The sequence below is a fragment of the Enterococcus sp. RTP21361st1_A6_RTP21361_211029 genome (assembly GCF_040910045.1).
Taxonomy (GTDB): Bacteria; Bacillota; Bacilli; order Lactobacillales; family Enterococcaceae; genus Enterococcus_D; species Enterococcus_D gallinarum.
The window spans coordinates 1-53,200 of sequence record NZ_JBDGBK010000010.1 but is presented as its reverse complement, the minus strand read 5'-3'; the positions used below and the strand labels follow the sequence as shown (position 1 = coordinate 53,200).

59 protein-coding genes are annotated in these 53,200 nt (G+C 42.1%); 50 read left to right on the top strand and 9 right to left on the bottom strand.

Annotated elements, in window-relative coordinates; genetic code table 11:
* Window positions 1-52 precede the first annotated feature (52 nt).
* The 27 genes from rplV (at window position 53) to truA (ending at window position 14,503) form a co-directional block, all read left to right on the top strand.
* Complete coding sequence (rplV, locus tag AB5Z52_RS03165) at window positions 53-400, top strand: 50S ribosomal protein L22 (protein ID WP_003127973.1); 348 nt, start codon at window positions 53-55, stop codon at window positions 398-400.
* Between the two features lie 13 nt (window positions 401-413).
* Window positions 414-1,070 (top strand): 30S ribosomal protein S3, encoded by a 657-nt coding sequence (gene rpsC / locus AB5Z52_RS03160; protein ID WP_003127974.1) that lies wholly within the window; start codon window positions 414-416, stop codon window positions 1,068-1,070.
* 2 nt (window positions 1,071-1,072) lie between these two features.
* Window positions 1,073-1,507, top strand: coding sequence for a 50S ribosomal protein L16 (gene rplP, locus AB5Z52_RS03155; RefSeq protein WP_003127975.1), 435 nt, complete (start codon window positions 1,073-1,075; stop codon window positions 1,505-1,507).
* On the top strand, window positions 1,497-1,685 hold the full coding sequence (rpmC, locus tag AB5Z52_RS03150) for a 50S ribosomal protein L29 (protein ID WP_002288664.1): 189 nt from the start codon (window positions 1,497-1,499) through the stop codon (window positions 1,683-1,685). Before rplP ends, rpmC begins: the two co-directional genes overlap by 11 nt.
* A gap of 24 nt (window positions 1,686-1,709) precedes the next feature.
* Window positions 1,710-1,976 (top strand): 30S ribosomal protein S17, encoded by a 267-nt coding sequence (rpsQ, locus tag AB5Z52_RS03145; protein WP_003128005.1) that lies wholly within the window; start codon window positions 1,710-1,712, stop codon window positions 1,974-1,976.
* 60 nt (window positions 1,977-2,036) lie between these two features.
* The gene (rplN, locus tag AB5Z52_RS03140; protein WP_003128006.1) at window positions 2,037-2,405 is read left to right on the top strand and encodes a 50S ribosomal protein L14; all 369 of its coding nucleotides are present in this window, start codon (window positions 2,037-2,039) and stop codon (window positions 2,403-2,405) included.
* A gap of 35 nt (window positions 2,406-2,440) precedes the next feature.
* Entirely contained in the window at window positions 2,441-2,752 is a 312-nt protein-coding gene (gene rplX / locus AB5Z52_RS03135; protein ID WP_003128007.1) for a 50S ribosomal protein L24, read from the top strand.
* A gap of 27 nt (window positions 2,753-2,779) precedes the next feature.
* Complete coding sequence (gene rplE / locus AB5Z52_RS03130) at window positions 2,780-3,319, top strand: 50S ribosomal protein L5 (protein ID WP_003128008.1); 540 nt, start codon at window positions 2,780-2,782, stop codon at window positions 3,317-3,319.
* A gap of 18 nt (window positions 3,320-3,337) precedes the next feature.
* Window positions 3,338-3,523: a type Z 30S ribosomal protein S14 gene (locus tag AB5Z52_RS03125; RefSeq protein WP_003128010.1), complete on the top strand. Its 186-nt coding sequence runs from the start codon at window positions 3,338-3,340 to the stop codon at window positions 3,521-3,523.
* A gap of 32 nt (window positions 3,524-3,555) precedes the next feature.
* Window positions 3,556-3,954 carry a 30S ribosomal protein S8 gene (gene rpsH / locus AB5Z52_RS03120; protein WP_003128011.1) on the top strand — a complete coding sequence of 133 codons (399 nt, stop codon included), beginning with the start codon at window positions 3,556-3,558 and terminating at the stop codon, window positions 3,952-3,954.
* A 31-nt stretch (window positions 3,955-3,985) separates the two neighbouring features.
* Window positions 3,986-4,522, top strand: coding sequence for a 50S ribosomal protein L6 (rplF, locus tag AB5Z52_RS03115; RefSeq protein ID WP_003128012.1), 537 nt, complete (start codon window positions 3,986-3,988; stop codon window positions 4,520-4,522).
* Between the two features lie 55 nt (window positions 4,523-4,577).
* Window positions 4,578-4,934, top strand: coding sequence for a 50S ribosomal protein L18 (gene rplR / locus AB5Z52_RS03110; RefSeq protein WP_003128013.1), 357 nt, complete (start codon window positions 4,578-4,580; stop codon window positions 4,932-4,934).
* A 20-nt stretch (window positions 4,935-4,954) separates the two neighbouring features.
* Complete coding sequence (gene rpsE, locus AB5Z52_RS03105) at window positions 4,955-5,455, top strand: 30S ribosomal protein S5 (RefSeq protein ID WP_003128014.1); 501 nt, start codon at window positions 4,955-4,957, stop codon at window positions 5,453-5,455.
* 13 nt (window positions 5,456-5,468) lie between these two features.
* Complete coding sequence (rpmD, locus tag AB5Z52_RS03100; RefSeq protein WP_003128015.1) at window positions 5,469-5,648, top strand: 50S ribosomal protein L30; 180 nt, start codon at window positions 5,469-5,471, stop codon at window positions 5,646-5,648.
* Window positions 5,649-5,688: 40 nt separating this feature from the next.
* Window positions 5,689-6,129, top strand: coding sequence for a 50S ribosomal protein L15 (rplO, locus tag AB5Z52_RS03095; protein ID WP_003128016.1), 441 nt, complete (start codon window positions 5,689-5,691; stop codon window positions 6,127-6,129).
* The gene (gene secY, locus AB5Z52_RS03090; protein WP_003128017.1) at window positions 6,129-7,424 is read left to right on the top strand and encodes a preprotein translocase subunit SecY; all 1,296 of its coding nucleotides are present in this window, start codon (window positions 6,129-6,131) and stop codon (window positions 7,422-7,424) included. Before rplO ends, secY begins: the two co-directional genes overlap by 1 nt.
* Window positions 7,425-7,484: 60 nt before the next feature.
* Window positions 7,485-8,129 (top strand): adenylate kinase, encoded by a 645-nt coding sequence (locus AB5Z52_RS03085; RefSeq protein WP_003128018.1) that lies wholly within the window; start codon window positions 7,485-7,487, stop codon window positions 8,127-8,129.
* Window positions 8,130-8,317: 188 nt separating this feature from the next.
* On the top strand, window positions 8,318-8,536 hold the full coding sequence (infA, locus tag AB5Z52_RS03080; protein WP_002288695.1) for a translation initiation factor IF-1: 219 nt from the start codon (window positions 8,318-8,320) through the stop codon (window positions 8,534-8,536).
* A 32-nt stretch (window positions 8,537-8,568) separates the two neighbouring features.
* Window positions 8,569-8,685 (top strand): 50S ribosomal protein L36, encoded by a 117-nt coding sequence (gene rpmJ / locus AB5Z52_RS03075; RefSeq protein ID WP_002288710.1) that lies wholly within the window; start codon window positions 8,569-8,571, stop codon window positions 8,683-8,685.
* 17 nt (window positions 8,686-8,702) lie between these two features.
* Window positions 8,703-9,068 carry a 30S ribosomal protein S13 gene (gene rpsM, locus AB5Z52_RS03070; RefSeq protein WP_003128035.1) on the top strand — a complete coding sequence of 122 codons (366 nt, stop codon included), beginning with the start codon at window positions 8,703-8,705 and terminating at the stop codon, window positions 9,066-9,068.
* Between the two features lie 27 nt (window positions 9,069-9,095).
* Window positions 9,096-9,485: a 30S ribosomal protein S11 gene (gene rpsK, locus AB5Z52_RS03065; protein WP_003128036.1), complete on the top strand. Its 390-nt coding sequence runs from the start codon at window positions 9,096-9,098 to the stop codon at window positions 9,483-9,485.
* A gap of 79 nt (window positions 9,486-9,564) precedes the next feature.
* Window positions 9,565-10,503, top strand: coding sequence for a DNA-directed RNA polymerase subunit alpha (locus AB5Z52_RS03060; RefSeq protein WP_003128037.1), 939 nt, complete (start codon window positions 9,565-9,567; stop codon window positions 10,501-10,503).
* 71 nt (window positions 10,504-10,574) lie between these two features.
* On the top strand, window positions 10,575-10,955 hold the full coding sequence (gene rplQ, locus AB5Z52_RS03055; protein ID WP_003128038.1) for a 50S ribosomal protein L17: 381 nt from the start codon (window positions 10,575-10,577) through the stop codon (window positions 10,953-10,955).
* 271 nt (window positions 10,956-11,226) lie between these two features.
* Window positions 11,227-12,063 carry an energy-coupling factor ABC transporter ATP-binding protein gene (locus tag AB5Z52_RS03050; RefSeq protein WP_003128039.1) on the top strand — a complete coding sequence of 279 codons (837 nt, stop codon included), beginning with the start codon at window positions 11,227-11,229 and terminating at the stop codon, window positions 12,061-12,063.
* A complete protein-coding gene (locus AB5Z52_RS03045) occupies window positions 12,039-12,905 on the top strand; it encodes an energy-coupling factor ABC transporter ATP-binding protein (protein WP_005470033.1) in 867 nt (288 codons plus the stop codon). The genes AB5Z52_RS03050 and AB5Z52_RS03045 overlap by 25 nt, the downstream gene beginning before the upstream one ends.
* Complete coding sequence (locus tag AB5Z52_RS03040; RefSeq protein WP_003128042.1) at window positions 12,895-13,692, top strand: energy-coupling factor transporter transmembrane protein EcfT; 798 nt, start codon at window positions 12,895-12,897, stop codon at window positions 13,690-13,692. Before AB5Z52_RS03045 ends, AB5Z52_RS03040 begins: the two co-directional genes overlap by 11 nt.
* 67 nt (window positions 13,693-13,759) lie before the next feature.
* Window positions 13,760-14,503, top strand: coding sequence for a tRNA pseudouridine(38-40) synthase TruA (truA, locus tag AB5Z52_RS03035; RefSeq protein ID WP_003128043.1), 744 nt, complete (start codon window positions 13,760-13,762; stop codon window positions 14,501-14,503).
* Window positions 14,504-14,619: 116 nt separating this feature from the next.
* Here the strand turns inward: truA and AB5Z52_RS03030 are convergent, their stop codons facing one another.
* Both AB5Z52_RS03030 and rpmB read right to left on the bottom strand, forming a co-directional pair.
* Window positions 14,620-17,250 carry a YfhO family protein gene (locus AB5Z52_RS03030; RefSeq protein WP_003128044.1) on the bottom strand — a complete coding sequence of 877 codons (2,631 nt, stop codon included), beginning with the start codon at window positions 17,248-17,250 and terminating at the stop codon, window positions 14,620-14,622.
* Window positions 17,251-17,429: 179 nt separating this feature from the next.
* Window positions 17,430-17,618, bottom strand: a complete 189-nt coding sequence (gene rpmB / locus AB5Z52_RS03025; RefSeq protein WP_003128045.1) for a 50S ribosomal protein L28 — start codon at window positions 17,616-17,618, stop codon at window positions 17,430-17,432.
* 266 nt (window positions 17,619-17,884) lie between these two features.
* On the opposite strand from rpmB, the gene AB5Z52_RS03020 reads away from it, so the two are divergent.
* The 14 genes from AB5Z52_RS03020 (at window position 17,885) to ftsY (ending at window position 36,178) form a co-directional block, all read left to right on the top strand.
* A complete protein-coding gene (locus AB5Z52_RS03020) occupies window positions 17,885-18,247 on the top strand; it encodes an Asp23/Gls24 family envelope stress response protein (RefSeq protein ID WP_003128046.1) in 363 nt (120 codons plus the stop codon).
* 44 nt (window positions 18,248-18,291) lie between these two features.
* Window positions 18,292-19,965, top strand: a complete 1,674-nt coding sequence (locus tag AB5Z52_RS03015; protein ID WP_003128047.1) for a DAK2 domain-containing protein — start codon at window positions 18,292-18,294, stop codon at window positions 19,963-19,965.
* A 147-nt stretch (window positions 19,966-20,112) separates the two neighbouring features.
* Complete coding sequence (gene recG, locus AB5Z52_RS03010) at window positions 20,113-22,176, top strand: ATP-dependent DNA helicase RecG (protein ID WP_260617732.1); 2,064 nt, start codon at window positions 20,113-20,115, stop codon at window positions 22,174-22,176.
* A gap of 47 nt (window positions 22,177-22,223) precedes the next feature.
* Entirely contained in the window at window positions 22,224-23,240 is a 1,017-nt protein-coding gene (gene plsX, locus AB5Z52_RS03005) for a phosphate acyltransferase PlsX (RefSeq protein ID WP_003128049.1), read from the top strand.
* 114 nt (window positions 23,241-23,354) lie between these two features.
* The gene (gene acpP, locus AB5Z52_RS03000) at window positions 23,355-23,597 is read left to right on the top strand and encodes an acyl carrier protein (protein ID WP_003128051.1); all 243 of its coding nucleotides are present in this window, start codon (window positions 23,355-23,357) and stop codon (window positions 23,595-23,597) included.
* 307 nt (window positions 23,598-23,904) lie between these two features.
* Window positions 23,905-24,912, top strand: coding sequence for an ABC transporter ATP-binding protein (locus AB5Z52_RS02995; protein ID WP_003128052.1), 1,008 nt, complete (start codon window positions 23,905-23,907; stop codon window positions 24,910-24,912).
* Window positions 24,913-25,857 carry an ABC transporter ATP-binding protein gene (locus tag AB5Z52_RS02990; protein WP_003128053.1) on the top strand — a complete coding sequence of 315 codons (945 nt, stop codon included), beginning with the start codon at window positions 24,913-24,915 and terminating at the stop codon, window positions 25,855-25,857.
* Window positions 25,857-26,813, top strand: coding sequence for an oligopeptide ABC transporter permease (gene opp4B, locus AB5Z52_RS02985; RefSeq protein ID WP_005470040.1), 957 nt, complete (start codon window positions 25,857-25,859; stop codon window positions 26,811-26,813). Before AB5Z52_RS02990 ends, opp4B begins: the two co-directional genes overlap by 1 nt.
* A 12-nt stretch (window positions 26,814-26,825) precedes the next feature.
* Window positions 26,826-27,743 (top strand): ABC transporter permease, encoded by a 918-nt coding sequence (locus AB5Z52_RS02980; RefSeq protein WP_003128055.1) that lies wholly within the window; start codon window positions 26,826-26,828, stop codon window positions 27,741-27,743.
* Window positions 27,744-27,760: 17 nt separating this feature from the next.
* Entirely contained in the window at window positions 27,761-29,545 is a 1,785-nt protein-coding gene (locus tag AB5Z52_RS02975) for an oligopeptide ABC transporter substrate-binding protein (protein WP_137264694.1), read from the top strand.
* A gap of 216 nt (window positions 29,546-29,761) precedes the next feature.
* Window positions 29,762-30,454: a ribonuclease III gene (gene rnc, locus AB5Z52_RS02970; RefSeq protein WP_003128057.1), complete on the top strand. Its 693-nt coding sequence runs from the start codon at window positions 29,762-29,764 to the stop codon at window positions 30,452-30,454.
* Between the two features lie 15 nt (window positions 30,455-30,469).
* The gene (smc, locus tag AB5Z52_RS02965) at window positions 30,470-34,060 is read left to right on the top strand and encodes a chromosome segregation protein SMC (RefSeq protein WP_005470043.1); all 3,591 of its coding nucleotides are present in this window, start codon (window positions 30,470-30,472) and stop codon (window positions 34,058-34,060) included.
* Window positions 34,057-34,875 carry a Cof-type HAD-IIB family hydrolase gene (locus AB5Z52_RS02960; protein ID WP_003128060.1) on the top strand — a complete coding sequence of 273 codons (819 nt, stop codon included), beginning with the start codon at window positions 34,057-34,059 and terminating at the stop codon, window positions 34,873-34,875. Before smc ends, AB5Z52_RS02960 begins: the two co-directional genes overlap by 4 nt.
* Before the next feature lies 1 nt (window position 34,876).
* Window positions 34,877-36,178 (top strand): signal recognition particle-docking protein FtsY, encoded by a 1,302-nt coding sequence (gene ftsY, locus AB5Z52_RS02955; protein WP_005470047.1) that lies wholly within the window; start codon window positions 34,877-34,879, stop codon window positions 36,176-36,178.
* A 385-nt stretch (window positions 36,179-36,563) separates the two neighbouring features.
* Here the strand turns inward: ftsY and AB5Z52_RS02950 are convergent, their stop codons facing one another.
* The gene (locus tag AB5Z52_RS02950; RefSeq protein WP_003128064.1) at window positions 36,564-36,932 is read right to left on the bottom strand and encodes a BlaI/MecI/CopY family transcriptional regulator; all 369 of its coding nucleotides are present in this window, start codon (window positions 36,930-36,932) and stop codon (window positions 36,564-36,566) included.
* Between the two features lie 221 nt (window positions 36,933-37,153).
* Between AB5Z52_RS02950 and gshAB the strand changes: the two genes are divergently transcribed.
* The gene (gene gshAB / locus AB5Z52_RS02945) at window positions 37,154-39,409 is read left to right on the top strand and encodes a bifunctional glutamate--cysteine ligase GshA/glutathione synthetase GshB (protein ID WP_003128065.1); all 2,256 of its coding nucleotides are present in this window, start codon (window positions 37,154-37,156) and stop codon (window positions 39,407-39,409) included.
* A gap of 195 nt (window positions 39,410-39,604) precedes the next feature.
* Here gshAB and AB5Z52_RS02940 read toward each other — a convergent pair whose 3' ends face one another.
* On the bottom strand, window positions 39,605-40,057 hold the full coding sequence (locus AB5Z52_RS02940) for a YueI family protein (protein ID WP_041119905.1): 453 nt from the start codon (window positions 40,055-40,057) through the stop codon (window positions 39,605-39,607).
* 134 nt (window positions 40,058-40,191) lie between these two features.
* On the opposite strand from AB5Z52_RS02940, the gene AB5Z52_RS02935 reads away from it, so the two are divergent.
* From AB5Z52_RS02935 to AB5Z52_RS02925, 3 genes are read left to right on the top strand one after another with little or no spacing between them, the layout of a single operon-like run.
* A complete protein-coding gene (locus AB5Z52_RS02935; RefSeq protein WP_003128067.1) occupies window positions 40,192-40,761 on the top strand; it encodes a GNAT family N-acetyltransferase in 570 nt (189 codons plus the stop codon).
* 12 nt (window positions 40,762-40,773) lie between these two features.
* Window positions 40,774-41,157, top strand: coding sequence for an iron-sulfur cluster biosynthesis family protein (locus tag AB5Z52_RS02930; protein WP_003128068.1), 384 nt, complete (start codon window positions 40,774-40,776; stop codon window positions 41,155-41,157).
* A 1-nt stretch (window position 41,158) separates the two neighbouring features.
* Entirely contained in the window at window positions 41,159-42,049 is an 891-nt protein-coding gene (locus AB5Z52_RS02925; protein ID WP_003128069.1) for a metallophosphoesterase, read from the top strand.
* Window positions 42,050-42,366: 317 nt separating this feature from the next.
* On the opposite strand, the gene AB5Z52_RS02920 is transcribed toward AB5Z52_RS02925, so the two are convergent.
* The 4 genes from AB5Z52_RS02920 to acnA all read right to left on the bottom strand — a co-directional run bounded on the left by AB5Z52_RS02920 (window position 42,367) and on the right by acnA (window position 47,879).
* Complete coding sequence (locus AB5Z52_RS02920) at window positions 42,367-42,891, bottom strand: biotin transporter BioY (protein WP_003128071.1); 525 nt, start codon at window positions 42,889-42,891, stop codon at window positions 42,367-42,369.
* Window positions 42,892-42,973: 82 nt separating this feature from the next.
* Complete coding sequence (locus AB5Z52_RS02915) at window positions 42,974-43,801, bottom strand: helix-turn-helix domain-containing protein (RefSeq protein WP_368243495.1); 828 nt, start codon at window positions 43,799-43,801, stop codon at window positions 42,974-42,976.
* A 138-nt stretch (window positions 43,802-43,939) separates the two neighbouring features.
* Window positions 43,940-45,190, bottom strand: coding sequence for an NADP-dependent isocitrate dehydrogenase (gene icd, locus AB5Z52_RS02910; protein ID WP_003128073.1), 1,251 nt, complete (start codon window positions 45,188-45,190; stop codon window positions 43,940-43,942).
* A complete protein-coding gene (gene acnA, locus AB5Z52_RS02905) occupies window positions 45,180-47,879 on the bottom strand; it encodes an aconitate hydratase AcnA (protein WP_368243494.1) in 2,700 nt (899 codons plus the stop codon). The genes icd and acnA overlap by 11 nt, the downstream gene beginning before the upstream one ends.
* A 186-nt stretch (window positions 47,880-48,065) precedes the next feature.
* On the opposite strand from acnA, the gene AB5Z52_RS02900 reads away from it, so the two are divergent.
* From AB5Z52_RS02900 to spx, 3 genes are all read left to right on the top strand, one after another.
* A complete protein-coding gene (locus tag AB5Z52_RS02900; RefSeq protein ID WP_172956408.1) occupies window positions 48,066-49,427 on the top strand; it encodes a citrate/2-methylcitrate synthase in 1,362 nt (453 codons plus the stop codon).
* A 296-nt stretch (window positions 49,428-49,723) separates the two neighbouring features.
* Window positions 49,724-50,113 (top strand): Asp23/Gls24 family envelope stress response protein, encoded by a 390-nt coding sequence (locus AB5Z52_RS02895; protein ID WP_060813260.1) that lies wholly within the window; start codon window positions 49,724-49,726, stop codon window positions 50,111-50,113.
* Window positions 50,114-50,148: 35 nt separating this feature from the next.
* Window positions 50,149-50,598, top strand: a complete 450-nt coding sequence (spx, locus tag AB5Z52_RS02890) for a transcriptional regulator Spx (protein WP_060813259.1) — start codon at window positions 50,149-50,151, stop codon at window positions 50,596-50,598.
* 246 nt (window positions 50,599-50,844) lie between these two features.
* Here spx and rpsD read toward each other — a convergent pair whose 3' ends face one another.
* Window positions 50,845-51,456, bottom strand: a complete 612-nt coding sequence (rpsD, locus tag AB5Z52_RS02885; protein ID WP_003128081.1) for a 30S ribosomal protein S4 — start codon at window positions 51,454-51,456, stop codon at window positions 50,845-50,847.
* A 372-nt stretch (window positions 51,457-51,828) separates the two neighbouring features.
* Between rpsD and AB5Z52_RS02880 the strand changes: the two genes are divergently transcribed.
* Window positions 51,829-52,626, top strand: a complete 798-nt coding sequence (locus AB5Z52_RS02880) for a formate/nitrite transporter family protein (protein WP_003128082.1) — start codon at window positions 51,829-51,831, stop codon at window positions 52,624-52,626.
* A 119-nt stretch (window positions 52,627-52,745) separates the two neighbouring features.
* A partial coding sequence (locus AB5Z52_RS02875; protein WP_368243324.1) for a transposase occupies window positions 52,746-53,200 on the top strand: 455 nt, incomplete at its 3' end.

The following is a 53,200-nucleotide window of genomic DNA, read 5'->3' as shown; positions in this document are numbered from 1 at the left end:
CTGCCGACGATAAGAAAACAAGACGCTAATTTTGAGGGGAGGATATCCAAAAATGGCAGAACAAATCACATCAGCGAAAGCAACTGCTAAAACAGTCCGCGTTTCTCCTCGTAAATCACGTCTAGTTATTGATTTGATCAGAGGGAAAAGCGTTGCTGAAGCAATCGCGATCTTGAAGTTCACACCAAACAAAGCGGCTGGAATCATCGAGAAAGTCTTGATGTCAGCTATCGCTAATGCAGAAAACAATTTTGACTTAGATGTTGAAAACTTGATTGTTTCTGAAGCATTCGTCAACGAAGGACCAACAATGAAACGTTTCCGTCCACGTGCGAAAGGTTCAGCTTCTCCAATCAACAAACGTACAAGTCATATTACTGTAGTCGTATCAGAAAAATAAGGAGGGACAATCAGTGGGTCAAAAAGTACATCCAATTGGAATGCGTGTAGGCATCATCCGTGACTGGGATGCAAAATGGTATGCTGAAAAAGAGTATGCTGAATTTCTACATGAAGATTTGAAAATCCGTAAATTTATCGCATCTAAACTTGCTGATGCCGCTGTGTCAACAATTGAAATCGAGCGCGCAGCAAACCGCGTAAATATTTCAATCCACACAGCTAAACCAGGTATGGTTATCGGTAAAGGCGGATCTGAAGTCGAAAACCTAAGAAAAGAATTAAACAAATTAACTGGCAAACGAGTTCACATCAACATCGTTGAAATCAAAAAACCAGATTTAGATGCTAAATTAGTAGGCGAAGGAATCGCACGTCAATTAGAAAACCGTGTTGCTTTCCGTCGTGCGCAAAAACAAGCGATCCAACGCACAATGCGTTCTGGCGCTAAAGGAATCAAAACACAAGTATCTGGTCGTCTAAACGGAGCAGATATCGCTCGTTCAGAAGGCTATTCAGAAGGAACAGTTCCACTTCATACATTACGTGCGGATATTGATTACGCATGGGAAGAAGCAGATACAACATACGGAAAACTAGGAGTTAAAGTGTGGATTTATCGTGGAGAAATTCTTCCAACTAAAAAGAACACTGAGAAAGGAGGGAAATAAACATGTTAGTACCTAAACGTGTAAAACACCGTCGTGAATTCCGCGGGAAAATGCGCGGTGAAGCGAAAGGCGGAAAAGAAGTAGTTTTCGGTGAATACGGCTTGCAAGCTGTTGAATCACACTGGATCACAAACCGCCAAATCGAAGCTGCCCGTATTGCAATGACTCGTTATATGAAACGTGGCGGGAAAGTATGGATCAAAATTTTCCCTCACAAATCTTATACGGCCAAAGCAATTGGGGTACGTATGGGTTCTGGTAAAGGGGCTCCTGAAGGATGGGTATCACCAGTAAAACGTGGTAAAATCATGTTTGAAATTGCCGGCGTTCCCGAAGAAGTTGCGCGTGAAGCGTTACGTCTTGCTTCTCACAAATTGCCAGTGAAAACAAAGATCGTAAAACGTGAGGAAATGGGTGGTGAATCGAATGAAGGTTAAAGAAATCAGAGAATTAACCACTGCCGAAATGCTAGATCAAGAAAAACAATTGAAAGAAGAATTGTTTAATCTTAGATTCCAATTAGCTACAGGACAATTAGAAAACACTGCACGTATCAAAGAAGTACGTAAATCGATTGCACGCATCAAAACAGTATTGCGTGAACAAGCAAAGTAATAGTGGAAGGAGGCCATTTAGCGTATGACTGAAGAAAGAAATCAACGCAAAGTTTACCAAGGTCGCGTGGTATCCGACAAGATGGATAAAACAATCACTGTTGTCGTTGAAACTAAGAAAAACCACCCTATCTACGGCAAACGTCTGAACTATTCTAAGAAATACAAAGCACACGATGAAAACAACGAAGCAAAAGTTGGCGATATCGTGAAAATTATGGAAACTCGTCCATTATCAGCTACGAAACGTTTCCGTCTAGTAGAGATTGTTGAAAAGGCAGTGATTATCTAATCACACGAGATTTTCCTATATAGATTGTGAATTGCAAAATCTGAAAGGAGGATACACATCGTGATCCAAGCAGAAAGCCGATTAAGAGTGGCGGACAACTCAGGTGCCCGTGAAATTCTAACGATCAAAGTCCTTGGCGGATCTGGTCGTAAAACTGCGAATATTGGTGACGTGATCGTTGCTACGGTCAAACAAGCAACGCCAGGTGGGGTTGTCAAAAAAGGTGACGTCGTTAAAGCCGTTATCGTTCGTACAAAATCAGGAGCACGTCGTACAGACGGTTCTTACATTAAATTTGATGAAAATGCTGCGGTTATTATCCGTGACGATAAGAGCCCACGTGGAACTCGTATCTTTGGACCAGTTGCTCGCGAATTGCGTGAAGGCAACTTTATGAAGATCGTTTCCCTAGCACCAGAAGTATTGTAATAGTGATTCTTATCTAAAGGAGGTGCGAAACAAACATGTTTGTTAAAAAAGGCGATAAAGTTAAAGTTATCACTGGTAAAGACAAAAACAAAGAAGGCGTTGTACTTGCAGCGTTTCCTAAGAAAGACAAAGTCGTTGTTGAAGGTGTGAACGTCGTTAAAAAACACCAAAAACCTTCTCAAACAGCTCCTCAAGGCGGAATCGTCGAGATGGAAGCACCAATTCATGTTTCTAACGTGATGGTGGTTGATCCTTCGAACGGTGAAGCAACACGTGTAGGCTATAAAGAAGTTGACGGCAAAAAAGTCCGCGTTTCTAAAAAAACCGGAGAAGTTCTTGATAAATAATCAAATAAAGGAAGGAGGGGCTAACAGATGAACCGCCTTAAAGAAAAATATTCAAAAGAAGTTGTCCCATCATTAATGGACAAATTTAACTACAGCTCAGTTATGCAAGCACCAAAAGTTGATAAAATCGTTATCAACATGGGTGTTGGTGATGCTGTATCGAATGCAAAAAACTTAGATAAAGCTGTTGAAGAATTACAATTGATCTCAGGTCAAAAACCATTGATCACAAAAGCGAAAAAATCTATTGCTGGATTCCGTTTACGTGAAGGAATGCCAATCGGTGCGAAAGTTACTCTACGCGGCGAAAGAATGTATGAATTCTTAGACAAGTTAGTAACAGTTTCATTGCCACGTGTCCGTGACTTCCACGGTGTCAGCAAAAAAGCGTTTGACGGACGCGGAAACTACACATTAGGAATCAAAGAACAATTGATCTTCCCTGAAGTAGATTATGATTTGATCGATAAAGTACGTGGTATGGATATCGTTATTGTAACAACAGCCAACACAGATGAAGAATCTCGTGAATTGTTGTCACAATTAGGCATGCCATTCCAAAAATAAAAAAAGGAGGCGAACTACGTGGCTAAAAAATCAATGATTGCTAAAAACAAACGCCCTGCTAAATTCTCAACACAAGAGTATACTCGTTGCGAACGTTGCGGACGTCCACATTCAGTTTATCGTAAATTTCATCTTTGCCGTATTTGCTTCCGCGAACTTGCCTATAAAGGACAAATTCCCGGCGTGAAGAAAGCTAGCTGGTAAACTATACTCGCATAAAGGAGGTAAATTATCCCATGGTCATGACAGATCCAATCGCAGATTTTCTAACGCGTGTACGTAATGCCAATATGGTAAAACACGAAAGCTTAGAAGTACCTGCTTCAAAAATCAAACGTGATATCGCTGAAATCTTGAAACGTGAAGGTTTCGTTCGCGATGTTGAATATATCGAAGATGACAAACAAGGCGTGATCCGCGTATTCTTGAAATACGGCAAAAACGGTGAACGTGTTATCACAAACTTGAAACGTATCTCTAAACCAGGTTTGCGTGCTTATGTCAAAGCTGACGAAGTGCCAAAAGTATTGAACGGTTTAGGAATCGCGATCATCTCAACTTCTGAAGGTGTTATCACTGACAAAGAAGCAAGAGCAAAAAATGTTGGCGGCGAAGTAGTCGCTTATGTATGGTAATTTAAAATAATCCACAAGGAGGTGCCTCTAAGTGAGTCGTATCGGTAATAAGATCGTCGTTCTTCCTGCAGGTGTTGAAATCAAACAAGATGGAAACGACATTACAGTTAAAGGACCTAAAGGTGAATTGAAACGTACTTTTTCTTCTGATATCAAAATGAATATCGAAGGAAACGAAGTAACATTCACTCGTCCAAACGATAGTAAAGAAATGAAAACTATCCACGGAACTACCCGTGCAAACTTCAACAACATGGTTGTTGGTGTTTCTGAAGGTTTCCAAAAAGCGTTAGAATTGATCGGGGTTGGGTACCGTGCTCAATTGCAAGGTAAAAAACTTGTATTGAACGTTGGTTACTCTCATCCGGTTGAAATCGAAGCGCCAGCTGGAATCGAAATTGAAGTTCCTTCAAACACTTCTGTGATCATCAAAGGATCAGATAAAGAAGTTGTTGGCGAATTAGCTGCCAATATTCGTGGCGTTCGTCCTCCAGAACCTTATAAAGGCAAAGGAATTCGTTATGTTGGCGAATTTGTGCGTCGTAAAGAAGGTAAAACTGGTAAATAGTCGTAAGCATTTACGAATAGCGGCTTAGGCTAGCAAATAAAAAGAGGTGACAATTGTGATTACAAAACCAGATAAAAATAAAACACGTCAGAAAAGACATCGTCGTGTACGTAACAAAATCTCTGGTACTGCTGAGTGCCCACGCTTAAACGTGTTCCGTTCGAACAAAAACATCTACGCTCAAATCATTGATGACGTAGCGGGTGTGACGCTAGCAAGTGCCTCTGCCTTAGATAAAGAAATTTCAGGTGGAAACAAAACTGAACAAGCACAAGCTGTCGGCAAATTAGTTGCAGAACGTGCAGCAGCAAAAGGTATTAAAGTAGTAGTCTTTGACCGTGGTGGATACCTTTACCATGGCCGTGTAGCAGCTTTAGCTGAAGCAGCTCGCGAAAATGGACTGGAATTTTAAGAGAAGGAGGAACACCATTCATGGTTTATATTGATCCAAAACATTTGGAATTAGAAGACCGCGTTGTTGCGATTAACCGTGTAACTAAAGTTGTTAAAGGTGGACGTCGTCTACGTTTTGCTGCATTAGTTGTTGTCGGTGATAAAAACGGACACGTAGGTTTCGGTACTGGTAAAGCACAAGAAGTACCAGAAGCAATCCGTAAAGCAATCGAAGACGCGAAGAAAAACTTGGTAGAAGTACCAATGGTTGGTTCTACAATCCCTCACGAAGTTATCGGTGTATTCGGCGGCGGACGCATCCTTATGAAACCTGCTGTAGAAGGTTCTGGGGTAGCTGCTGGTGGACCCGTTCGTGCCGTATTGGAATTAGCTGGGGTAGCGGATATCACATCTAAATCTTTAGGTTCTAACACACCAATCAACGTTGTTCGCGCAACAGTTGAAGGGTTGAAACAATTGAAACGCGCTGAAGAAGTGGCAGCACTTCGCGGCAAATCAGTAGAAGAATTAATCGGTTAAGGAGGACACTATAATGGCTGAATTGAAAATCACTTTAAAACGCAGTATTATTGGACGTCCCCAAAACCAACGCGATACTGTAAAAGCGTTAGGTCTTACAAAGTTGAATTCAACAGTAGTAAAACCTGCTAATGATGCAATCAAAGGCATGGTCAACACTGTTTCTCACTTAGTGGACGTTGAAGAAGTCTAAGGATCAGCAGATCTAGTTTGATTAAGGAGGTGCCAAACCTATGAAACTTCATGAATTAAAACCATCAGAAGGATCACGCCAAGTACGTAACCGTGTTGGTCGCGGAACTTCATCTGGTAACGGTAAAACAGCTGGACGCGGACAAAAAGGTCAAAAAGCTCGTTCAGGTGGCGGAGTACGTTTAGGCTTTGAAGGGGGACAAACACCATTGTTCCGTCGTTTGCCAAAACGCGGATTTACAAATGTCAACCGCAAAGAATATGCAGTTATCAATCTTGATGTATTAAACCGCTTTGAAGACGGTGCAGAAGTAACACCTGTTGCTTTGCATGAAGCTGGAATCGTCAAAGATGAAAAAGCTGGAATCAAAGTATTAGCAAATGGAGAACTAACGAAGAAATTGACTGTGAAAGCAGCAAAATTCTCAAAAGCAGCTGAAGAAGCAATCGTTGCTGCTGGTGGATCAATCGAGGTGATCTAATGTTCAAACTACTAAAGGACGCCTTTAAAGTAAAAGATATTAGATCGAGAATTTTCTTCACCGTACTTATCTTGTTTGTCTTTCGTCTGGGTACACATATTACTGTGCCAGGCGTAGACGCAAGCCGTTTGCGGGAAATTGCTGATCTACCGTTTCTGAACATGTTGAACTTGGTCAGCGGTGGCGCGATGCAGCAATTCTCGATTTTCTCAATGGGTGTGTCACCATATATTACTGCGTCAATCGTTATTCAGTTGTTGCAGATGGATATTGTGCCAAGATTTGTTGAGTGGTCGAAGCAAGGGGAAGTTGGTCGTAAGAAATTGAATCAAGCAACTCGTTACCTAACATTGGTTTTGGCCTTTGTTCAGTCGATGACGTTAACTGCAGGGTTCAACTATTATACACAACTTGGCTTTGTCAACAATCCAAATATCTCGACGTTTGTGGTGATTGGTTTGATCTTAACAGCAGGTACGATGCTCGTTACTTGGTTAGGAGAACAAATCACAGAACGCGGAATTGGAAATGGTGTGTCAATGATTATCTTTGCAGGGATCATTTCACGCTTACCCGCTAGTATCAAGGAATTGGTAGAAGATTATTTCATCAACGTGGATCCATCAGATATTTGGATGAATGCATTGTTTATGGTCTTGCTTGTCGTTGCTGTTTTGGTCATCATCACATTTGTGACGTATGTACAACAAGCAGAACGAAAGATTCCAATCCAATATACGAAGCGAGTAGCTGGTGCGCCAACAAGTAGTTATCTTCCATTGAAGGTCAACGCTGCCGGTGTAATCCCAGTTATCTTTGCTAGTTCGTTTATTACAACACCAAATGCGATCATTCAAGCATTAGGTAGTTCGTACAAAGGCGAAACTTGGTATGAAGTAGTACAAACGATTTTTAGTTATAACACCGTACCTGGTGCGATCATCTATACTGTTTTGATCGTGGCGTTTACGTTCTTCTATGCATTTGTACAAGTTAACCCTGAGAAATTAGCGGAAAACCTACAAAAACAAGGAAGCTACATTCCAAGTGTGCGCCCTGGTAAAGGAACAGAAGAATACGTCTCACGTCTGCTTATGCGATTAAGTACAGTAGGATCGGTCTTCTTAGGACTAGTTGCGCTGTTGCCGATCATCGCTCAGATGGTTTGGAACTTGCCGCAATCAATCGGTTTAGGTGGAACAAGTTTATTGATCGTTATCGGGGTAGCTCTGGATACTGCGAAGCAGCTAGAAGGACTTATGCTGAAACGGAAATATACTGGTTTTATCAATTAAAGTTATTGAAGTGTTGAGGTCCTCCTCAACACTATTCAAAAACTTACAGGAGGAATTAGAATGAACCTCATTTTAATGGGACTACCTGGTGCCGGTAAAGGTACTCAGGCAGAACGTATCGTTGCTGAATACGGTCTTCCTCATATTTCAACAGGCGATATGTTTCGGGCTGCAATGGCGAACGAAACAGAATTAGGCCTGAAAGCAAAATCTTACATGGATCAAGGCGCTTTGGTTCCAGATGAGGTCACCAACGGTATCGTCAAAGAGCGTTTAGCTGAACCAGACACAGAGAAAGGCTTCTTATTGGATGGCTTTCCGCGGACTTTGGAACAAGCTGAAGCATTGGACGAAATGTTGAAAGACCTAAACAAAAAACTAGATGCTGTCATTGATATTCATGTTCCTGAAGAAGTTCTCGTAGAACGTTTAGCCGGCCGCTTCATGTGCCGCAATTGTGGGGCAACTTATCATAAATTGTTCAATCCGCCAAAAGTGGAAGGAACATGTGATCGTTGTGGAAGTCATGACTTCTACCAACGTGAAGATGATAAGCCTGAGACGGTCAAAAATCGTCTAGCTGTCAATATCAAAAGCAGTGAACCAATCTTAGCTTATTACAAAGAAAAAGGTTTATTGCAGTCGATTGATGGTGATCGCGACATCGATGCTGTATTTAAAGATGTTAAAAACATCATTGACTAATCATAGATTGCCCGTCACCGACTTGCAGCTACAAAACTTTCTCTTGAAACCTTTGACAGAGTATGATAAAATATGTCAGTCCGCCTTCTACTGTTATTAAGTAGAAGCATAGTTTGAGAATATCAGGTGGGAACCCCGTTTCCGCCATTTTATCGTGTGAAAATCACAAGTACAAGGAGGTACTGTGCGTGGCAAAAGAAGATATGATTGAAGTCGAAGGTACAGTCGTCGAAACTTTGCCGAATGCAATGTTTAAAGTCGAATTGGAAAACGGACACCAAGTTCTAGCGACCGTTTCTGGTAAGATCCGGATGCACTACATTCGTATATTACCTGGAGACAAAGTGACGGTTGAATTATCACCGTATGACCTGAACCGTGGCCGCATTACTTATCGCTTTAAATAATTGTACTCCGTAAAACCACAGGAGGTATTATCATGAAAGTAAGACCATCAGTAAAACCAATGTGCGAACATTGTAAAGTAATTCGTCGTAAAGGACGCGTTATGGTGATTTGCCCAGCAAATCCAAAACATAAACAACGTCAAGGATAATCGGAGGTGTAACAAATATGGCTCGTATTGCAGGAGTAGATATTCCTCGTGATAAACGTGTGGTCGTTTCACTTACTTATATCTATGGTATTGGTAACACGACTGCAAAACAAATTTTAGCAAACGCTGGCGTTTCTGAAGAAGTTCGTGTTCGTGATCTAACGAATGAACAAACAGATGCTATCCGTGCTGAAGTTGATAAATTAAAAGTTGAAGGTGACCTTCGTCGTGAAGTGAACTTGAACATCAAACGTTTGATGGAAATCGGTTCATACCGTGGTATCCGTCATCGCCGTGGATTGCCAGTTCGTGGACAAAACACGAAAAACAATGCACGTACTCGTAAAGGCCCGTCTAAAACAGTCGCAGGCAAGAAAAAATAATTCCTAAGTGAAGGAGGTTAAAACTTCATGGCAGCAAAAAAAGTGAGTCGTAAACGCCGTGTGAAAAAGAATATTGAAGCGGGTATTGCACATATTCACTCAACATTCAATAATACAATCATTATGATCACTGATACTCATGGGAATGCATTAGCATGGTCATCAGCTGGTTCATTAGGTTTCAAAGGAAGCAAAAAATCTACTCCTTTTGCCGCTCAAATGGCAGCAGAAACAGCTACCAAAGCAGCAATGGAACACGGATTAAGAACTGTAGAAGTAACAGTTAAAGGACCTGGTTCTGGACGTGAAGCAGCAATTCGTTCATTACAAGCAGCAGGTTTGGAAGTGACTGCAATCCGTGACGTGACTCCAGTCCCTCATAATGGATGCCGCCCTCCAAAACGCCGTCGTGTTTAATGAGTGCTGCTCATTTTGAGTGTAACAATTACGTCATTGAACAAGACACTTTTCGTTTTGAAAGGGGTAAAAGATAAGAATGATTGAATTCGAAAAACCAAGAATCGCAAAGATTGATGAAGAAAAAGATTATGGCAAGTTCATCGTTGAGCCTCTTGAAAGAGGATACGGAACTACTTTAGGAAATTCCTTACGTCGTATTTTATTATCTTCTTTACCTGGTGCAGCAATCACCAATATTCAAATCGATGGAGTTTTACACGAATTCTCAACTGTTAAGGGCGTTCGGGAAGACGTTGCTCAAATCATCTTGAATATCAAAGGTCTTGCATTAAAAATGTACGGGGATGAAGAAAAAACCCTGGAAATCGATATTACAGGACCTGCTACAGTAACTGCTGGCGATATCATCGTAGACAGTGATGTAGAAATCCTTAACAAAGATATGTATATCTGCAACGTTTCTGAAGGAGCTTCATTCCATGCTCGCTTAACTGTGAAACCTGGACGCGGCTACGTTCAAGCAGATGAAAATAAAAAAGAAGACATGCCAATCGGTGTTCTTCCAGTCGATTCAATCTATACACCAGTACGTCGTGTGAACTACCAAGTAGAAAATACTCGTGTTGGTCGTCGTGATGATTTTGACAAATTAACGATGGAAATATGGACTGATGGCTCAATTGAACCATTGGAAGCAATGAGTTTAGCTGCAAAAATCATGACCGAACATTTAGACATCTTTGTAAACCTAACGGACGAAGCGAAAAACGCTGAGATCATGGTGGAAAAAGAAGAAACACAAAAAGAAAAAATGTTGGAAATGACGATTGAAGAATTAGACTTGTCTGTTCGTTCATACAACTGTCTAAAACGTGCAGGAATCAATACTGTACAAGAATTGACTAATAAATCTGAACCAGAAATGATTAAAGTACGGAACTTAGGCCGTAAATCTCTTGAAGAGGTCAAAGTGAAATTACACGATCTTGGTTTAGGACTACGTAAAGACGATTAATACGTCTTCGATTACGTTAGTTTCGGCTCGTCTGATCGAGACGACATACGAAAGTGAAGGAGGGAAACCACGTGAGTTATCGTAAACTAGGACGCACATCTAGCCAACGTAAAGCGATGTTGCGTGATTTAACAACTGATTTATTCATTAACGAACGCATCGTTACGACTGAAGCTCGTGCGAAAGAAGTTCGTTCAACTGCAGAAAAAATGATCACTTTAGGTAAACGTGGTGATTTGCATGCACGTCGCCAAGCTGCCGCATTTGTTCGTAATGAAGTTGCTAGCGTTCGTGAAGAAAACGAAGAAGTAGTTATTGAATCAGCTTTGCAAAAATTATTCAATGACATCGCTCCTCGTTACACAGATCGCCAAGGTGGCTACACTCGCATCTTGAAAACAGAACCAAGACGCGGAGATGCTGCACCAATGGTTATCCTAGAACTTGTTTAAAATCACACTTATCATCACTTTATAGATGTTTATTAAGAGTGTTATGATGTTGGAAGAAACTTTCCGAGTCTAGCTCAGCGCCTACACCTCGATGTATTTCGAGGTGTACGCACTCATCATAAAGTGCTTTTTTTTTACTTTCGATGATCTGTCTTGACAGGTCATGGCAAGTGAAAACAAAGTTCTGTTTGGAAATCTCATCGGAATGATTGAAAATAACTTACTTTTTTGGTAGTGTAAGTAAGAATTAACTGGAATGAAGGAGTATATCATGAAGCCGATCATTGAATTGAATGCTATCACCGTTCGTTATACCGAAGAAGATCGTCCGGCGTTGAAGAATGTCTCTTTGTCCATTGAGCAAGGAGAATGGGTTGCGCTTATCGGTCATAACGGTTCAGGAAAATCGACCTTGGCCAAAACGATCAACGGTTTGATTTTACCGCAAGAAGGAAGCGTTGCAGTGGGAGACATGCTGCTTAATGAAGAAAATATTTGGAATATCCGTAAAATGGTCGGAATGGTTTTTCAAAATCCCGACAATCAATTTGTCGGTTCAACTGTAGAAGATGATGTGGCATTTGGTCTAGAGAACCAAGGGATTCCTCGTGACGAAATGGTGATCAGAGTCAAAAATGCTCTAGAACAAGTCCGGATGGAAGAATTTGCAACACGAGAACCAGCCAGACTTTCTGGGGGACAAAAACAGCGAGTAGCCATCGCTGGTGTTGTGGCATTACGTCCCGATATCATCATTTTAGATGAGGCAACTAGTATGCTTGATCCTGAAGGAAGAGAAGAAGTTATTTCAACGATCAAGAAAATCAAGGAAGAAAATAATTTAACTGTTCTGTCAATCACCCATGATATTGATGAGGCAGCCAATGCCAATCGGGTCATGGTCATGCGCCAAGGAGAACTGGTTCGTGAAGGGACGCCGGCAGAAATCTTTTCGGCTGGCCCAGAATTGATCGAATTGGGTCTAGATTTGCCTTTTCCAGAAAAATTGAAGGCAGCTTTGAAGCAGCGCGGCATCTCTGTGCCTGCAGCGTACTTGACAGAGGAAGGAATGGTGGATTGGCTATGGACATCCGTTTTGAAAAAGTAGCATTTACTTATCAACCGCATTCCCCATTTGAGCAACGCGTGTTATTCGATATTGATCTCGAAATCAAAGAAGGCTCGTATACAGCATTGGTGGGTCACACTGGTAGTGGCAAATCAACATTACTACAACACTTGAATGCATTATTAAAGCCAACAGCGGGCAAAGTGACGATTGGTGATCGCGTGATCACTCCTGAAACTGATAATAAGAATTTAAAACCATTGCGTAAAAAAGTAGGAATCGTCTTTCAATTTCCTGAATCGCAATTGTTTGAAGAAACTGTGGCTCGAGATATCGCTTTTGGTCCCCAAAATTTTGGTGTGAGTGAAGAAGCGGCAGCTGAATTAGCGAAAGAGTACATTAAACTCGTTGGTTTAGATGAAAGCTTTCTTGAACGTTCCCCATTTGATCTCTCAGGAGGACAGATGCGCCGAGTAGCCATTGCCGGGGTCTTAGCAATGGAACCGGAAGTATTGGTATTAGATGAGCCGACAGCGGGTTTAGATCCACAAGGACGCAAAGAAATGATGGAGATGTTCCAGCGACTCCATCAAGAGAAAAATATGACCATCATCTTAGTGACCCATTTGATGGATGATGTGGCTAATTTTGCAGATTATGTCTATGTATTAGAAAAAGGACGAATCGTTAAAGAGGGTGCACCGAAGAATGTTTTTCAAGATATCGAATGGCTACAAGAAAAACAATTAGGCGTACCAACAGCAACTGCTTTTGCAGCGTTGTTGCAAGCGAAAGGGTTGCATTTCGAACACTTGCCATTGACAGCAGAAGAACTTGCGGATCAACTGGTAGCAAAGGAGGCGACCGCAAATGATGAATAAACTAATCTTTGGCCGCTTTATTCCAGGAGATTCCTTTATCCATAAACTCGATCCACGGGTGAAATTACTTGCCAGTTTTTATTTTATTGGAATCATTTTTTTGGCAAACAATTGGCAGAGCTATCTTTTGGCAGCTGTTTTTACGCTATTTAGCATTTTTCTTTCCAAAATTGATTTGGGTTTTTTCGTTCGTGGTGTTCGCCCGTTGATCTGGCTGATTTTATTCACTGTAGCATTGCAGATTCTCTTTACGACGGGTGGAGAAGTCTATTGGTCCTGGTGGATCTTCAATATTACCGAATTTGGTTTGCAGAATGGTGCGTTCATTTTTTGCCGTTTTGTTTTGATTATTTTTATGTCGACATTGCTGACGTTGACGACACCACCTTTGGAGTTGTCAGATGCAATCGAATATATATTACGCCCATTAAAAGCCATCCGATTTCCCGTGCATGAAATTTCTTTGATGCTGTCGATCGCACTTCGCTTTGTGCCGACATTAATGGATGAGACTGAGAAAATTATGAATGCCCAGCGTGCCCGCGGAGTCGATTTCGGAGAAGGCGGGTTGTTGCAAAAGATGAAAGCTATCGTCCCATTGCTGATCCCTTTGTTTGTCAGCAGTTTTAACCGGGCAGAGGACCTAGCTACAGCCATGGAGGCTAGAGGCTATCAAGGCGGTGAAGGGCGGACCAAGTATCGGATTCTTCACTGGCACAACCGCGACACACTCGTAGTGTTGGTCTTTGTGCTCTTTACAGTAGGTTTAGTATTATTAAGAGGATAAAAGTAAATGTCTGGGGAGTGCAATCGGCTCCTCAGATTTTTTTGAGAAAATGAAAGCAGGTGAGAAGATGGTACGTTATAAAGCAACGATTGCTTACGATGGCACCAATTTCCAAGGATTTCAGCGCCAACCCAATGGACGCACAGTACAAGAAGAAATCGAAAAAACATTGACTCGCATGAACAATGGACAAGCAGTCCAAATCCACGGTTCAGGACGGACCGATGCGGGTGTCCATGCTTTAGGTCAAGTGATTCATTTTGACTTTGACGAACGTCCATTAGAAAAAATGCGCTTTGGACTTGATACACAAACACCGGAAGATATTGCTGTGAAACAGGTGGAAATCGTCGATGAACACTTTCACGCCCGCTATCTTGTGCGGGAGAAGACCTATCAATTTCGCGTAGATATCGGCAAACCACGAAGCCCTTTTCGTAGATATTACGCAAGCTATTACCCGTATCCGTTGGACCTAATGAAAATCCAGCAAGCTTTACCCGATTTATTAGGTACGCATGATTTTACCAGTTTTTGTGCCACTGGCAGCTCCGTAGAAGATAAAGTCCGGACGATTCACCAAGCTAGTATGGAAGTGAATGAGGCCGGAGACGAACTACTCTTTACCTTTCGAGGCGATGGCTTCTTATATAAAATGATCCGCATCATGGTCGGAACCCTGTTGAAGATCGGTAATGGACGCTTACCAGCAGATAGCATTCCCGCCATTATTGCCCAAAAAGACCGCAATGCCGCTGGACCTACTGCTCATCCGGAAGGGTTGTATTTGGTTCGCGTAGCCTATGAATAAAAGAGAACTAAAAGAAAGAAGCGCCTCCTAAGGTTCGATTCGTATCGATCCGTTGGGGGGCGCTTCTTTTCGCAGCTGACTGCTATTGTGGCAGATAAAGAAGGTATCGATTGCTCTCATCTGCCTGGCTTGTCTGTGGGTGTGTGTTCTATCTCAGCTGCTACTTTTCTTTGATAGAAATAGCGGAACAAAATAAAGAGCAGTAGGCAGCTAAAGAATAAAATGACTCCGATCACAAAACCTTGCGGTAAATAAGTCAGTTCAAGATGGTGGGTACCGCTTGGGATCTTCACACTGATAAACGCATCTTGGAAAGCGTCAATAGCGATAGGTTTGCCATCCAGTTTGGCAGACCAGCCCTTGTCATAAGGAATCGTAGTGATAAGCTGCTGTTCTTTCTCAGTAGTGATATCGGCTTCGGCATTTTGTTTGCCGACAGTCATCGCAACACCTCTCTCTTGAATGGCATCGATTGCCCGTTGAAAGGCGGTAGTGTCTAATGTCACCACCTGTGGGTTTTGGAAAGAAATTGACTGAGTGCCATAGAAACTTGCCGTAAACTGCACGGTCGTTGCCGTATCATAGTAGCCTAGATCATAATATTGACCATTGATTCCAATTTGACTTTCCCGCTGTTCCCCGTTCACAGTGATCGTAGCTGTAGAACTCTCTAATTCACCGAAGTTTGCCGGATACAGACTAAGATAGGCTTGGGAATGAGCAGGTACTTCTACTTGCCAAGTAATCTCTTTCGCCACATTGCTTTCTTGCTCTTGGAATGTCGTGTACATGCCATTTTCAGTGATATCGGTGTTTTTGCTGTGAATGACAGTGATCGGTTGAAAATCAAAATAGTTTTGTTCAATGTTTGCCAAACCGTTGATCAAATTCTTCTGGCTGGTTAGATTGTCGTTGGCAGGCTGTTGGATCTTATTGATCGAAGGCTCTGCTAACATGGCAAGGGGAAGAGCGTTGCTATTTTGATAAAGCTTGTAGTCTCCAGCTTCTCCTACGCGTTCAAAACCGTATTTTGTTAAGTTTTGTTTGCTAATATTGTATTTGATGCCGGTGAAAGCATCCATTAGCAATGTATTATTCGGATAACGGATATTAAGATTCGTTCCTCTTGAACGAAAACCTAATTTATCTAAGTAACTAGAGGAGTTGCGGTTGCGGATTGAAGAAAACATGCTGACACCGCTGTAACCATAGTTGATACTGTCATTGGAAGAAACGGGATCCAGATTTTCCAAACGGAAAAAGGTCTCATTGTCTTTATCGGCTTGATCCACCAATTGCTTGATTGAAGGATAAGGATCAGTGAACAGACTTCGAGAGGCGTAATTCCAATCATTTAAGATTCCGCGAACCATCCCACTCGTGTTGATCGCCATTTCACCGCAAACGAAAACCAACAAGAGAAGTGCCACTTTCTTTTTAGTTAGCATACCAAGTTGACCGAAACCGATACACAGCAAGTAAAGGGCAAAGAAAACAATCGTTAACGCAAAAGAGGCTGTGGTGACGAATTCATACGAGTTTCCTCCCAGTCCATAAGAAAGTGCAAAGAGAGCAATCGTAGATAGTCCGACAATCACAAACAGACCTCGGTCTTTTTGCTGCAGCTGTTCCCAACCATAACCAGCCAAAAGAATCACTAGAAAGGAGAACAAATAGGCATAGCGGAACAAGAACATGTTTGGGGCATGCATCCCATGCCAGAAGAGATTCAAGGGAACGATATAGAAACTGGCGATCAAAATGCTAAACAATCCAGCATATAGCAGTTTATCTTTTAAAGGAATTCTCTTAGAAACAAAGTATAAAATACAAAGTAGTAATGGCAGTAGGCCAATATAAATAAACGGGATCGAACCGTATTTAGTTGTATCATATACGCCAATCATATTTTTCATTACAAGATCGAAAACACCAGTAGCTTCTGTCTTGAACTTCGTGATAGTGGACAATTCTTCCCCATTTGAACGTAAATCAAGTACAGCAGGCAAAATGATGATCATGGAAGCCCCACCGGCTAATAAAGAAGTGATGCCGTAAGGGATGATTGCTTTCTTGTTTTGCTTCCAATCGCGACCTAATTGCACGAATAGATACAAGACGGAGAACACTCCGATCATGAATCCCATATAAAAACTTGAGATAAATAACAGTAGGTAACTGACAAACAGAAGAGTCGGTTTTTTTTGTTGCAAGAGCCGATCAATCCCTAGAATCACTAATGGCAGGTAAATAAGTGCATCTAGCCACATGATCAATTCGGAGTGAGCAGTGATAAAGGACATCAACGCATAGCAGACAGCAAGCGTAACATGATGCCACCGTTGGATTTTAAATGTTTGACTCGCGTAAAACCAAAATGCGAGTCCGGCGCTGCCGATTTTCAAAAGTGTCAGCACATAGAGCGTATCTGGCATCAATTGATTGGGAAACAATAAAACCAGCGGCGTAAAAAGACCGCCTAAATAGTAAGAGATCAGTGCAAGATAGTTCAACCCTAAAGAGGCATTCCAAGTATAGAAGATACTCTGCTTGCCTAATAAGACATTACGAAAACTGGCATGGAAATTCGAAAATTGCGAAAAGGCATCGCTCGCTAAGACACTGCGGCTGCTGCCGGGATAGATTCCGATCGTTAAATAAATGACTGCCATAATCAGTAACGGCAGCAGAAAACTGGCGGTCATATAAGGCCAATGTTGTTTGATGAATGATTTGATAGTAGCCAAGAATAGTCACCTAATCCTTATGAATTTTTTATTAGTGTACCATAATTCAAAGGATTAAAAAAACAATGTCATTAGCTGTTTAAAGAAAAAACAAAGGACATAAGAAAGGAAAGGAGGAATGAAACGGAAGACAACAAAAAAGACCGCTCGCAAGAACGGCCGAAAATGTGTGGTTAAGATTATACGCGCTCAACTTTTCCAGATTTCAAAGCACGAGTTGACACCCAAACTTTTTTAGGTTTTCCGTCAATCATAACGCGAACTTTTTGCAAGTTAGGTTTCACAGTACGTTTTGTCGCATTCATTGCGTGTGAACGGTTGTTTCCACTTGTAGTTTTACGTCCAGTAAAGTAACAAACTTTAGCCATGTGGTTATTTCCTCCTTTGCCTTGATGTTGGAGCGCTATTTCAGCTCATACCATCTGAATTTATCATAGAAAGTTAGAAAATGCAAGGGTAATTTTCAAGAAAGATTGACTTTTAGCAGTAAACATTGTAAATTAAACAAGGTCAGAATACAAGAATATCTGATGCCAAGCCCCTTTTCATAAGTCACATCCTTTTATTTGACTAGCAGCTATGATAAAATGTGAGAGAAGAAAGATGGGAATATCCCGCTTAAGGAGGCTATATTATGGCTGTAAAAATCAAAACCTCATCAGGTATTATTGAAATCAGCAACGAGGTCATCGCCACAGTTGTCGGTGGCGCAGCAACAGATGTGTTTGGTATTGTGGGCATGGCCAGCAAGAAACAGATCAAGGACAACATCAATGAAATTTTACGCAAAGAAAACTATTCTCGCGGTGTCGTTGTTCGTCAAGAAGAAAACGGTATTGCAGTGGATGTCTACACGATCGTTAGCTATGGTACAAAAATTTCTGAAGTTTCCCGCAATGTGCAAGAAAAAGTGAAATATAATCTTGAAACAATGCTAGGCGTTTCAGCAAATTCAGTGAATGTTTTTGTCCAAGGTGTACGTGTACTGCCAGATTAGGCAAGTGATCCGCTTGCGGCGGATGATTTTAAGGAGGATTATCAGTGAAGGTAACGAATATCAGTGCAGGTCAGTTTCAAGAGATGGTGCAGGCAGGCGCGGCTCGTCTACAAGTAAATGCAGAGTTTGTCAATTCATTGAATGTATTTCCAGTACCTGATGGAGATACAGGAACGAATATGAATTTATCAATGACAAGCGGTGCTAAAGCAGTAGCAGATGCCACTTCAGAAAAAGTGGGCGATCTTGCCACAACTCTTTCAAAAGGACTACTAATGGGCGCACGAGGAAACTCAGGCGTCATTTTGTCTCAATTGTTCCGTGGATTTGCTAAAGCGATCCCCACGGTCGAAACATTAACTGCGCCAGAATTGGCACAAGCCTTTACACATGGGGTCGAAACCGCCTATAAAGCAGTCATGAAACCCGTAGAAGGAACGATTCTGACAGTAGCACGTATCGCTGCAGAATACGGTGAGAAAAAAGCACAAACTAGTGATGACTGTGTAGAAGTCATGAAAGCAGTCGTTCACGGAGCAAAACGTGCGCTAGCCAAAACACCAGATCTATTGCCAGTCTTGAAAGAAGTTGGTGTAGTCGATAGTGGTGGCCAAGGATTATTGTTCATTTATGAAGGGTTCTTAAATGCACTGACTGGAGAATATCAAGCCAATGAGGTCTATGAACCAACACCAGCAGCAATGGATGAAATGGTCAATGCCGAACATCATCGCAGCGTTCAAGGACAAATGGCTACAGAAGACATCAAATTCGGTTATTGTACAGAGATCATGGTCAAAATTGGTGAAGGACCAACAGTGGACAGTACGTTTGATTATGAAACATTCCGAAATTATCTAAACGAACTTGGAGATTCTCTTTTAGTCGTCAATGACGATGAGATTATCAAAGTCCATGTACACACAGAACATCCAGGTGAAGTCATGAACTATGGCCAAAAATTTGGTTCTTTGATCAAGATCAAGGTGGATAATATGCGTGTACAGCATGAAACAATTCTGGAGCACGATCAACCCTCTGCTGCAGTGAAACGTCCGCGTACACCTTATGCAATCATTGCTATCGCAGCCGGTGATGGATTAAATAAACTATTTACCAGCTTAGGTGCAAGCTATGTGATCAGCGGTGGTCAAACGATGAATCCAAGCACGGAAGACATCGTGACTGCTATCAATGAAGTGAACGCAGATCAGGTTATCGTCTTACCAAACAATAAGAATATTTTTATGGCTGCACAACAAGCAGCAGAAGTATCGGACATCCCAGTCGCTGTTGTTGAGACCCGTACGATTTCACAAGGGATGACAGCAATGTTGGCCTTCAATGAACAAGCAACGTTAGCGGAAAATCAACAAGCGATGACTGAAATCTTGTCAAGTGTTGTCAGTGGTTCGGTGACACACGCGATTCGTAATACAGCGATCGATGGAATTGAAATCACAGAAGGTGATTTCTTGGGAATGGTTGATGGGAAAATCGTGGTTTCTGTACCCGATTGTTTCTCTGCTTCCATGGATACATTGCAGAAGATGATTTCAGATGAAACAGAAATCGTTACGATTATTATCGGCGAAGAAGGAAAAGCAAAAGAAGCAGCAAAAATCGAAGCAGCATTGACAGAAATCTATCCGGAGATCGAAGTGGAGATCCATCAAGGAGATCAACCTGTTTATCCGTATCTTTTCTCGGCTGAATAAAACTTGAAAGCAGACGGGGCAAAAGTCGCAGGGCGATTTTTGTTTCCGTCTCTTTTTTGATTGATAGAGAAACAGCCTGTTTTTGCTCATCTTTTTTCATTCAAATTCTTCGTAATTTAAACAGAGAAGAGTAAAATAAAGAAAGCAATCTGCAAACAACTAGTTTTGAGGAGGGAAGAAATGCTTGATCAGCCAATCACTGTTTTGTCTGGTGTCGGAGAAAAGCGAGCAAAAGATCTCGCAGCGCTTGGAATCCAGACAATCGAAGATTTATTGCGATATTACCCCTTTCGCTACGAAGATATTCAAGAGCGTCAATTGAACGAGATACAAGATCAAGAAAAAGTCACGATCAAAGGAATCGTTGTTTCCCCGGCTGTTGTAAATCGTTTTGGTTACAAAAAGAGTCGGCTGCAGTTTCGAATGATGCAAGATCATGATGTATTCAATGTTTCCTTTTTTAATCAGCCCTATTTAAAAGATAAAGTTGTTTTGTCTGAAGAAATCGCGGTTTACGGGAAATGGGATGCGAAACGGAAATCACTAGCTGGGATGAAGATTCTTGGCAGCAAGAAGCCAGGTGATTTCGCTCCTATCTATCATGTAAACAAATCGGTACGGCAAAGCGTGCTGGTTGACTTGATCAGGCAGGCATTTGAATCATACGGAGACCAGATCGAGGAAATCTTACCTCTAACTTTAACGGAGAAATATCGGTTATTGGATCGCCAGACTGCTATGCGAGCTATGCACTTTCCAAAAGATCCGCAAGAAAGTCATCAAGCAAAGCGGCGAATCATCTTTGAAGAGTTCTTCCTATTTCAAATGCAGATCCAAGGATTGAAAATTTCCGAAAAGGCTGAAAAGAACGGCTTAGCCATTGACTATGATGTTCAGCGGTTAAAAGCTTTCACCCAGACACTGCCTTTCGAATTGACTGCTGCTCAAAAGCGAGTCACCAACGAGATCTGTCATGACCTCAAAAGTCCGCAACATATGCAGCGACTGCTGCAAGGAGATGTCGGTAGCGGCAAAACAGTTGTGGCTGCTATCGCACTGTACGCCACTATGACAGCTGGCTTTCAAGGGGCGTTAATGGTACCAACTGAGATTCTGGCACAACAACATTTGGAAAGCCTTAACCAGTTATTTGATCCGCTAGAAGTGACAACGGCACTGCTGACAGGGTCCACCAAGACAAAGGAACGGCGAGTGATCTTGGAGCAATTGGCTGCAGGTGAGATCGATATTGTCGTAGGGACGCATGCGTTGATCCAAGAAGGGGTCAATTTTGCCCGTCTAGGTTTAGTCATCACAGATGAGCAGCATCGCTTTGGTGTCAATCAGCGAAAAATATTGCGAGAAAAAGGATATTTGCCGGATGTTTTGTTCATGACGGCGACGCCGATACCACGAACCTTGGCCATCACGGCCTATGGTGAGATGGATGTTTCCATCATCGATGAGATGCCAGCTGGCCGGATTCCGGTCGAAACGCGTTGGGTACGACCACCTCAATTGGAATCTGTGCTGGACTGGGCTCGTCAGGAATTAGCGAAAGGACATCAAATGTATGTGATCTGTCCGCTGATTGAAGAATCAGAAATGTTAGATGTCAAGAATGCTACGGAGATTTACGAGCAGCTGCAGGCTTATTTTGCCCCTAACTACCAAGTGGGCATTCTCCACGGCAAAATGAAAAATATAGAAAAAGACGCGATCATGGAAGAGTTCAAGGACAACCAGTTACAGATCTTGGTATCAACGACAGTTATTGAAGTAGGGGTAAATGTACCCAATGCGACAGTCATGTTGATTATTGATGCAGATCGTTTTGGGTTAGCTCAGTTGCACCAGTTGCGGGGGCGTGTCGGCCGTGGTGCAGATGCTTCTTACTGTATTTTGGTGGCAAATCCCAAAAATGAAACCGGAATAGAGCGGATGAAAATCATGACTGAAACCACCAATGGCTTTGTCGTCAGTGAAAAAGATCTGCAATTGCGAGGTCCCGGGGAAGTCTTTGGTAATCGTCAATCAGGTTTACCTGAATTCGCCGCAGCCGATTTAGTAGCCGATGCCCATATTCTTGAAGTTGCACAAGTAGAAGCAACTCAAATCTGGCAGAAGCACCAATGGCAGATTTTACCGGAGTATCAAGCGCTAGCCGATTATTTAGCAGCAGAAAAACGAGACAATCAATTTTTTGATTAAAGAATATGGTATACTAACTTGGAAAAATGAAGGGAGTGGCGTATGTCATGAAAATTGCCGTAGATGCCATGGGTGGCGATAACGCACCAAAAGCGATCGTTGAAGGCGTCATGTTAGCAAAAAAAGAATATCCAGAAATCGAATTTCTATTATACGGAAAAGAAGATGAAATCAGAAAATATGTGACAGACGAAAGTCAGCTTACAATCATTCATACCGATGAAAAAATCAACAGTGATGATGAACCTGTTAAAGCGATCCGCCGCAAAAAGAACGCATCGATGGTCTTAGCAGCCCAAGCGGTCAAAGAAGGTCAAGCGGATGCCATTTTCTCTGCTGGAAATACCGGTGCTTTGTTAGCTGCAGGTTTGTTTATCGTAGGTCGTATCAAAGGAATCGAACGTCCTGGCTTAATGTCGACGATGCCTGTACTTGGGAAAGAAACTGGCTTTGATATGCTGGATCTAGGAGCGAATGCTGACAATAAAGCAGAACATCTCGTTCAATATGCTGTGTTAGGTTCTTTTTACGCTCAAAAAGTCCGAGGCATTCAACAACCGCGAGTAGGGTTGCTAAACAATGGGACGGAAGAGACCAAAGGCAGCGAGTTAACCAAAAAAGCGTTTGAATTGTTGACCAAAGAATCATCGATTCACTTTATCGGAAATGTTGAAGCTAGGGAACTTTTGAACGGTGCAGCGGATGTTGTGGTCACAGATGGATTCACTGGGAACGCCGTCTTGAAATCCATTGAAGGAACCGCATTGAATATGATGTCGTTATTGAAACAATCCATCATGAATTCCGGAACCAAAGGGAAATTAGGGGCTTTATTATTGAAAGATGCCTTGCGCAATTTAAAAAATGAGATGGATTATGCCAAACACGGAGGGGCTGTCTTGTTTGGTCTGAAAGCACCAGTGATCAAAACACATGGAGCGACTGGACCAGATGCCGTGGCAGCAACCATCAAACAAATCTATACCATGTTGCAGGCAGATGTGGTTCCTCAATTGGTGGCTCATTTTGAAGAAACACCTAAGCATGAAGAGCCAACGCAATGAGACTGCAATCATTGTAATGAAAATGCAAAAAAGGACTAGACAAATTTGCATGTAAGCAGTACAATGTTTGTTAGCCATTCTATGTTTTGTGCGAACGCGTGGAGGTGAAGGCAATTGACGCGAGAAGAAGTATTCAAGAAAGTTGCAGTAGTGATCGCAAACCATTTTGAGATCGATGCAGATAAAGTAACGGATACAATGAGTATTAAAGACGACTTAAATGCTGATTCAATCAGTGTGATGGAATTCGTCTTAGAATTAGAAGATGAATTTGGTACGGAGATTTCTGATGAAGATGCCGAACAGATTGAAACAGTCGGCGGAGCAGTTGATTATATTTCAAGCCATCTTGCTTAAGACAGATACAGGAGCTGAGTCATAGATGACCCAGCTCTTTCTTTATCAGAATTTGTTTAATAACCATTCGTTTCTCGAAAAAAAGTGCCTTTTCTTTGCACCATCCTGAAAAAATGTAAATGGAATGTAAGTATTCTGAAAATTCAGTATCTTAAAAATTTATAGACTTGCAATCTAGTGAGTGATTCTATATAATTATTAAGAAAATATTACACGATGTTAAGAAAGCATTTGGAATTTGACTTATAATTCCTACTTTTTTACATTAGAGGGCACTTCATCTTATAAAAAAGAGAGGGGTATTCGATTGTCAACTGATAATCAATTACTAGATGTTCAAAACCTACATACAGGTTTTCGTATTAAAGATGATTACTATGACGCTGTAGACGGTGTTTCTTTTACGTTGGAACGCAATGAGATTTTAGCGATCGTAGGCGAATCCGGATGTGGAAAAAGTACCTTAGCTACAACGATTATGGGATTGCATGATCCAAACAATACCAAAATCACCGGTGAAATCTTATACAAAGACTTGAATTTGTCAAACTTAAATGAAACACTTTACAACAAAATTCGCGGGAACGACATTGGGATGATTTTCCAAGATCCATTGTCCGCTTTGAACCCACTCATGCGTATTGAAGACCAAATCAAAGAAGGTTTATCTTATCATACAAATATGAATGCGGAACAGAGACAAGCCCGGGCCCTTGAATTACTAGATCAAGTAGGAATTCCAAATCCAGCACGGGTGGGTCGCCAGTATCCCCACGAATTATCCGGTGGGATGCGGCAACGGGTGATCATTGCCATTGCCATCGCATGCAAACCGCCAATTGTTATTGCTGATGAGCCAACCACTGCATTGGATGTAACCATCCAAGCACAGATCCTAGATTTGTTGAAAGATTTGCAGGCTGAAACACAAACGGGAATCATTTTGATCACCCATGACTTAGGTGTAGTGGCAGAAATGGCTGATCGTGTAGCCGTTATGTATGGCGGTCAGTTTGTTGAAGTTGCCACAGCGGAAGAGTTGTTTGCAAATCCAAAACACCCTTATACACGCTCTTTGCTGAACTCAATTCCACAAGAAGATTCTCAAGACAGTGAACTGCACGTGATTGAAGGCGTCGTTCCTTCATTGAAAAACATGCCAAGAACTGGTTGCCGTTTTGCTGCTCGTATCCCTTGGATCCCAGCTAGTGACCACGAAGAAAATCCTGTCCTGCATGAAGTTGCACCAGATCATTTAGTTCGCTGTACTTGCTATAAGCATTTTCATTTTAGAGACGAAGAAGGAGAAGTGTAGATGTCAGAATTAATCACAATCAAAGATCTGAAAGTCCACTATCCGATTCGCAGCGGTTTTTTCAACCGCGTAACGGACTATGTCTATGCTGTTGACGGTGTGGATTTCATCATCGAAAAGGGAAAAACTTACGGTCTGGTAGGAGAATCAGGCTCTGGAAAATCAACAACAGGGAAAGCAATCGTTGGCTTGGAAAAGATTACCAGCGGTGAAGTCATTTACGAAGGACAAGATGTCACAAAGCGCTCTGTCCGCAAAAAAATGAATTACAACAAGGATGTTCAAATGATTTTTCAAGATTCTATGTCAAGTCTGAATCCTAAAAAGCGGGTAGTGGATATTATTGCTGAACCGCTACGGAATTTTGAACGTTTGAGTGACCAAGAAGAAAAACAACGGGTGAAACGGCTTTTGGATATCGTTGGGATGCCAGAAGATGCTTTATACAAATACCCTCATGAATTCTCTGGTGGACAGAGACAACGTTTGGGGGTTGCCCGCGCAGTGGCATCGAACCCTAAATTGATCGTTGCTGATGAACCTGTTTCTGCATTGGACCTGTCTGTACAGGCACAGGTGCTCAACTTTATGAAACGAATCCAACAAGAGTTTGGCTTAAGTTTCTTATTCATCTCTCATGACTTGGGTGTTGTGAAACACATGTGCGACAATATCGCCATCATGTATAAAGGTCGTTTTGTTGAAATCGGTACACGCCAAGATATTTATCAAGATCCGCGTCATATTTATACGAAGCGGTTATTGTCAGCTATTCCTCAAATTGATGTGAAAAATCGTGAGGCGCATAAAGAAAACCGCCGTCGGGTAGAGTTGGAATATGTCACTCACCAAAAAGATTACTATGATGAAACAGGTCGTGTTTATGACCTTAGAACCATCACAGAAACACATCAAGTCGCTTTGAAAAATGGGGGTGCTGAATAATGTGGAAAACAATTCTACGTCGTTTGATATTAATGATCCCGCAAGTCATTATTTTGAGTGTCTTAATTTTCTTGATTGCACAAGCAATGCCCGGGGATCCATTTACAGGATTGATTAATCCGAACCAAGATCCAGCAGTTATTGAACGGATGCGGGAAGCAGCCGGATTGAATGATCCTTGGTATACACAATATTTCCGTTGGATCGGAAATGCACTTAAAGGAGATTTTGGTCAAAGTTTTATCTATAAACTACCAGTAGCAACATTACTTTCAGGACGGATCAGCAACACATTGTGGCTATCTTTGTTAACAGTTATCTTAACGTATGTGATCGCGATTCCTTTAGGAATGTTGGCTGGACGTTACCAAAATTCGATTTTAGATAAAGTCGTTGTCGTGTATAACTTCTTTAGTTTTGCGGTACCATTGTTTATCTTTGCATTGATTGCACTGTTTATCTTTGGTTATCGTTTAGGTTGGTTCCCAACTGGGGGGTCTGTAGCACCAGGCGTAACGGGAATGGCTGAGTTTTGGAGCCGTCTGTATCATCTGATCTTACCGGCTATCACTTCTGCGCTATTAGGTACCGCTGTGACAATCCAGTATCTGCGGAGTGAAGTGATTGATTCCAAATCATTGGATTTCGTGCGAACTGCTCGTTCGAAAGGGGTGCCAACTAGTAAAGTCTTCTCACGTCACGTGTTCCGAAATGCATCCTTGCCGATCGCATCTCAAATGGGGTATGAGATCACTTCATTGATCGCTGGTTCAGTGGTCATTGAAAAAATCTTTGCTTACCCAGGTGTCGGAAAATTATTTATCGATAGTATTGTACAGCGGGATTATGCCGTGATCACTTCGTTGACTTTGATATTAGGTCTGGCGACATTGATCGGTACATTGCTATCAGACATCATTATGAGTATTGTTGATCCAAGAATCAGAATCCAGTAGGAGGGGATAAACGTGTCTGAAAAGAAAGAAAAAGTGTTAAAACAAGAAAGTATCCCACCTATGGGATTACAAATGATTTTTCGTGAATTTTTAAAAGACAAGATCGCTATTTTTTCGTTGGTCTTGTTGGTAGCAGTACTGCTTTTCGTATTCATCGGCTCGGCAGTCATTGATCAAAGCCAAGTCATGCATGTAAGTATTCTAGATAAATATGCTGCACCAGGAGCAGTCTCACCAAATGGCGGCACCTACCTATTAGGGGCGGATGAAGGTGGCCGTGATGTTTGGGGACAATTGATCATTGGAGCGCGTAATTCGATTTTGATTGGGTTTTCCATCACGATCATTACATCGATCGTCGGAGTTGGCTTGGGGATCATTTCAGGTTACTATGGCGGGTTGATTGATAATATCTTGATGCGTATCGTCGATTTTGTCATGATCTTACCGATCATGTTGATCATTATCGTTATTGTTTCGATCATACCTCGCTACAATGTTTGGACGTTTATCTGGGTCATGAGTGCCTTTTATTGGGTCGGAAAAGCGAGACTCTTCCGCAGTAAGACCCTTTCTGAAGGGCGCCGAGATTATGTGAGTGCGTCAAAAACATTAGGGACCAATGATTTTGTGATCATGTTTCGCGAAATCATGCCGAACTTAAGCTCATTGATCATCACCAACTTGACGATGAACTTTGCAGCAAATATCGGTATCGAAACAACTCTAACGTTCTTGGGCTTTGGTCTGCCAACGAATGTTCCAAGTTTGGGAACATTGATTGGGTACGCCAGCAGCGGTGATGTGCTGGTCAACAGACAATGGATATGGTTACCCGCGTCAATATTGATTTTAGTATTGATGTTGAGTATAAACTACGTTGGTCAGGCATTTAAGCGTTCAGCCGATGCACGTCAACGACTAGGTTAAAACAAGGAGGATACAGGATGAAGAAAAATATTTTTGGTATGGTCACACTTTTGTCAGTCTTAGCATTGGCAGCTTGTGGCGGCAATAGTGGCGGAACAGATTCATCAGGCGGCAGCAACTCAGCAACTGAAACAGAAGATATTAGCTCTATGCCGGTTGAAGTCAAAAATGACGCAGAAGCAATCAAAGGCGGTACATTGGACGTCGCAGTAGTTATGGATACACAATTCCAAGGTTTGTTCCAAACTGAATTTTATCAAGACAATTATGATTCTCAGTTCATGCAACCAAGTAATGAAAGTTTATTCTTAACAGATGCTGATTTTCGAATTGTTGATGGTGGGGCTGCAAATCTTAAATTAGATGAAGATAATAACACAGCAACGATTACATTACGCGACAATTTGAAATGGTCAGACGGCGAAGATGTAACAGCAGATGACGTGATTTTCTCCTATGAAGTGATCGGTAACAAAGATTACACAGGAATCCGTTATGACAACAACTTTACAAATATTGTTGGGATGGAAGATTACCACGATGGCAAATCTGACACAATCTCAGGAATCACAAAAGAAAGCGACAAAGTCGTTAAAATTCAATACAAAGAAGTTCACCCTGGTATGATGCAAGCAGGCGGCGGTATCTGGTCTTCTGCTTTACCAAAACATGCGTTTGAAGGTATTGCAGTCAAAGATATGGAATCAAGTGATCCTGTTCGTAAAACACCAATCGTTTTCGGACCTTACGTAATGTCAAACATCGTAGCCGGTGAATCTGTAGAATACGTACCAAATGAGTATTACTACGGTGGCAAACCTAAAATGGATAAATTGTCATTTAAAGCAGTTCCAGCAGCTTCAATCGTAGAAGGTTTAAAAGCGAAGCAATATGATTTAGCATTGTCAATGCCAACAGATACTTACCCAACTTACAAAGATGCAGATGGCTACCAAATCTTGGGCCGTCCTGAGCAAGCTTATACGTATATTGGATTTAAGTTAGGTACTTGGGATGATAAAGAAGGAAAAGTTAACTACAATCCTGAATCAAAAATGGCGGACAAATCATTGCGTCAAGCAATGGGTTACGCACTAGATAATGATGCTGTCGGTAGCCGTTTCTATAATGGCCTACGTTCAAATGCGACAACATTGATCCCACCGGTATTTGGAACATTGCACGATACAGAAGTTAAAGGTTACACACAAGATATCGACAAAGCAAACAAATTGTTAGACGATGCTGGTTACAAAGATGTTGACGGCGACGGCATGCGTGAAGACAAAAACGGTGAAAAATTAACCATCAATTTTGCTTCAATGTCAGGTGGCGAAACAGCTCAACCATTGGCTGATTACTACATCCAACAATGGAATGAAATCGGCTTAGATGTGAAATACACAACTGGTCGTTTGATTGATTTCCAAGCATTCTATGATAAATTGAAAAATGATGATCCTGAAATCGATGTGTATCAAGGTGCATGGGGAACAGGTTCAGATCCTTCACCAACCGGACTTTATGGACCAAACTCAGCATTTAACTACACTCGTTTTGAATCTGATGAAAATACGAAGCTATTAAAAGCAATCGACTCTAAAGATTCATTTGATGAAGCAAAACGTAAAGAAGCATTTGATGCATGGCAAGAATACGCTGCGGATGAAGCATTTGTTATTCCTTCGCTTTACCGTAACCAAGTATTACCAGTATCTAATCGCGTCAAAGATTTCACATGGGCATATGATGCAGATCACAATCCATGGGCAACAGTTTCTGTAACAGCAGAATCTCGCTAATTTAGGAAAAGACGTTCTTTCGGGAACGTCTTTTTTTATTTTGTTCGCGGCAAAATCAATAAAAAACAATGAATCAGTCATGGAAACAAAGAGCAGGAGAATAAACGGTTAAAATTTTTTTATGGAGGCTTCAAGTTTTTGGACGAAACATTTCATAATTAGCCAAAAACCAGTATAATAGGGAAGTGTCGATAAACTAATGAAGGAATGTGGCAAATGAATACACAGCTAATGAACGAATTAAAAGAGGATTACGGCATTGTCTTCCATGATGTAGATTTACTCGAACAAGCGTTTACGCATTCATCTTATGTGAATGAGCATCGCAATTTGCACCTATCCGATAATGAGCGCCTAGAATTTCTAGGAGATGCTGTTTTAGAATTGATCGTCTCACGGTATTTGTACCGTGAACTGCCGGACCTTCCTGAAGGGAAGTTGACAAAGCTGCGGGCAGCAATCGTTCGCGAAGATAGCTTATCAATGTTTGCCAAAGATTGCCGTTTTGATCAATATATTCGGTTAGGCAAAGGAGAGGAAAACTCTGGCGGACGTAAGCGTCCCTCATTGTTATGCGATCTTTTTGAAGCTTTTTTAGGTGCGTTGTACTTGGATCAAGGTTTGGAGAGCGTCGACGGTTTCTTGACGGCTGTTGTTTTTCCAAAAGTAAAAGCAGGTGCTTTTTCCCATGAGATGGATCACAAGACCCGATTGCAGGAAGTCTTGCAGCGATCTGGCGATGTGTCCATCAACTATCGTTTAACGAAAGAAGAAGGTCCTGCCCACGAACGAATCTTTTGGACAGAAGTCTATTGTGACGATGTGCTGATTGGCGAGGGGCAAGGAAAATCAAAGAAATTATCAGAGCAAGCAGCGGCAGAAAATGCCTTAGCAAGTCTTGATCAATAAGAAAGGAATGGCGGAGTGTATTTAAAACGAATAGAGATTGCCGGTTTCAAATCCTTTGCAGACCGCACGATCATTGATTTTGAAAATAGTGTGACTGCGGTCGTAGGACCAAATGGCAGCGGCAAGAGCAATATTACTGAAGCGATTCGTTGGGTTTTAGGAGAACAGTCTGCCAAAAGCCTGCGTGGTGGCAAGATGCCTGATATCATTTTTGCAGGATCTGACACTCGCAAGCCATTAAATGTAGCGGAAGTAACGATTATTTTAGATAATACCGATCACTATTTACCAATGGATTACAGTGAGATCAGTGTGACTCGCCGGTTAAGGAGAACCGGTGAAAGCGACTTTTATTTGAACAAACAAAGTTGCCGCCTGCGAGATGTCCAGGAACTCTTTATGGATTCCGGGCTAGGAAAAGAATCATTTTCGATTATTTCTCAAGGGAAAGTCGAAGCGATTTTCAGCAGCAAACCAGAAGATCGTCGCGGTATTTTTGAAGAAGCTGCCGGTGTTTTGAAATACAAACAGCGTAAGAAAAAAGCAGAACAGAAATTGTTTGAAACAGAAGACAACCTTAACCGTCTACAAGATATTATTTATGAGTTAGAGGATCAATTGATTCCGTTAGCTGCTCAAAGTGAAGCGGCCAAACAATTTTTGTCATTGAAGGAAAAATTAACGGAAGTAGACGTGGCTTTTTCTGTCATGGAGATCCAGACAGCCAAACGGGCGTGGGAAACAGCTACAGAACAGCTGGAACTATTAAATCATCAGTTGGCTGAAATCACGCAGCAAATCAATACCGATGAACGCAGTGTGCAGCAATTGCGGCAGCGTCGAGCAGCCTTCGATGAATCATTGGAGCAGCTCAATCAGCAGCTGTTGCAAGTAACGGAAGGGCTGAAGCAAGCCGAAGGCCAAAAAGAAGTACTGTTGGAGCGCTCCAAGCATACGCAAAAAAGCACAGCAGAATATCAAGAGACCTTGGATGCCGTCAGTGAACGCCTCCAACAGTTGAATGACGAAAAAGCTGAATTGATTCATGAACTGTCGCAAAAGAATCGCAGTGTCCAAGAGGCAGAAGTAGCGATTGCTGATTGTCGAGCGGAACAAGAAAAGTATCAGAAATCGGCCAAAGAGATCATCGAAGAATTACGCAGTCAATATGTTGAAGCAATGCAGGAGCAAGCAACGGTCGGCAATGAGCTCAAATATCTTGAGCGCCAATACCAGCAAGAATCGGCAAAAAATCAAACAGCCGTTACGAAGCAGACAGAACTGTCGACAGCGATCAAAGAAAAAGCGACAGCCGCAGAAATCGTTAATGAACGCTTGCAAGCCGTGCAGCAACAGTTGGACGAACAGCGGAAGCAATATATCCATTTACAAGAGAAAGCCAAAGAGAACAAAGAAAAATTTGATGATGCACAGAAAAAAATGTATCAGTTAATGAACCAAGTCCAACAAGTGCGGGCAAAACAACGGAGTTTACAGGATATCCAAGAAAACTATGCTGGCTTTTATCAAGGCGTCAGACTAGTTCTAAAAAATAAGCAGCAGCTAACCGGTGTCGTGGGTGCTGTTGCAGAATTGATCGAAGTACCAGAAGAATATACAGTTGCTATCGAAACAGCACTGGGCGCTTCTGCCCAGCACGTAGTAGTAGAAACCGAACGTGATGCCAGAGCAGCGATTACCTATTTGAAACAAAATCGTGGTGGTCGGGCCACATTCTTGCCGTTGACGACAATCAAGTCTCGCCAATTACCTAGTTATGCTGTTTCTCAAGCACAACAAGTACCAGGATTTATCGGCGTTGCTAGTGAGCTGGTGCGTTTCAATGAAGATGTAAAAAACATTGCCGAAAATCTATTGGGAAGTATCGTCATCGCAGAAGATCTGACAAGTGCTAATGCATTAGCTAAAGCGCTGAACTATAGCTATCGTGTCGTTTCACTGGAAGGCGACGTGATGAATGCCGGGGGTTCGATGACCGGTGGAGCGACGAAGAAAAATGCCGGCAGCCTATTTAGTCAAAGCAATGAGTTGCAGCAATTAACGGCTCAAGCCGTTCAATTGGATGAACGCCTGCAAAAAACAGAGAAACAAGTGCAGCACTTCGAAACGGTGACAAAAGATGCTCAAGCAGCCTTGGAAGAGCTGCGAACCACCGGTGAAACGGCTCGAATGACGGAACACGAACTAAAAAATCAACTGCAAAACCTCACCAACGAGTTGGAACGTTTGAGAAAAGAGCAGCAAGTCTTTGACTTTGAAAATCGCGAGATTCAGGCCTTTTTTGAAGAGTATAACGAGAAGAAGACTCGGTTGGAATCGGAACAACAAACCATTGCGCAGCAGCTGAAAAAAATCGATCACGACATTCAAAGCATGAATGCAGAAGAAGATTTAATCGAAGCAAAAAGAAGCCAGTTAGCAGCGACAGCCGCCCAATTACAAGCTGATTTTGCTGTTCAAAAAGAACAAGTGGAACATTTAAGACAAAAAATTGCTGCGAATGCGGAAGCGTTAGCGGAGAATGAAGCACGCCAACAGTCGCTAGAACGGCAGTTAGCAGCAATCAATTCGAATGTGAGTGACCATGAAATTTCGGAAGAAAGCCTGGATCAGCAAATCAGTGATTTTACTCAACGAAAAATAACACTGACACAAGAATTGGCGGACATTCGGCAACAAAGACAAATCGTCCAACAGGAAATTGGACAGTTGGATGAAGCTCTCAGTTTGGCAAACTTGCAACAAAAAGAAAAACTATCCGAAAAGACCAATGTAGAAATTGAGAAAAACCGCGCGGATTTGGTGATGGATAATCGGTTGGCTTACTTGCAGGAAGAATATGCATTGAGCTTTGAAAAAGCGGCCAATGACTATCCAGCAATCGATGACCCGGAAGCTGCAAAACGAGAAATCCAAGATCTAAAAGGAAAAATCGATGCGATTGGACCAGTCAATTTGAATGCTATCGAGCAATATGATCAAGTGGAACAGCGTCACAGCTTCTTGACCAGTCAAAGAGATGATCTGCTTTCTGCAAAAGCACAATTATTCGATACAATGTCCGAGATGGATGAAGAAGTCAAAACACGTTTCGGTGAGATTTTTGATGCGATTCGTCTGCAGTTCAAGCAAGTTTTCCCCAATATGTTCGGCGGGGGACATGCGGAATTGATTTTGACAGATCCAAAGGACTTACTAAATACTGGTATTGAGATCGAAGCCCAACCACCAGGTAAAAAGCTGCAAAACTTGAGTCTACTTTCTGGAGGCGAACGAGCGCTGACAGCCATCGCACTGCTGTTTTCGATCATTCAAGTCCGTCCCGTCCCGTTTTGTGTGCTGGATGAAGTTGAAGCTGCTTTAGACGAAGCCAATGTATCACGCTTTGGCCATTATTTAAGCGACTTCCAAAATGATACACAGTTCATCGTTGTCACACATCGCAAAGGGACCATGGAAGCGGCAGATGTGTTGTATGGCGTGACGATGCAGGAATCCGGTGTATCTAAGACTGTTTCTGTGCGTTTGGAAGATGTCAAAGAAGGCGGAAATTTTGTCGCAGATCAAGAAGGAGTAGCAAAATGATCAAATTAGTCGCAATTGATTTAGACGGTACCTTGCTGGATGGAAAGAAACAAGTATCGCAAAAAAATAAAGAAGTTCTTGCCCAAGCAAAAGCACAAGGAGTAAAAATCGTCCTTTGCACAGGTCGTCCTTTACGGGCAATTCGTCCTTATTTAGAAGAGTTGTCATTGAATGAATCAGGGGACTATAGCATTACTTTTAATGGTGGTCTGGTGCAAAAAAACGATACGGGAGAAATCATGGAAAAAGCCGCTTTGCAATTGGCTGATATTCATGAATTGGTTGCTGTCGCAGCAGAACTGGATTTGCCGCTGGATGTCGTATCCGAAGAAATCGTTTTGTGCTTGCCGACTTCAGCAACGAATCAGTCGATCTATGGTTCGCTGAATCCATTGCTGGATTGCCGCCCGTATGCGATAGAAGCTCTGGATGAGTCGAAACTCTATAATAAAGCTGTGATTGCTTATCATCAAGAAGTACTGGATCCGAAGATTTTGGCAATTCCTTCAGCAATCAGAGAGAAATATGAAGTAATCAAAACTCGGAATAATTTGCTGGAATTTATGCCTAAAGGAATTACGAAAGCCTATGGGATTGAATTGCTGGCTCGGGATTTAGGTATCACTATCGATGAAGTCATGGCGATCGGAGATGAAGAAAATGATCTGCCGATGATTCGCTATGCAGGACTCGGTGTAGCGATGGCTAATGCCGTGCCTTTAATCAAGGAAGCCGCAGATGTGGTAACAGATTCGAATGAAGCAGACGGTGTAGCAACTGTCATCGAAAAATATGTTTTGAAAGGAGGCGTTTGAAATGGGATTTTTTGACAAAATTAAAAAAGCTTTGATTGGTGAATCAAAAGAGCAAGACAAAGTGCAAGGCGAAGTAGAGGAACTAGTTGAATCTCCAGAGTCATCTGTCGATGAGTCATCCGTCGCAGATGACCATTCCGCACAAGAACAAACAGTAGAATCGACGGAACCAACACTGGATTCTCGTCCAGAAACTACTACCGATTCCGCGTTGCAGCCAACAGAAACAGAGGAGTCCGCGGCTGATACTTCATCATCAGAAGGAGCACAAGATCTGAAATCAGCTGAACCATTCGACGTCGTGACACCTAGTGAAACGGTAAAAAAACCTGAAGTACAACCTCAGCCAACAGCGGTTCACAAAGAGGATGTACAAGATAAGTACACGAAGGGACTATCGAAATCTCGCAAAACTTTCGGGCAACGACTCAATGAGCTGTTCGCGAATTTTCGCTCTGTAGACGAAGATTTTTTTGAAGAAGTCGAAGAGACATTGATTGGAGCCGATGTAGGCTTTGATGCAGCGATCAAGATCACGGATGCACTGCGTCAAGAGGTCAAGTTGCGAAATGTCAAGAAGCCGGCAGAGGTTCAAAATGTTATTATTGAAAAACTAGTCGATCTTTACGGTGAAGCGGGTGTCGACGAAGTCAACGAACTAAATATGCAACCTGGATTGACCGTCATTTTATTTGTCGGTGTGAATGGCGTCGGTAAAACCACCAGCATTGGAAAACTGGCGCATCAATTCAAATCAGAAGGCAAGAAAGTGTTGTTGGCAGCTGCGGATACCTTTCGAGCTGGAGCAATCGATCAGCTCGTCGTTTGGGGGGATCGAGCAGGTGTGGAAGTCGTTCGAGGGAAAGCTGGTGGTGATCCGGCAGCCGTCGTATTTGATGCGATGGAACGAGCGAAAGCAGAGCAAGCAGATGTTCTATTAGTTGATACCGCTGGTCGTTTGCAAAATAAAGTCAATTTGATGAATGAGTTAGAGAAAATCAAACGGATCATTCAACGAGTAGAGCCGAATGCGCCTCATGAAGTGTTGCTCGTGTTAGATGCGACGACTGGTCAGAATGCGATGAACCAAGCCAAACAATTCAAAGAAACCACGGATGTTACAGGATTGGTCTTGACGAAATTAGATGGAACTGCCAAAGGTGGGATCGTTTTAGCGATTCGCAATGAATTGCGTTTACCGGTTAAATTGGTCGGATTAGGGGAAGGAATCAACGACCTTGAGCCGTTTGATCCAAATGAGTTTGTTGTTGGGCTATTTAAAGGTCTCATCAACGAAGGTTGATGCTGTTCATCGCTTGAAATAAGACAAAAATATCCGAACTATGTTTGATTATTCCTCTTCATCATCTCGCGATGGCGTTAACGGTAGGAGTAATCAGTAGTAGTTCGGATATTTTTTGTTAAGGAACTTGCATAAAGCTCATCGGTTATGGAAATAAACTTTATAGGCATACGTTTGTTTGACAGCTGCGATGTACATGAAGTACCACAGCAGAATACGTAACAGATGACGTGTGACTTCTGGTTCACAAAACCTCCCCATCAGCAGCTAAAAGGATGTAGCTGCTGTTCCTGAAATTGAAATCATTCCAAGAAAGATTCCTTGTCTTGTCAGAAATGTTCAGCGTGGACATTTCTCTGTGAACAAGAACAACTTGTTTCAGAAATCAGTTTTTTAGCTGTGCTTGCCGCTCTTTGATGATTTTTTCCAAATCATTCAATGTCTCGGCATCCTCACTGTTTTCAATGAAATTCGAGACTAGATTCAGCAACGATTGTTCAGAGAGTTCGGCAGCTAGAAAATCTTCTTGAGAAACATTTGGAGAATACAAGCGGGTCAAGACAGTACCGCTGTAGCCGATGTCAGCTACTTTCAATAAATCATGGTTCTTTAATTTTCTGACAACGGCTTGGATCGTGTTTTTACTTAAGTCCTGTTGTTGAACCGCAATGTCATTTGCAGACAAAGGTTTTTCAGCATTCCAGAAGATATTCATGATCTGACGTTCGCGTTTGGTAAGATTGAGTGGTTTCATTCACTATTCTTCCTTTCAAAAAAGTTGTAATATTGACATAATAATTTACTATTATATAGTAAGTATACTTTATTTAGAGGTCAAATATCAAATTTATTCAAGTAATTTGTAAAAACTTGGTAATTTTTAAAAAACTAGCAAAGAGAATCGCACAATTTCATTTTTTTCTGCTGGATTATTGACTATAATAAGGAAGAATCTAAGACAAAGAGGGCAATGATATGACACTAAAATCACTTTTTATACAAGAAGAACTGCGTCCCTACTTATTTGATGGGCGTTATGGGATCGAACGTGAGGCGCAGCGTGCACGTTTAGACGGAAGTTTTGCTGGGACAGATCATCCTGAAGCATTAGGCAATCGTAGTTTTCATCCGTACATACAAACCGATTTTGCTGAAAATCAGTTGGAATTGATCACGCCAGTCGCGGAAAGCTCAGAGGAACTATTTCGTTATCTGGCTGCGATCCATGATGTTGCTTATCGTTCGATGGCACCTGAGGAGATGCTTTGGCCATTAAGTATGCCGCCTGCGTTGCCGGAAAAAGAAGAGGATATCGTGATCGCAAAGCTGGATCGTTTTGAAGATGTTCTTTATCGTCGGTTTTTGGCAAGGACGTATGGGCGTCGTAAGCAAATGGTCAGCGGCATCCACTTCAATTTTGAATTTGGGGATGATTTTTTAAGAAAGTTATTTACCAAGTCGTCAGAAACAGATTATCGTAGGTTTAAAACAGAACTTTACTTGAAAGTTACCCGAAATTACTTGCATTACCGCTGGTTTTTGACTTATTTCTTTGGAGCAACGCCGCAAACGGAAGCCAATTATTTTATGGCGGGTTCTGGACCGCAAGAACCTGTCCGCAGCATTCGTAACAGCCGCTATGGCTACACGAATCATACCGATGTCAACGTGTCTTATGCCTCTCTTGAGACCTATCTGGCGGATATCGCTGAGCTGGTAGAAACTGGCAAACTATCTGAGGAAAAAGAGTTTTATGCACCAGTTCGCCTGCGAGGGGGGCAAAAGGTTGCCGACTTAGCAACAGCGGGAATTCGTTACATTGAATTACGCAATATTGATATCAATCCCTTTGAAATGTATGGTATTTCGCAAGATCAAGTGAAATTTCTGCACCTTTTCTTGTTATACTTAGCAACGAAAGAGGAGGGCGCTGATGCCGATGCTTGGGTCGAAGAAGGAAATCGCAAAAACAATCAAGTGGCATTGGAACACCCATTGAATCAAACGATCTATCTTGAAGAAGCTAAAGTAGTTGCGGAAGAATTGATCGCTTTTGCAAAGGAAATCAGTCTGCCGACAATGCCTTTACTGGATCAACTGCTGCCAATGTTGGAAGATCCCGGCAAAACTTTTGCCGGTCGTTTATATCAAGCCAGCCAAAGGTCAAGTCAGGCTCAAGTGGCAACTGAACTAGGAGTATCCTATCATCAAGTTGCCTGGGAAAAACCTTATCAGTTAGCAGGCTTCACCAACATGGAACTGTCAACACAAATTTTGATGTTCGATGCGATTCAAAAGGGAATCAAGGTGGAAGTGTTGGATGAATCTGATCAGTTCTTGAAATTATCGATCGATGAACATGTTGAATATGTCAAAAACGCTAATATGACAAGTAAGGATCGTTATATCGTTCCTTTGATCATGGCCAATAAAACGGTCACAAAAAAGATTTTAGCTGAGAATGGTTTTCGGGTTCCTGCAGGAGCAGAATTCGCCACTGTAGAAAAGGCGCTTGCTGCTTACCCGCAATTTGCTGACAGAGGTTTTGTCGTCAAACCCAAAACAACCAACTATGGCGTGGGAATCTCGATCTTTAAGGATGGCGCTTCGTTGGAGGACTATCAAGCTGCTGTCCGTTTAGCTTTTGCTGAAGACCAGTCGATTTTAGTTGAAGCATTCCTTGCTGGAACAGAGTATCGTTTCTTTGTGATCGATGGTCAAGTTGAAGCAATTTTGCTACGAATACCGGCAAATGTAATAGGAGATGGTCGGCGCACGATCAAGGAATTAGTTGCAGAGAAAAATACCGATCCATTACGGGGGACCCACCATCGGACACCGTTGGAGAAGATCCAATTAGGTGAATTGGAACAGTTGATGTTGAAAGAGCAAGGCTATCACATAGATTCTGTCCCAGAAAAAGGACAAATCGTTTACTTGCGGGAAAATTCCAATATCAGCACGGGCGGCGATTCGATCGATGTCACCGATCAATTTAATGATGACTACAAAAAAATCGCTGCAGATGCCGTGACCGCATTACAGGCACGAATCAGTGGGATTGATTTGATTATTCCTGACAAGGAAAAGCCCGCGGAGGATCCGGGAGCATACGGCATTATTGAAGCGAACTTCAATCCCGCTATGCATATGCATATTTACCCGTACCAAGGACAAAGCCGCCGCTTAACCATGTCTGTCCTCAAGCTGCTTTTTCCGGAACGATTTTAACAGCCGCTTAACAGTCAGAAGTTGAAAAAGGAACAGTGACAAGGCTTTTGTCACTGTTCCTTTTTTTAGAATAAATGGTTAGAAGTAGCTTCTTCGGAAATAAGCCGAAATATCTTAAAGCTGACCATTTCTAATACAACTTCTTTTGCTGTTCGTACTAGTGAAGGATCACTAGTAATTGATCCGTTGGTTTGTTTAGCGGAAGAATCGTTCCCAGAATGGTTTTTTTTCTTTGATGGGATCTTCTTCGGAAGATGATTTTGTCTTTTGAGGATACTTTTCTTCGATATCGATTACCTCTTCATTCACTGCCTCATTGGCAACGATCAGTAAACCGATACTGTCAGGATCAGCAGTCTGGGCGTCAGTCACCACTCGAAAATCGAGCTGTTGTTTCGTAATCAATGAAATAAAGGTCGTCTGAAGCGTTTCGGGCAATTTTCCGTTGATCAAGATCAGTGCCCCTTGATAGTTAGGGAGAACCGACTGTAACGTTTCTTGGTTGTCCTTTTTCTTCATTTCTGCTACCGTCATACTTAGATAACAACGTTCACGAAACGTTCCCAAGTATTTTCTTTGTTCATCTGGATTAACACGAGGTGTCCCGTACATTCCTGTATCTAGGCGTTTCTCCAATTCATCGGACATTGAAAATCCTCCTAAGCGTTTTCTTGCTTTATATTATAGCACAAAAAAGGGAGCGTCGATTATTAGAAACATTTAGCTATTTCAGTGAGGTCATAAAAAAGACTAAAAAAGATCAGAAAGAAAGCTGGTGAAACATGGAAATCCAAAAGAACCACTTATTGATTTTAGCAGAAAATCAACGAATCGAGACACCACGATTATGGTTGCGTCCTGTGACGATGGCAGATGCCAATGATTTATTCGAATACGCAAGTGATGAAGAAACGACGGAGTTTGTTTTTCCGAGGCATCAATCACTTGTGGATACAAAAATCGCCATTGCAATGTATTTTTTAGCGGCGCCATTAGGTAAATTTGCTATTGAAGAGAAAATGAGTGGCAATATGATCGGAACGATCGACTTGCGGGTGGACCCGCTAAAGGAAGTGGCAGAACTAGGCTATACCTTGAATAAAGCTTTCTGGGGGCAAGGGATCGTACCGGAAGCTGCTCGGATGCTTTTGTCTTTGGGTTTTGAAAAATTAGCGCTTGTTCGTATTTATGCACTGCACGATCAGCGAAATCATCGATCTGGTCGCGTGATGGAAAAAATTGGCATGAAAGTGGAAGCACAGATTCCGGCTGCGCGAAGATTTCGTGGGCAAGTAGTGGACGAAGTGATGCGGGGAATTACCCGAGACGAGTGGCAAAAACGAATCATGTAAAGGAGAATCGCTATGGAAATAACGATTGATATGGATGCAGCAGCAGTAGCAAAAATCTCAGAAGTCAAACAGGAGGGAGATCGAATTTATCTAGATTTTGAAGATGGTGTGGGACCTTTTCCGGCTACGGCGATCTCTTGCCGGTTAGATATTAGTTTTCGCTTGATCCTCGTACCAGCAGATTATCCAGAAGAAGGATTGTCTATCTATGATACGAAGCTGGATACAGCAATTGGAACAGTTTGGTTAAAACAAGGCGCAGCAATGTATTTAGAAGAGCGGACACGCTTGGTGGTCGATCCTGACTATCAGCGCTTGCAGTTGACTAGTGACAGCGGTCTGCTGGCATCTAACGTTCAACTGTTGCGCATGGACAAAAAGGTGGCAGGAAACTGATATGGGGAAATTAGCCGTTATCAGCGATTTGCATGTCGATATCAATCATTTCAGTGCAACAGACTTGCAGCTGATAGCCGAATTGCTAGACGCCAATCAAGCGACGCACTTGCATCTAGCTGGAGATATTGCAAACAAAGAGACAGCAGCGATGACCGTCATTGATTTCTTTCAAAGACAGCTGCCTACTACCTTTCATTGGGGCAATCATGAAATGGCTGATTTATCAGAATCATTGATCGAAACCTATCCTGATCCAGCTTTCTTGAACTTTCAAACAGTCGCTTTATCGGAAAAAACACTCTTGTTAGGTGTCAATGGCTGGTATGACTACGGCTATTCTGACTTGCAAAGCACAGAAGAGATCCTTCGTCTCAAGCACCTCTTTTGGTATGATCGTATGATTCAGCGGACAGGAACCGATCCGGAAATCAGTCATCAGATCAATGAAAGACTGCGTCAAACATTGCGAGGGCTCCCTCAAGATAAAGAAGTCATCGTAACGACTCATTTTGTTCCGAAAGCAACCTTTATCGTCAAACAAACGGGGAAGTATGTTCGTTGGAATCATTTGAACGCGTTTCTAGGTTCACCAGAATTTGGGGCAGTTATTGATGAGGCGGACAATGTGCGTCAAGTAGTCTTTGGTCATACCCATCGTCGGTTTGAAGATCAAGTGATTGGACAGACGATTTATAGCTGTCGTCCTTTGGGCTATTACTATGAATGGCAATTGACCCGACGATTTGTTCTGGAAAATCAGTTGACAGAAAATTTTCAGCCAACAAAGCTACGGGGACTTTTGCGAACTAATCAAGCAGCGTTCAATCAATACAAAGCAGCCCATTTAAGAGCAGAGCTCCAGCAAGCAATCACATGGATCAACTATTGATTCGCTACGAGATAAAAGCGTGCGGGACTGTGTCATAAGTCTCCTACAAGTAAAACTATCCGAACATTAATGATTATTGCTCCTGCGGTGCAGGGACTCCTCGTCGCAAAAGTCAGAGGAATCTATCCTAGCAACAGACTATTATTCGGTTTAACTTGTTGGATGATGACTTATGGCACAGTCCCTCTTTTTTTCGAATAAACGACTAACAGTAGCTTCTTCGGAAATAAGCAGAAATTTCAAAAAAATAAAGCAGCAATTTTCGGCAATTCCTTTTTATTGCTTGAAGCAGTCCACGTTTGCTACTTTCTCTTTTTTTACCGCTGCAATCTTTTCCGCAAGAAAATCCCTAAATAAGCCGCAGCAATGGCTTTGATCACACCGGGCAGAAGGAAGAGAACAAAACCGCCATTGATGGCAGCAGTCCAAGACATAGCGGTGCTCCATTTTAACCATAAGGTACCAAAAAACAATGTTGCTAATGCACCAGCGATATTCGCTAACATCCCTCTCACATATCCGGCGCGGCCTGTTTCCAAAAGTTTCCCCGTCAAGAGTCCATTAAAGATAAAACCAATCAGATAGCCGCCTGTAGGTCCGAATAAGACGCCGATGCCACTTGCTCCGCCGGCAAAAACTGGTAATCCGATCAACCCCAGCAATAAGTAAATAAGGATCGACATGGTCCCTGTGCGCATTCCTAGAAAGGTTACCGCCAAGCCGACAGCAAAGGTTTGGCCTGTCAGAGGAATCAATCCTAATGGGATGGTTAGTTGAGACAGCCCAGCAATAATGATGGCAAAAAAAGCAGCATAGATTTGTTCTCGCAATGGTAGTTTCATAGTATCCTTCTTTCGTTAACACATAATCCAATAGTTGGTTAACGAAATTATAAATCTTGGTTAACGAAAAGTAAAGAGTAAATCAACGTTTTTTTCGCAACGTTTGCAACAAAGTTTCTGTAGCCAAAAAAGGGGTAAACAGTTCAAAAACCTCAGAGGGTACAGGAAAGTATCCGACAAGCGTTACTAACGTAGATTCATCGAGAAAAGGTAGCAGGTCTTCAAGCTCTGACAACCGTTGCTCCGGATTCTCTGACGCTGCCAGGATCTTTTGAAGAATGCGTCCTAGATCTTGCTTTTCGAGAAAAGGGGCAATATCTTCCAACTCGTACAAAGACAGCGAGTTTGAGACAGACTGCTCAACTTTTTGGGCTAAGAAAGTGGCAGATAAGTAGGGCGCTGCTTCTTCCAGAAAAGCGAAAGTATAGTCCTCTTTCATCAATTGTTCCAAATGATCTGTCTCTAAAAAAGGTAAAAATTCTTCTAGTGCTTCTTCGGTCAGCGGTTCTGTTATAGGTTTCAATAAAGCAAATAATTCTTCACTGCTCAAAAAAGGTGCCAATTGCTCCACTAACTCAAGTTCAAAAGGCTGGGCTTGAGTCGCAGCTGCCAATTCTTTAGGTTTAATGATCGGCGCCAACGTGGTGATTTCCTGAGAATCGGCGACTCCCTCGTGGTAATGCATTACTGCAACTCCGCTATTTCCTAATAGTTCGTCAATGGATAACTGCAAAATTGTTGCTAGCTGGGACAATTTTTCGATGTCAGGCAATGTATTGCCTCGCTCCCAATTGCTGATAGCTTGATAACTGACCAATAATTGATCTGCTAAGTTGCTTTGAGTCATATTTAGTTCTCGACGTTTGCTGGCAATCCGTTGGCCGATTTGCCGTATGTTGAATTCATTCATGTGAACTCCTCCTTTCGTGTCTCCAGTATAGGGGAACTAGCAACTGAAATACAATCAAGCCTTCGTTGAGTTGTCTCAAAAAAATTCAAGCCCTCGTTGAGTTGTCTAAAATGACAAGTCAACGAGAGCGGTGAATGATTATGGAGTGATCAATGTGACCAGATAGTCACCGAACGCTTTGGTAGACAAACAATGCGCGTCAGTCATAGCTGCCGCAAAGTCAGTTGTGACTTTCTTTTCCTTGATTGCTGTCTCGATGGCTGTGGTAATAAGAACTGCTGCTTCATCCCACTGGATATATTCCAAGAGCATACAAGCAGAGAGCAACAACGAGCAGGGATTGGCTTTTCCTGTGTCAACGATATCGGGGGCAGTACCGTGGGTTGCTTCAAAGATTGCGGCACCACTTACATAATTGATATTTGCACCTGGAGCGATCCCAATTCCGCCGACTTGAGCGGCTAATGCGTCGGAAAGATAGTCGCCATTGAGATTGCAAGTTGCGATCACTGAAAATTTTTCTGGGTACAAAAGAATCTGTTGCAGGAAATTATCTGCGATCACATCATTGATAATGACTTTTCCGGCTTGTTGTGCAGCAGCAAGTGCTGCTTGAGCCGCTTCAATATTCTGCTCAGATTTAATTGTTGCCCATTGGTTCATCGTGAAGCACTGATCGGCATAATTCGTTTCCGCTAATTGATAGCCCCAATTTTTGAAGCCGCCTTCGGTGAATTTCATGATGTTCCCTTTATGAACAAGGGTGACAGACGGCAAGTGGTGTGCGATAGCATACTCGATCGCTCCGCTGATCAACCGCTGACTGCCCTCTTTTGAGATCGGTTTGATCCCGATGGCGCTGCTTTCTGGAAAGCGAATGTTTTTGACACTGAATTGTGTTTGCAGCACCTCAATTAATTGTTTCGTGAGGGGATCATTTTTTGCAAATTCGATTCCTGCGTAAACATCTTCTGTATTTTCACGGAAAATCACCATATTCGTCTTTTCCGGATGCTTCAAAGGAGAAGGTACCCCGGCAAAGTATCGAACGGGCCGAACACAAGCATAGAGGTCTAATGTTTGGCGCAATGTGACATTGAGGGATCGGAATCCTTTGCCAACTGGTGTGGTCAATGGTCCCTTCAATGCGATTTTAGCCTCTTGGATAGTGGTAAGAGTCGACTGCGGCAACCATTCGCCGGTTTGTCTAAATGCTTTTTCACCAGCTAAAACTTCTTGCCAGTGGATCCTTCTTTTGGGACCATACGCTTGTTTTACGGCCGCATCAATCACAGGTTGCGCTGCTTGCCAAATTTCTGGACCAATGCCGTCACCACTGATATAAGGAATTGTGAGAACAGTGTTAGATAAGGACGCTTCAGAATGCATTGCTAGTTCCTCCTGCTTCTATTTTTTTGCGAATGACCATTGGTAAGATTCCTTGATGTTTCCAGTAACGGATATCTGCTGGTGCATCGAAACGCAGCCGAGTCGGAAAGGTGATCATTGTTTCATCTGTACGTTTGGCTGTCACATCAATCTGCTGATTGACCTGCGGTTCTTCGGGCAGTTGGATAAAGAAGGATTCAGAGCCATCCAATCCCAAGGAAGCGGAAGTTTGCCCAGCAAGATATTCTAGAGGAATCACACCTATCATGACCAAATTGCTGCGATGAATCCGTTCGAAACTTTCTGCCAAGACTACTTTGACGCCTAAAAGTTGGGTCCCTTTAGCTGCCCAATCTCGGGAAGAACCCATCCCATAATCTTTACCAGCTAAAATAATGCAAGACTGTTCGTTTTTCTGATAATTCATGGCAGCGTCATAGATTGACATCGTTTCCCCTGTAGGAAAATAATGGGTGATCCCGCCAGTACTTCCAGGAACCAGCTGATTCTGTAAACGAATGTTGCCGAAAGTTCCCCGCATCATGATGTGATGATTGCCTCGCCGTGAACCAAAAGAGTTGAACTCACGGTAAGGAACAGCTTTGGTTTGCAAAAACCTGCCGGCGGGAGAATCTAATCCAATGCTACCAGCGGGAGAAATATGGTCTGTCGTAACAGAATCCCCCAATTTGGCTAACACTTTCAAATCAGACAAACTTGTTTGGATAGGTAATTCTTTGGTCAAGGAATCAAAATAGGGTGGGTGGGCAATATATGTTGATGTGTCCTCCCAAGCATAACAATCACTGGCAGTTGTATCGATACGGTTCCAACGCTCATTGGCGTCGAATAGATGCGCATAAGCTGCACGAAACGCTTCTGGTCCAACAAAAGCTTGAATATATTCATTGACTTCTTCGTTACTTGGCCAGATATCCGTCAGATAAATTTCTTGTCCTGCTACGATGCCTAGAGGCTCCTTCGTCAAATCTTTCCGGATGGTTCCAGCAATGGCATAGGCGACGACTAACGGAGGAGAAGCTAAATAATTGGCTTTGATCTGTGGATGGATCCGACCTTCAAAGTTGCGGTTTCCAGATAAAACAGAAGCGACCAGTAAATTTTCGTTTTCGATTGCTTCTGCTACGGGTGCTTCTAATGGACCGGAGTTGCCGATACAAGTCGTACAGCCGTATCCAACTAAATAAAAGCCTAATTGTTCAAGATAAGGCAATAATCCACTGGCAGTCAAATAGGTGGTTACGATCTGGGAACCAGGGGCCAAGGAAGTCTTGACCGATTTTGGCACGGTCAATCCTTTTTCTACCGCCTTTTTTGCTAACAATCCCGCAGAGAGCATGACGAAGGGATTGCTCGTATTCGTACAGCTAGTGATAGCTGCAAGTACGATATCTCCTGTCTGCAATGTTTCGGAAGGCTCGTTTGGCCAGTTAACTTGGCTGCTTTTTTGCCATTCCTTCTCCGAAAGACCGAAGCCTTTTGGTCCGATGTCAGCCGTGAGGGAACGATCGAAATCAGTGCCAACTTCCGGTAATAAGATACGGTCCTGTGGTCGTTTTGGTCCTGCCAATGCGGGCTGGATCTTGGCTAGATCGATGGTGACCGTTTTGGTGTAGTCTGGTATCTCCGTCGCATCATAAAAGAGATGATTGGCTTTTGTGTAGGCAGCAACCTTATGGATCAATTCGGGTGTTCGTCCCGTAGTAGCTAAATAGTTGAGGGTCTCTTCATCAATTGGACAAAAACCGCAAGTGGCGCCATATTCTGGTGCCATATTGGCAAGGGTCGCACGGTCAGCTAAACTTAACCGTTGGTAACCGGTTCCGAAATATTCAACAAATTTTCCTACCACTTGCTCCTTTCGCAAGACTTCAGTAACAGTCAACGCCAAATCAGTTGCGGTCGTACCGGCAGGCATTTCGTTCACAAAACAGACACCGATAACTTCTGGAGTCGGGAAAAATGACGGCTCGCCCAAAATCGCTGCTTCTGCCTCGATACCGCCAACGCCCCAGCCCAATACACCGAGACCATTGATCATCGTTGTATGGGAATCTGTTCCTTGCAATGTATCCGGAAAAAGAAACGGCTCGCCAGCAATTTTTTTTTCCAAAATCACATCAGAAAGTGATTCAATATTTACTTGATGGATGATACCGGTCTCTGGAGGGACGACTTCAAAATTGTCAAATGAACCCTGAGCCCACTTCAAGAATTGGTAGCGCTCTTGGTTTCGTTCAAATTCACGCGCCGTATTGAAAGCCACTGCTTCCGGAGTCCCTGCACAATCGACTTGGACGGAATGATCGACAACCAAAGTCACGGGAATCTCAGGATTGATCGTATCTGCATTCCCACCTAAGGCAACGATGGCGTCTCGCATCGCAGCAAGGTCTACGACCGCTGGAACACCAGTGAAGTCTTGCAAAACGACACGTTCGGGTTTGAAAGGTACGACGCCTGTGGGCTGTTCAGCGTTCCAATTGACCAAATAATCCAAGTAAACAGCAGTAATCTCTTCATCTTGGTGACGGGCGACACTTTCTAGTAACACGCGAATCGAGTAAGGCAATCTTTTTAATTCAGCGTTAAAGTCAGCCGCGACCTTTGCTAAATCAATAAACGTATAGCGCTGATCATTCACGATCAGGTTTGTGTGCCAATTCATAAGCATCCTCCTTAAATATCAATCTATTAGGAATAATTATACGTTTATAAAAAGAAAAATCAATTAAAATTATGAAAAATATTTCATTTTATAAACATCGTGCTATAATGTTTAAAAGTTTTTATTTTTTGAATCAAATGAAGTTAGTAGCATGGTTACGTAAGGATGTTAGGAGGTAACATGGCTGTGGAAAAATTAGAAAAAGAAAAGAATATCGTATATCTTTCATCATTGTGTCAGAAACACAATCAAATCGATATGAATCTTTATTCAGAATATGACGTAAAACGTGGACTGAGAGATTTAGATGGAAAAGGCGTCTTAGCCGGCTTAACAACCATTTCTACCATTTATCCAGAAAAAATCGTGGCGGGGAAACCCCTCGAGGCTTGTGGGGAATTACGTTATCGCGGAATCGATATCAATGAACTGGTTGCAGGATTCGTTGAAGAAAATCGGTTTGGTTTTGAAGAGATTGCATATTTATTACTTTTTGGCGAGCTGCCAAAGTTATCTGAATTGCAGGGATTTCGTCAGTTATTGGCGGATAAACGTACGCTTCCAACCAATTTTGTTCGTGACGTGATCATGAAAGCACCTTCTGCGGATATCATGAATAGTTTATCTCGCAGTATTTTGACATTAGCCAGTTATGATCCGCAAGCCGATGATGTCAGTATTGAGAATGTATTAGAGCAAAGTTTGATGCTGATCAGTGTCTTTCCACTGCTGGCGATCTACGCTTACCACGCCTATAATCACTACAATCAAGAGGGAAGTATGTATATTCATCGCCCTTCGGAGGAATTAAGCACGGCAGAAACGATTTTGACCATGCTGCGTCCTAATAAAGCCTATAGTTTTCAAGAAGCTCAAACCTTGGATATGGCGCTGGTGCTTCATATGGAACATGGGGGCGGAAACAACTCGACCTTTACTACTCGGGTAGTTACTTCTAGCGGTACCGATACTTATTCAACGATCGCAGCCGCATTAGGGTCGCTAAAAGGGCCTAAACACGGTGGAGCCAATATCAAAGTGACGGAGATGATGAGTGATCTGAAACGCCAGATTGCTGATACAACAGATGAAGCTGCAGTTCGTCGTTATTTAGAAGCAGTTTTGGATAAAGAAGCTTTTGATCGCAAGGGCTTGATCTATGGTATGGGACATGCTGTCTACAGTGACAATGATCCTCGAGCGGCAATTTTTAAAAATTATGTAGCCAAACTCGCACAAGAGAAAGGCATCGGCGCTTGGCAAGAATATCAACTTTACACAACTGTTGAACGAATCGCTCCGGAAGTGATTGCTCAAAAACGAAAAATGTATAAAGGCGTCAGTGCGAACATTGATTTTTTCAGCGGCTTTGTTTATAAAATGTTAGACTTGCCAGAAGAACTTTACACACCGATGTTTGCGATTGCGCGAATCGTCGGCTGGTCTGCTCATCGAATCGAAGAATTAGTCAATGCCCAAAAAATCATGCGACCAGCTTATAAGGAAGTGTCTTCTGACCGGAGCTATACAAGGTTGAATGAGCGGTAGGATTGAGGAAGAATCTTTTTAGATAAATCAGATAAAATATAAGAAGCGATCGAGGGAAATATTTTCTGGAATCGCTTTTTTATATTAAAAAAACGTACCTTATTTCGGTAATTTGCAAAAAAAAGTATCCGGTAACAAGTGTTTTTCTTTGTAAAAAAAACAAAAAACTTCTATGCTAATAGAGGAGGGTATTTTTACCCATGGTGGCAGATAACCGCAAAAGGTTGTTGGTTTTGGTGGATCTGTTACTAAAAAAAACGTTCTTTTTTCAGAAATGCAAACAAGGAGTGTGAAAAATGGAAAATGAACAAGCGGCAAGTGTAGAGACTGCTTCGCTTACCTTTGAGGAGAAAGTCTTGCAGACGATCGTAGGTGTAGCCTTGGCGTCAATTGATGGCTTAATCAGTGCAGATGGAAAATTTTTTTCAAGTATGACGGAAGATTTGGCCGACCAGAGCAATGTGACATCGGGGATCGAAGTGGAAGTTGGCAAAGAACAAGTAGCAATTGATTTGGAAGTTATTGTTGCCTACGGGAAGGATATTCCCCGGTTGTTTGCTCAGATCCAAGAAATTGTTTTGCAAGAAGTTAGTCGGTTGACTGCTTTAGAAGTCAAAGAAATCAACATTCGCATCGTGGATGTCGTCAAACAAGAAACGATCGAAAAAATCACAGATAATCAATAAGAATCCGCAGAAAAATCAGAAAGGAAGAATGATCAATGATTTCACTATACACAACGCCTAGCTGTACATCATGTCGCAAAGCGCGGGCTTGGTTGACCGAAAATGAACTACCCTTCAAAGAAAGAAACATTTTTAGCGATCCATTAAATAGTGATGAACTACTGGAAATTCTTTCTTTGACAAAAAACGGGACAGAAGATATTATCTCAACACGTTCAAAAGTGTATCAAAAATTAGCCATTGATTTGGATGACTTGAAATTAGAAGAATTATTAGCATTGATTGAGCAATACCCGAATTTATTGAAACGTCCCATCATTGTTGATGGCGACAAACTGCAAGTAGGATATAATGAAGATGATATCCGCAAATTTGTGCCACGCAATATTCGGAAAGTAATCTTTAAAAAGCGTCAGAAAGATTTGCTGTTGTTCAACTATCATCAAAAAAAATCATCCGGAGAGTCCGTCGTCAATATTATTTGAAGTCGACCTGCCGATTAATCGCGAACTGTGTGGTATTTCTTCGGGAAACCAGCACAGTTTTTTTGATTTCTCAAAAAAGAGGTCATGTCAGAAGTAGTCTGCTTCAAGAGAGATGAAAAGGAGAGTTCGAAAATTGCTTGTCGGATTTCTGTGAAATTTTGACTTCTTTCCGAAGAAGTTATTTCTAACAATTTATAAAAAAAGAAGCTGTGACAAGATTTCTGTCGCAGCTTCTGGTGAAAATTCTTATAGTTTTTGGTTGTAGAATTCAACGACTAGTGCTTCGTCAACTTCTGCAGTCAATTCATCGCGTTCTGGTAAACGAGTCAATGAACCTTCTAATTTTTCATCATCAAAGCTTACAAATGCTGTACGACCAGTAGTTGCTTCGATTGCTTCTTTGATTGTTGAGATGTTTTGTGATTTTTCACGAACGCTGATCACTTGACCAACTTCAACATGGTAAGAAGGGATATCTACACGTTTGCCATCTACTAAAATGTGGCCATGGTTTACTAATTGACGTGCTTGACGACGAGTAGTTGCAAGACCTAAACGGTAAACGACGTTATCCAAACGTTGTTCTAACAAGATCATGAAGTTAACACCGTGTTTACCTTCTTTGATTTTGCTTGCTTTGATAAACAATGTACGGAATTGACGTTCGTTCATGCCATACATATGACGAAGTTTTTGTTTTTCAGTCAATTGCATACCGTATTCTGATTTTTTGCCACGGCTGTTTGGTCCGTGTTGTCCTGGAGCGTAAGGACGACGTGCCAATTCTTTACCAGTTTCTGAAAGAGAAATTCCTAAACGACGAGAAATTTTCCATGATGGTCCTGTATAACGAGACATAATTTAGTTCCTCCAATAAATATAGTTTGGAGTAAAATAATCCGTTGAAAAATTCACATCCGTGCAGTTCGTTCTTCAATCTTCACCTTTGCAGCCGCGGTTACGCAATTGAACCTTTTAGGCAACGAACTGGTGACGAGCTGTTATTTCCCTGCTGCATTATTTTACACAAGGAACAGTATACGATAAAATAAGAGGAAAAGTCAAGGTATGATTGAATTCAATTGCAATGAAAATGTGATGAAAATTTCATATAAAAAGTAACGTTTTTCAGAAAACACTTTACAAATAGGCGTTTGGTTATTAAAATGTGAAGGTATTGTGTACTTTATAACGAACTCAATTATCATACCCATAAAAAGGAGCAGAAAAATGAATCCAGTATCCCCATTATTTGAAAAAATTGATTCTTCCATTGAAAAGAAGGTCGATTTGATCAAAAGCAGTTATTTACGCTATGCTGTACGGGCCATGATGGCATGTCTTTTCTTGACGCTAGGAACAGCGATTGCCTTTGCGATTGCTATGAAAGGTGAGGACATTGCACATGGACTAGGAAAAATGTTGTATGCATTTATGTTTAGTTGGTCCCTTGTCATGATCTTATATATGAACGCAGAATTAGGCACATCAAATATGTTGTATATGACCGTCGGTGTTTATCGCAAACGATTGAGTGTTCCTTTGGCATTGAAGATTTTGTTCACTTGTGTGCTCTTCAATTTAGTCGGTGGTTTGATTTTTGGATCAATTATTTCTTTGACTGGACCTTTTCAAGGGTTGCCTGCGGATAATTTCTTATTGACTTCCATTACCGCAAAACTTGATAAGCCGACACTCCAAATCGTCGTCGAAGCAATGTTCGCAAACATTGTCGTTAATACAGCTGTTTTAGTAAGTATGCGGATGAAAGATGATGCAGGGAAAGTAGCTGCGATTATTTTCATTATCTTTATCTTTGCCTTCTTAGGCTATGAACACGTCATCGCTAACTTCCCAGCGTTTACGTTAGCTTTCTGGGCATCTGGCGGCCACTTAGCTGGTATGACTGTCGGCAGCGTGATTCACAATCTTGTCTTTGCCTTTATCGGGAACTATATCGGTGGCGGCTTGATCATGGGTCTGGGCTATGCATGGCTCAATCAATCAAAATCAACTTATGTGGATTAAACGAAGAAAGAAGCAGCAATGCTTCTTTCAGACTGTAGACAAAGTCCATTTTATGGATGATGTCTACAGTCTTTTCTTTTATAATAGATTTATGAAAACGAATGCAAGGAGTGATAGCTATGATGTCTAAAAACAATACGAATGGTAGAAATCAATTTGCGATGCTTACGATTGATGATCTAGTTCCTCAAGATCATCTCGTTCGAAAGATTGATGCCGCGCTTGATTTTGAATTTATTTATCCAATCGTCGAAGCCACTTACTCCGATTTAGGTCGCCCAGGTATCGATCCAGTGATTCTGATCAAATTGGTGTTTATTCAGTATTTATTCGGTATCCGTTCCATGCGACAAACCATTAAGGAAGTCGATACCAATGTCGCTTACCGCTGGTTCTTAGGCTACTCCTTCGAGGAGAAAATCCCCCATTTCTCAACTTTTGGAAAGAATTATGTTCGCCGATTTAGAGAAACGACGGTGTTTGAGGATATTTTTGCCTATATTTTAGAACAAGCAGTTAAAGCAGGTTTTGTAACAGAGGATAATTTGTATCTGGATTCTACCCACATCAAAGC

Excerpts from the sequence above, each read along its gene's own strand:
- acnA (WP_368243494.1), bottom strand. The coding sequence starts at position 47,879 with ATGAATTGGCACACAAACCTGATCGTGAATGATCAGCGCTATACGTTT.
- icd (WP_003128073.1), bottom strand. The coding sequence starts at position 45,190 with ATGCATTCTGAAGCGTCCTTATCTAACACTGTTCTCACAATTCCTTAT.
- rpsK (WP_003128036.1), top strand. The coding sequence starts at position 9,096 with ATGGCAGCAAAAAAAGTGAGTCGTAAACGCCGTGTGAAAAAGAATATT.
- ftsY (WP_005470047.1), top strand. The coding sequence starts at position 34,877 with ATGGGATTTTTTGACAAAATTAAAAAAGCTTTGATTGGTGAATCAAAA.
- rplE (WP_003128008.1), top strand. The coding sequence starts at position 2,780 with ATGAACCGCCTTAAAGAAAAATATTCAAAAGAAGTTGTCCCATCATTA.
- rplP (WP_003127975.1), top strand. The coding sequence starts at position 1,073 with ATGTTAGTACCTAAACGTGTAAAACACCGTCGTGAATTCCGCGGGAAA.
- rpmJ (WP_002288710.1), top strand. The coding sequence starts at position 8,569 with ATGAAAGTAAGACCATCAGTAAAACCAATGTGCGAACATTGTAAAGTA.
- plsX (WP_003128049.1), top strand. The coding sequence starts at position 22,224 with ATGAAAATTGCCGTAGATGCCATGGGTGGCGATAACGCACCAAAAGCG.
- rnc (WP_003128057.1), top strand. The coding sequence starts at position 29,762 with ATGAATACACAGCTAATGAACGAATTAAAAGAGGATTACGGCATTGTC.
- AB5Z52_RS02960 (WP_003128060.1), top strand. The coding sequence starts at position 34,057 with ATGATCAAATTAGTCGCAATTGATTTAGACGGTACCTTGCTGGATGGA.
- AB5Z52_RS03085 (WP_003128018.1), top strand. The coding sequence starts at position 7,485 with ATGAACCTCATTTTAATGGGACTACCTGGTGCCGGTAAAGGTACTCAG.
- rpmC (WP_002288664.1), top strand. The coding sequence starts at position 1,497 with ATGAAGGTTAAAGAAATCAGAGAATTAACCACTGCCGAAATGCTAGAT.
- gshAB (WP_003128065.1), top strand. The coding sequence starts at position 37,154 with ATGACACTAAAATCACTTTTTATACAAGAAGAACTGCGTCCCTACTTA.
- AB5Z52_RS02935 (WP_003128067.1), top strand. The coding sequence starts at position 40,192 with ATGGAAATCCAAAAGAACCACTTATTGATTTTAGCAGAAAATCAACGA.
- AB5Z52_RS02990 (WP_003128053.1), top strand. The coding sequence starts at position 24,913 with ATGTCAGAATTAATCACAATCAAAGATCTGAAAGTCCACTATCCGATT.
- opp4B (WP_005470040.1), top strand. The coding sequence starts at position 25,857 with ATGTGGAAAACAATTCTACGTCGTTTGATATTAATGATCCCGCAAGTC.
- AB5Z52_RS03020 (WP_003128046.1), top strand. The coding sequence starts at position 17,885 with ATGGCTGTAAAAATCAAAACCTCATCAGGTATTATTGAAATCAGCAAC.
- rpsM (WP_003128035.1), top strand. The coding sequence starts at position 8,703 with ATGGCTCGTATTGCAGGAGTAGATATTCCTCGTGATAAACGTGTGGTC.
- AB5Z52_RS03060 (WP_003128037.1), top strand. The coding sequence starts at position 9,565 with ATGATTGAATTCGAAAAACCAAGAATCGCAAAGATTGATGAAGAAAAA.
- AB5Z52_RS03040 (WP_003128042.1), top strand. The coding sequence starts at position 12,895 with ATGATGAATAAACTAATCTTTGGCCGCTTTATTCCAGGAGATTCCTTT.
- truA (WP_003128043.1), top strand. The coding sequence starts at position 13,760 with ATGGTACGTTATAAAGCAACGATTGCTTACGATGGCACCAATTTCCAA.
- rpsQ (WP_003128005.1), top strand. The coding sequence starts at position 1,710 with ATGACTGAAGAAAGAAATCAACGCAAAGTTTACCAAGGTCGCGTGGTA.
- AB5Z52_RS02880 (WP_003128082.1), top strand. The coding sequence starts at position 51,829 with ATGAATCCAGTATCCCCATTATTTGAAAAAATTGATTCTTCCATTGAA.
- AB5Z52_RS02920 (WP_003128071.1), bottom strand. The coding sequence starts at position 42,891 with ATGAAACTACCATTGCGAGAACAAATCTATGCTGCTTTTTTTGCCATC.
- rpmD (WP_003128015.1), top strand. The coding sequence starts at position 5,469 with ATGGCTGAATTGAAAATCACTTTAAAACGCAGTATTATTGGACGTCCC.
- AB5Z52_RS02895 (WP_060813260.1), top strand. The coding sequence starts at position 49,724 with ATGGAAAATGAACAAGCGGCAAGTGTAGAGACTGCTTCGCTTACCTTT.
- AB5Z52_RS02940 (WP_041119905.1), bottom strand. The coding sequence starts at position 40,057 with ATGTCCGATGAATTGGAGAAACGCCTAGATACAGGAATGTACGGGACA.
- AB5Z52_RS02950 (WP_003128064.1), bottom strand. The coding sequence starts at position 36,932 with ATGAAACCACTCAATCTTACCAAACGCGAACGTCAGATCATGAATATC.
- AB5Z52_RS02925 (WP_003128069.1), top strand. The coding sequence starts at position 41,159 with ATGGGGAAATTAGCCGTTATCAGCGATTTGCATGTCGATATCAATCAT.
- AB5Z52_RS02975 (WP_137264694.1), top strand. The coding sequence starts at position 27,761 with ATGAAGAAAAATATTTTTGGTATGGTCACACTTTTGTCAGTCTTAGCA.
- rplV (WP_003127973.1), top strand. The coding sequence starts at position 53 with ATGGCAGAACAAATCACATCAGCGAAAGCAACTGCTAAAACAGTCCGC.
- spx (WP_060813259.1), top strand. The coding sequence starts at position 50,149 with ATGATTTCACTATACACAACGCCTAGCTGTACATCATGTCGCAAAGCG.
- AB5Z52_RS03045 (WP_005470033.1), top strand. The coding sequence starts at position 12,039 with ATGGACATCCGTTTTGAAAAAGTAGCATTTACTTATCAACCGCATTCC.
- rplX (WP_003128007.1), top strand. The coding sequence starts at position 2,441 with ATGTTTGTTAAAAAAGGCGATAAAGTTAAAGTTATCACTGGTAAAGAC.
- secY (WP_003128017.1), top strand. The coding sequence starts at position 6,129 with ATGTTCAAACTACTAAAGGACGCCTTTAAAGTAAAAGATATTAGATCG.
- rpsD (WP_003128081.1), bottom strand. The coding sequence starts at position 51,456 with ATGTCTCGTTATACAGGACCATCATGGAAAATTTCTCGTCGTTTAGGA.
- rpsH (WP_003128011.1), top strand. The coding sequence starts at position 3,556 with ATGGTCATGACAGATCCAATCGCAGATTTTCTAACGCGTGTACGTAAT.
- rplO (WP_003128016.1), top strand. The coding sequence starts at position 5,689 with ATGAAACTTCATGAATTAAAACCATCAGAAGGATCACGCCAAGTACGT.
- rpsE (WP_003128014.1), top strand. The coding sequence starts at position 4,955 with ATGGTTTATATTGATCCAAAACATTTGGAATTAGAAGACCGCGTTGTT.
- AB5Z52_RS03050 (WP_003128039.1), top strand. The coding sequence starts at position 11,227 with ATGAAGCCGATCATTGAATTGAATGCTATCACCGTTCGTTATACCGAA.
- rpmB (WP_003128045.1), bottom strand. The coding sequence starts at position 17,618 with ATGGCTAAAGTTTGTTACTTTACTGGACGTAAAACTACAAGTGGAAAC.
- AB5Z52_RS02930 (WP_003128068.1), top strand. The coding sequence starts at position 40,774 with ATGGAAATAACGATTGATATGGATGCAGCAGCAGTAGCAAAAATCTCA.
- AB5Z52_RS02915 (WP_368243495.1), bottom strand. The coding sequence starts at position 43,801 with ATGAATGAATTCAACATACGGCAAATCGGCCAACGGATTGCCAGCAAA.